This is a genomic window from Peribacillus tepidiphilus (assembly GCF_009466385.1).
GTDB lineage: Bacteria > Bacillota > Bacilli > Bacillales > DSM-1321 > Bacillus_BN > Bacillus_BN tepidiphilus.
Map to the genome: position 1 here is coordinate 57,672 of NZ_WIAQ01000024.1, position 57,671 is coordinate 115,342.

Below are 57,671 nucleotides of genomic sequence, written 5' to 3' on the forward strand. Positions count from 1 at the left end.
TTATTCAAGAGGTTCATATTGAACCGGTGAATTATACAGGAACGGTTAAAATTTTTTCGACAATCAATGGAGATGTTTCAAATTTCGTTGATAAAAATGACCCCCGGGTTGCATCGGGACATGCAAAAAGATTAGAAGTAACCAATGTGAAACTTGAAAACGATATAGCAGCAGTTGAAGTTGAAGCTTACCGTTCTAAGCTAAAAGCGGCCTGTGCTGTGTCACATCGACTAGGAACCTACGGTGATATGAATCATGTTCAAAAGGAGAAATCGATTGAGACAACAATTACCTTTGATTTAAAGCAGCCGATCACATTGACGAAAACAAGCATTTTTACAGATACTTTACGGCATGGGAATCAACCTCTTCAAAAAGCACTTGAAATTCAATACTCCTTAAGGAATAAAACGTTTGATGAAATTTTACTTGAACAAGAAGCTTATTTGAATGATTTTTGGCGGTATGCAGATATTCAGATTACAGGTGATGACAAGCTTCAAGAGGGAATACGCTTTAATCTTTATCATTTGCTTCAATCAGCTGGTAGAGACAAGTACTCTAATATCGCTGCAAAAGGTTTGTCTGGTGAAGGGTATGAAGGCCATTATTTCTGGGACACGGAAATTTATATGGTTCCTGTTTTTCTAATGACAAAGCCTGAGTTGGCCAAGCAGCTTCTCCTTTATCGTTATTCCATTTTAGATGGAGCAAGAGAACGTGCAAGAGAAATGGGACATAAGCAAGGAGCTTTATTTCCATGGAGAACGATTTCTGGAACAGAGTGTTCAGCTTTTTTTCCAGCGGGAACTGCTCAGTATCATATAAGTGCCGATATTGCCTATAGCTATATTCAGTACTATTTGGTGACGAAAGACTTTGAATTTTTGACACATTACGGTGCTGAACTGCTGATGGAAACAGCTCGTCTTTGGATGGATACAGGTCACTTTCATGAGGGCAGGTTTAAAATTGACGCAGTGACAGGTCCAGATGAATATACGTGTATTGTAAATAACAATTATTACACAAACGTAATGGCCAAGTACAACTTAACTTGGGCTGCAAAAGCGTATGATATTTTAAAAGAACATGATCCTGATCGATTCCATGAGCTTAAAGAAAAGATTCTGTTAGATGATCACGAGGCTGTTGATTGGAAGAAAGCAGCTGAACATATGTATTTGCCTTATGACGAAAAGTTAAATATTAACCCACAGGATGATACATTCATTCAAAAGGAAGTGTGGGATTTTGAAAATACGCCAGAAGATCATTATCCGTTACTATTACATTATCACCCGTTAACCTTATATCGTTATCAAGTGTGTAAACAGGCGGATACGGTTCTTGCCCACTTTTTATTAGAGGATGAACAAGATTTCTCCGTCATTAAAGACTCATTTGATTACTATGAAAAAGTGACAACACATGATTCATCCTTATCGTCATGCGTGTTCAGCATTATGGCTTCAAAAGTAGGCTACTATGACAAAGCGTATGATTATTTCATCGAAACGGCTCGTCTAGACCTTGATAATACACATGGCAACACAAAGGATGGCCTCCATATGGCCAATATGGGTGGAACTTGGATGGCGATCGTCTTTGGCTTTGCAGGACTCCGTATTAAGGAATCAGGCATCTCTTTTCACCCCTCCATTCCAAGACAGTGGGAGTCTTTTACGTTCACTCTACAGTATGAAGGACGTTTGCTTCGAGTTTCCATTGGGAAAAATAGTGCTATCTTCCAACTAGAAGAAGGGGAAGATTTATTAGTGAAAATTTATGATAAAGAATATCAAGTGAAGATTCAGGAACCTATTGAAGTTCAATTAGAAAATATATAAGAAAAATAAGATCAAACCTTTTGATTGGGTTTGATCTTATTTTTTGATAGATTGGCGCTGGAATTAGGATTCGGATATAGGTTGCACTACGCCTCTATGGGCTCGCTAATTGAAGCGTTTTCATTAAAAGCTTTTAGAATCGTTTTTAATTGTAATTCGGACGTGGAAGAAAAAACTAAGTTTGCGTGTGATAGTATCTCATGGTCCCCTACTCCAACAGAGAACATTCCTGCTGAGTTGATCGCGTCTACCCCGCTAGCTGCGTCTTCGATTCCAATACATTGCTCTGGCTTTACACCTAGCTGTTTTGCGGCAGTGAGGAATATTTCAGGATCTGGCTTACCTTTAGAAATTTTCGCTGAATCCACAATTGTATCAAATGATTCGGTCAATCCCAGAGAATCCACTACAGCAAAGGCGTTTTTACTAGCAGATGCCAATCCAATTTTGAAACCGTTCTTCTTTATTTCCTCGATAAAAGTTTTGATTCCTGGTAAAACATCGTTAGGGGTTATGTTTTTAATAAGTTCTTTATAATGGTTATTCTTTTGAGCTGCAAATTTTTCTTTATCTTCAGGTGTAAAGTGTTCTCTCTTACCTCCATGCTCTAAGATGAGGTCTAAAGAATCCATACGGCTGACACCCTTTAGTTTTTCATTAAAATCTCTGTCAAAATCAATTCCAAGTTCGTTTGCTAAAGCTTTCCAAGCTAAAAAATGATACTCAGCTGTATCGGTAATGACTCCATCTAAATCAAAAATAAAGGCTTCTGGTGTTTTCCCCATTTCATTTCCTCCCCGTATGTATGTTTAATGGAAAATCAGCGGTACATAAGGTTTGTTCTTATCATCCTTTCAAGATAAGTGTAGCTCTTTATTTTGAATAATAGAAGCATAAAATTCAGATTGGAGATCTATCTAGAACATCATGTTTTGAGAGCTGTTTTCTTGTATTTTTACGGTGCCTTTATACGGTGCCTGACACCCGAAATGGACAATTGTATTTCTGTGGTGCCTGACACCCAAATTAGTTTTCAGTACGATTTGATTTTTGCTTCGAATTGTCTGAGCGTTAATTCATTTAACTCTGGAAAACCTTCTTCTTCAAGGGTAATGGTTTTTCCTTCGTAAACAGGGTAAACTCCTTGCCATCCCCCGACAATGGTATAAATTTTTGTTCCTGGAACAGGTTTTAGAAAGCTTACATATCGACCCTCACCCATCGGTCCTGGGTATATCTTATTAATAGGATTTAATGGAAGAGGAAGGGGTTCAATTCCGGTTGATAACACGGTGATGATTCGGCCACTGGTTCCCTTTAAATATTTGTCGACATGAAAGTTTTGTACAAAATTGACGAGCTGCCCCTCTTGTACAGATTTTTTTAACGGCTGTCTCTTATAAGAAGTATCGTACCAACCATAAGCAATTAATGTTGAACCATTAACTAAATTCTTTATGTTTGCGGCACGCTTGATATTTACTACTTGTTTTGGGATGGCAATTTTTTGCGCTTGAACAGGTAAGTGAAACGTAAATAGCAAACATATACAGATTAAAAACGTAGACCATACCTTCATTCCATCACCTCATAATAAAACTTTGACCGAGCGTTACTATTGTTTAACAGTCTTTCTTTTTTTATGTAACCGTTTTATACCTGTTTCCTTTTTCCTAAAGTTAACGGTGCCCTCTGTCCCTATTGTAAAAATTACCGAAAGGCTGAATCGGCTAATCATTCTTTTAATTGATTGGCGGATTGAAGACCGCCAATTGCTGTAATGCCGTCAGTCATATTTTGAATATATTTTACAAATCAGATATTTTATAATATATTAATGGCTTTTTCTTACCAGTTAAGACGCTTGATGCTTCGATTGCGCAAAAAAAGGGAGCCATGCTGACCCTTTCCAATCAAGAAACGGATGAGAAAGAGCAGGAAATAGGAGATAAGAGCACAGGGAATTCTGGTAATCCATCAGAAACAGAAATCGTTAAAGATGGTAGCTCTGAAGAAACAGAGATTATTGAAAATGGAAGTTCTGAAAAAACAGAAGTAGATGAAGCAGTTGTTCATGATCCGATGATTATGAAATGATTGATGAAGGTTATAATGCTTAGGAACCTCCAGAAAAATCATTTTGGACCTATACTTTTCTTTTATTAGAAAAACTCCTTTGTAGAAGTCTTGTATGTTGTAGGGAACCATACAAGGTCAACAACTTCTACAATAGGAGTTTTTTTTTATTAGTCATGCAATGCTAGTCGGACTGGCCCTTAGACTTTTTGATCATCAGAAAAAACGTATTACATGTTATTGAACCATCTCTTGAACTCTATCATTTTTCGTGAATGTTATTGATAGTTTTTGATTGTTATTGATAGAAAATGAAAGAATTTGATTGATTTTTGAAATCGGTTGCAGTACAATGAATACAAACATAAAAGGATTGCCGTTAAGGAGGTGAGGGAGTGTTAACACCCGAACGTCATCGTTTGATTTTACAGCTGTTGAAAGAAAAGAGCATTGTAAAAATTCAAGAACTGGTCGACTTAACGCAAACATCTGAATCCACAATCCGCCGAGATCTAACTCAATTAGAGCAGGGAAAGTTTTTAAAAAGAATTCACGGTGGAGCAGCAAGATTGCAAGGAAAGCTTTCAGAACCGAGCATGACAGAAAAATCCACCAAAAACCTTCAACCAAAACGACAAATTGCTCAATATGCTGCAAGTTTGGTGGAAGAAGGAGATTGCATCTATTTAGATGCTGGGTCCACTGTCATGGAAATCATTCCTTTCCTTCCGAAAGACATCGTTGTTGTAACAAATGGATTAATGCATATAAACCCTTTGTTGGAAAGAAACATTACTACCTATTTAATAGGTGGATATGCGAAGCAAAAAACAAACGCGATTATCGGACGAGGTGCATTAGCAAGTCTTGAACATTATCGCTTTGATAAATGCTTCATGGGAGTAAACGGCATTCATTCACAGTTTGGGTATACAACTCCAGATCAAGAGGAAGCCATGATTAAGCAATTAGCGATTTCTTTATCACGAGAAGCTTTTGTTCTGAGTGACGACTCGAAGTTTTCTGAAATTGCTTTTGCCAAAATTGTGGACCTGCATGAAGCAACCATTATTACAAATGAATTAGATCCAGAGACAAAAGAACAATATATGAGCAAAACCACAATTAAGGTCGTGACATCATGATATACACATTAACGTTAAATCCATCAGTAGACTATATTGTTGAATTAGATCAAGTCATTTTAGGAGGACTTAACCGAACAAAAAATGATACCAAATTCCCGGGTGGAAAAGGAATAAACGTCTCCAGAGTGTTGAAAAGATTGGATATGAACAGTAAATGTCTTGGATTTATTGGAGGCTTTACCGGTGAATACATTAATAATTACCTAAAAAACGAACAAATCGAAACGGGTTTTGTACAAGTAAATGGAGATACACGTATAAACGTTAAGTTAAAGTCTGAAATTGAAACAGAAATTAATGGAAAAGGACCGAATATTACTGAGGCTGATTTTGAAGCTTTAAAGGAGAACATTCGAAAACTGACAAGTGAAGATTTATTAGTCCTTGCAGGGAGCATTCCTTCTACGATGCCAGCTACTACCTATGAAGAACTCGTTAAAATCTGTAATGAAAACGGAACAAAGTTCGTGGTAGATGCAGAAGGAGATTTATTGAAAAATGTTCTTCCTTATAAACCGTTTTTAGTAAAGCCGAATCACCATGAGTTAGGTGAGTTATTTAATACTTCGATTTCAACTTGTGAAGAAGTGATTCCATACGGGAAAAAACTGGTCGAAATGGGTGCTGAAAATGTCATCGTTTCACTCGCTGAAAAAGGGGCTGTATTGATCAATAAAGAACTAACTTTGATGGCTAGTGTACCAAAAGGAAAAATGCAAAGTTCCGTAGGTGCTGGGGATTCAATGGTTGCTGGGTTTCTAGCAATCTATGAAAAAACAAAAAATGTAAGAGAAGCTTTTCGTTACAGTGTAGCCTCAGGAAGTGCAACTGCATTCTCGATCGGGCTATGTACGAAAGAAAAAGTAGAAGAACTAGTACCACAAGTAAAATTGGTTGATATTCAGTAAAGAGGAGCATGATTTAGCGGGGGGATATCCCCCTGCTTAAAGAGAGGAGAAAGACCATGAGAATTACAGAGCTGTTAACTAGAAAAACGATTACTCTGTCCATAAAAGGTCAAAAAAAACAAGATGTCATTGAAGAGCTTGTTTCGGTACTGGAAAAAGCAGGGAAATTAACAGACCGTAATCAATTTAAGCAAGCTATTTTAAAAAGAGAAGAACAAAGTACAACTGGAATTGGTGAAGGTATTGCTATTCCACATGCCAAAACAACAGCTGTAAAAGAAGCAGCCATTGCATTTGGTAAATCAGTAAATGGTGTGGATTATGAGTCACTTGATGGTCAGCCAGCTCACTTATTTTTCATGATCGCTGCTCCAGAGGGGGCAAATAACACTCATTTGGAAGCGTTATCCCGCTTGTCAACGATCTTAATGAATGAGGAAGCTCGGACGAAGCTATTGAACGCAACAACAGAGAATGAAGTACTCCATATTATTGATAGCTATGATCAAGAAAAAGAGTCTGTAGATCAGTCTATGGAAGGGAAAAAGCAATTTATCGTAGCTGTAACAGCATGCCCGACTGGTATTGCTCATACGTATATGGCAGCTGATTCTTTAAAAGCAAAAGCAGCTGAAATGGGTGTAGATATAAAAGTAGAGACAAACGGTTCTGGTGGAGCAAAAAATGTCCTAACTCCTTCAGAAATTGAAAACGCTGTCGCAGTCATTATAGCAGCGGATACGAAAGTAGAAACAAACCGATTTAAGGGTAAGCATGTCATTCAAGCTGCAGTCGCAGACGGAATCCGTAAACCTCAAGAATTAATTGAAAGAGCGTTAAAACAAGACGCTCCATTGTTTAAGGGAGATGGTGGTGTTTCCCAAGCTTCCGAACAAAAAGATCAAAAAGTGGGTTCCATGATTTACAAACACTTAATGAACGGTGTATCAAACATGCTTCCATTCGTTGTCGGTGGAGGAATTTTGATTGCTATTTCATTCATGTTTGGCTATAACGCATTTAAACCAGATGATCCATCCTATCATCCGATTGCTGAAGCTCTTATGACTATTGGTGGTGGGAATGCGTTCGGATTAATTGTTCCGATCCTTGCAGCATTTATTGCCATGAGCATTGCCGATCGTCCAGGGTTTGCAGCTGGTGCAGTTGGAGGAATGTTGGCTTCTAGCGGAGGTGCAGGCTTCCTTGGCGGGATCATTGCAGGATTCTTAGCTGGTTACTTGGTTGTTGGATTGAAAAAAGTTTTTGCTGGACTCCCCGCTTCATTAGAAGGAATTAAAACGATTCTTTTATATCCGTTGTTCGGAATTGCTTTAACAGGATTTATCATGTTATATGTAGTAAACAAGCCAGTGGGTGCACTAAATACAGCCATAACTGAATGGTTATCAGGTTTAGGAACAGGAAATGCTGTTTTACTTGGGGTTGTTTTAGGACTCATGATGGCCTTTGATATGGGAGGTCCGGTCAATAAAGCTGCCTATGTATTTGGTACAGGATTATTGGCAAATGGTGTATATGAGCCAATGGCAGCTGTAATGGCAGCAGGAATGGTACCTCCATTAGGCATCGCATTGGCAACAACCTTCTTTAGAAACAAATTTACGAAACAAGAAATAGATGCTGGAAAGGCTAACTACATTATGGGATTATCCTTTATAACAGAGGGGGCTATTCCATTTGCAGCAGCTGACCCAGTTCGTGTGATCCCATCTATCATGGCTGGATCAGCGGTAGCAGGTGCATTATCCATGATGTTTGGAATCGGACTCCGTGCTCCACATGGCGGAATGTTTGTTGTACCTCTTGTAGAAGGCGGCTGGTTCATGTATTTATTAGCCATCATCGTTGGATCTGTTGTTTCCGCTTTATTAATCGGATTCTTGAAAAAACCAATTAAATAATCAATTGATTATGAAGCCAGCAAGTCGAAAATGATTTGCTGGCTTTATTTTATGTGGAACCCAAAAGTTCTTCCCCAATAAAAAAACTCCGAATTTTGCCTACCATACCCTAATTGTAACGTTAATTTTTCAAGCAATTTAGCTCGAATTAAACAGTTAAAGCAAATCAAAAAATATGAAAAGCTCAAACTATTATCGAATAGCTTGAGCTTATGATTTATACAGCTTTTCCATTTAGAAAGCATGTCAAAAATTATGCTTGATGAACGGTTTTTATATGCTGTAGGTTTAAATAAACGAGATCCTCCCTTGCTGTACGAAGTTCTATAATGTTATCTTCAATATTATTTAATTTCCCTATGAAGTTCGAATGCTCACCAATATTAAATATGACTAATTCCCCAATTAGTTTTTCTAACTGAACATCAAATGTTCTTGCTAGTGAAATATTTGATGGAGAGTATGGCAGATCTTTATTGCTTAAACCATAAGGTTTCTGGTTTTGGGAATAGGGGATGAGCCACTTCAAATGATTTAATGTTATAAACATCGTTTTATAGACTGGAGAATTGAAGACAAAATAGTTATTCATGATGCTTGTAATATATCCTTGTATACGTTGATTTCCAGTTACATATATTTCTGTGAACATTCCCTTAGCAGAAGTGAGGACTTTTCGTAAAGACAAATCATCTTCTGTTTCTATGGTAGGCGGTTCTGTAGAAGGCATGATTTGATATTCATTGGTTCGACTAATTTTAAAATTTTGAATATGCAATAGAGGGATATAGACAAAGTCTATACCATTAAACAATACAATCACATCATTGCCAGCATCTATTAGAATTCCGTTTAATATATTTTTTCCTGACACTTCAATACTAAGTGTTTGTCCTATTAAATGATGAATAATTTTATTCAAAAATGTACCCCCTTTCTAAATAAACAGCATGCTTATCCATAAATAAAGGCTGATTAAGCTTATGATTAGGCCTATTGGGATGATTAACAGTGTAACTTGAAGATATTTTCTCCAAGAAATAGGGACGGAGTGTTTTTTTAATATATACATCCAAATCAGTGTGGCCAGTGTACCAACCGGTGTTATTAATGCGCCTATATCACTTCCTATTACATTGGCAAGATAAGCAATTTGTAAAATACCAGGATCTAGTCCCATTTCAACAATCGATAAGGTACCGATCATCACGGCTGGGAGATTATTAAATACATTTGATAGAATCGTTAGTAAGATTCCCATTACAAAGGTAGCATTTAGCGCATTGTTTGAGATTAATCCTGTTAAATTTTCTACAATAAAATCATTTAAACCAACATTTTTTAAACCATAAACCAATACATACATATTAAAAGCGAATAACAAGATATGCCATGGAGTCTTCTTTATAATATCTGTTATTCCTTTGCCTGTCCGATACCATCTTAACAAGATTAGTAAGAAAGCACCGATTAGACCAATCGCCTCTAAGGGTACACCGAATGGAGTGAAGATAAAAAAGCTTGCTCGGGTTGCGATGACTAGTAGCATGCTGCCTTTAAACAAAGGCCAATCAATTTGTTCGGATTTTCTTTTCGTATCAAATGGATGTGAATATACAAACTGAGATGTTTGATTTCTCCATTTAACCGGTGTCGAAGAGATTTTTACTGGTAGTTCTTTTTTGAAGTATAAATAGAGTAGTAGGCCTATTGTTATGATTCCTAGAATGGAGGGGATAAACATCATTTGAAGGTAACTGTTCAGACTAAGACCTACGATTTTGAGGGCAATCAAATTTGAAATATTACTGACGGCAATAGGAGCACTTGCTGCGGTTGCAATTAAGGCACCTGATATTAAATAGGGAAATTGTTGATTAGGCTTTAGTTTAAGTAACAGTACGATGTGGATGATAATTGGTGTAGTGATTAGAATACTTCCGTCATTATTAAAAAACATTGTCATAAAGAAGCATAAAAGATTTGTATAGACAAAAAGTTTAATTCCCGAACCCCTCGAACGGGTTATGATGTTCGTGGCAATCCATTTGAAAAAGCCGATGCTATCCAAAACGACAGACATCATAATCGTTGATAGAATAGTTAAGGAGGCTCCCCTAACAATCTCAAAGATATTTAAAACATCACTCCATGGAACAATACCGTAAATTAATACGATTGCTGCTCCAATACTTGTTGGGATTATTTCATTAATTCCAAATGGTCTCCATAACATGAGTATGATGGTAAATAAAAAAATCGTTGTTATAATAATAAGTTGAGAACTATGCATTCACCTCGGCCGCCTTTTGATTGGTTGGTAATGTTTTGAAATTTTCGTTTGTATGTTGAGGCGGTTTAATAAACAAGTAATAGAAAATTCCTCCAGCTAATGTAAAGTATATAAACATAAACATAAGCTTTCCCTCCCTTCAAAATGAGTTTCTATTCCTAAACGTTTATTCTATAGGAAGGTTTCTAGCTTATATACAAAGATGATATGAAATCTTCCTTTGAAGTTTTTGTTGAACCAAACTAGTTTTTAAATTATTTTTCATCATAAATACCGCCAAAAAATATTAGATACTTGTCCCAAATGAAGGCATTTTTTTAAGCTCTATAACCATACTATGACTATTCAATCTTTTTCATGGAAGTTCGAAATCATGTAATCAACAAAGATTACATTAAGAGGATCAATGGGACAATTTAAAGTCTGTAATCTGGGGACAAATGTAGAAATTGATTTTAAAAGCTTTAAAGACTTTGTCGCTTCCAGTTGACAGAAGCGACAATTTATAAAAGTCTATTTAGCTCAACCTTCTGATGAACTACTCTCATCTTTCTTATCGTCTTTTTTATCTTTCCTATCGTCTTTTTTATCGCAATCGTCGTCTTTCTGTTTTTCTATTTTTTCTCCAAAGCTAATGTTTCGGATATGAAACAAATCAACATGAATGACTTCATCATTATTTATGATGCTTGCAAAATTTTCATTGAATCCATCAAGAACCCCTTCTACCTTCTCAGGGCCACCACGGTTAATTTTCACCCATTTGTGGCGCAATTTTCCCAATAAGCTAAAAAAGTTTGCCGCAGATTTAAACTTGAAGTCATGAGGTAAACACACATCAAACTTAAAACCATTTTTTGCATTTAATGTAATGCTTTTAACATGCTCCGGTCTATAGAAAACAACACCGTCATGCTCTGTTAAAATAACAAAAAAGTCATCCTTTACTTCAAGTAGTTTTCCAACACGTGACTCTGGTCCGCCTCGATTCACCTTTATTACTTCGCCCAATAAAGAAAGCATCATTTTTTTATTCATACTTTCTTATCCTCCTTATAATCTATTTCCCTGTATGTATATGTGTCATACAATGACAACGTACTACGACAATAGCCTGTTTTAACGATGAAGATAATAAATGGGCATAAAATAGGCGTATGAACTCCAAATTCATACGCATTTGGTCTTAACAAATAATGGTTATTTAACATATATTATATTGTTTATTACTATTATTAGGGTGTGGTATTAATGGAAAATAATGTGACTGATCATGATCTATTAGAGGTAGCTATTCAGAATGGTCTTTTTAAGTATTTAGATAACGATCCGATAGAAAAAGATGAAGATGATTTAAAGACCGAAATTAGTATGAAAGACAAAGGTTCACATGGCGACAAGGAAAATAAGAAAGACAAAGGCTCGCATGGCGACAAGGAAAATAAGAAAGACAAAGGCTCGCATGGCGACAAGGAAAATAAGAAAGACAAAGGCTCGCATGGTGACAAGGAAAATAAGAAAGACAAGGGCTCGCATGGCGACAAGGAAAATAAGAAAGACAAAGGCTCGCATGGTGACAAGGAAAATAAGAAAGACAAGGGCTCGCATGGTGACCCAGGTTCAAAGAAAGACGAAGGCTCGCATGGTGACAAGGAAAATAAGAAAGACATAGGCTCACATGGCGACAAGGAAAAAAAGAAAGACAAAGGCTCGCATGGCGACAAGGAAAATAAGAAAGACAAGGGCTCGCATGGTGACAAGGAAAAAAAGAAAGACAAAGGCTCGCAAAGTGACCCAGGTTCAAAGAAAGACGAAGGCTCGCATGGCGACAAGGAAAATAAGAAAGACAAAGGTTCGCATGGCGACAAGGAAAATAAGAAAGACAAAGGCTCGCATGGCGACAAGGAAAATAAGAAAGACAAGGGCTCGCATGGTGACAAGGAAAATAAGAAAGACAAAGGTTCGAAGGATGGCAAAGGTTCAAATAAGAAGTAGGGAGTCCATTGTTATGTATTCCCTTATCGGGTCAGTAACACTTTAAACATGAAATATACCAACATAAAGTTTGGCCAGATTCTAAATACTAGAGTAATTAAATCCTGCAGGGAAGTGATTTTGTCTTTCTGCAGGATTTATTACTAATCTTTCCATTCTAAATGGTTTTTCGGAAGAGATCTTAATGAAAATAGAGCTTCTCAAGGTTAAATTACATAAAAATGAAGTAGAAAATTCAGTTCATATTTTTTAAAAAAAGCTTCGAATAGACGCATCAAATAAAAAGACGTTCCCCACTATGCAGAACGTCTCCATAAATTACTATTGAATATCACTAAAAAGTCTTTTGATGAAGTTGATCCTTTACTTGGCTAATATGTTTTTTGACAATTGTTTCTTTTGCTGTTTATTCTTTATCTCTATATTTAATCATTTGTGTTTGATTACTTCTCTCCGTAACCTCCGCTACAATTTCAAAAGAATGAAGGCGTGCCTGGTGATCAAAAATTTGGGCGTTTACCATGATTTCATCAGCTTGTGTGTCATCCAAGAAGGATTGCAGCTTTTCTTTTACTGTTTCTGGACTTCCAATAATGGATGAACCAAGCTGCTGTTGAACGAATGCCTTTTCATAGTCGCTCCAAAGCTTGTCCATGTTATCAACTGGAGGCTGAAGTCTTGACGGATTATTGCGAAGGAGATTCAAAAATTGCTGATACATCGACGTTGCAAGTCGACGTGCTTCATCATCGGTATCCGCCGCAATGACATTTAGTCCAACCATTGCATAAGGCTCATCCAGTACTTCCGATGGGCGGAAATGATGACGGTATAGTTCAAGAGCCGGGAGAGTGTTTTCTGGTGAGAAATGGCTTGCAAAAGCAAATGGAAGTCCAAGTTCTCCTGCTAAACGAGCACTAAAACCACTTGAACCCAATAACCAGATAGGAATATTAAGTCCCTCACCAGGAATTGCTCTTACATGCATGTTCCCTGAAGTCAAAGATGGATTAAAATAAGAACGCAGTTCTTCCAATTGCTCAGGAAAATCGAGTCCATCATTTCTGCGATCACGACGTAAGGCACGGGCAGTAAGCTGATCAGTACCGGGTGCTCGACCTAGACCAAGATCGATGCGTCCAGGAAACAGGGATTCTAGAGTCCCAAATTGTTCGGCAATGACGAGGGGGGCATGGTTTGGAAGCATAATTCCGCCAGATCCTACACGGATCTTCGAAGTTCCAGCGGCCACATATCCAATCATTATAGAGGTTGCTGAGCTTCCGATGCCAGGCATATTATGGTGTTCAGCAAGCCAGTACCGATTATACCCCCATTTTTCAGCATGACGGGCAAGATCTAGTGTATTTCGGAACGATTCGGAAGGAGAACCGCCCTCAACAATTGGAGATAAATCAAGCACTGAGAATGGAATGTCACTTAGTCGTTTCCTATTTATGTTAGACATCAATTCATCTTCTTTCTTTTTTAATTCTTTTCAAGTGTGTCCATCATATTTTCTCTAAAATGCACAAGTATATTGTAACAATATTATTTCGGGTCTCAAAATAAAATGACTCCAAACAGTATTCTTGCTCGAAAGACAGTAAAACGCTATGATTTATTAACAACTATTTGATTAGGATTACTATTAGTTGGAAATTTTCTCTTGTAATAAACGAGGAGGAATCGATATGGTAACAGAAGTCCTATTAAATGATGTTCGTATAAATATCACAAACTATCAAGAAGAAGTCGTTCATGATAAAAAAACAGGAGAGTCATTACAAAGTATTTTATTTGATTTTAAAGTAACAAGTGAGGACTATCATAAAATTACAACGTTATTATATGAAAACAATTTTGTTGTGAAAGTTCCAGAGAGGAATCTTGAATTTAGAGGAACCATCAATCATTATTCAACGTCCATTACAAACCTTTATGAAGAAAATGCAGTCGGTGATTTTCGAGTTGGACTGATTGAGGTGAAATAATAGAGACCAAAAAAGACGAATCTTTTATTTTTTATGCAAAAAAGGGCTGCCCAAAAGTTTTATTTTTGGGACAGCCTCTTCTTCCTTACAAATCAACATTAAGAATTTTGTTGATTTCTAAGTTGGTTTTCTGCCATTGCGATCATGCGTTTTGTCATTTCGCCTCCGACAGAACCATTTGCTCGTGCGGTCGCGTTAGCACCAAGTTGAACTCCAAACTCGTTGGCAATTTCTTCTTTCATTTGATCTAGAGCACTTGCTGCACCAGGTACCAAAAGTTTGTTTCTCGCCATGATCCATCACTCCCGACGATAAATTGAGCAACCAAAAGATTGCTCGTACTTAAATTAACCGAATGACCATGAGACAATACGTTTCCCTGATGCCTCATTTCTTTATTTCGATTCATGCTGGACCAAATAAAAAACTGCAATAACAAGCAGTAATAACACGATATGTATTGAACGATTTTTTATCTATACATCATTATTCCAAAAACTATCATTCTTCAACAAAATTCGATGCGGAACAGTCTGTAGATGACAATTTTTGTAAAAAAATTTTTTTTGAATTTATGTAAAAAAGTGTATAAACTTAAAATAATTATCAGAAAATTAATTATTTTTATAAAAAGAAGGAGGATTCATCATGAAAAAACCAATCCTTCAGATCAATCACTTAACTACCTCTTTCCTCATCAATGGTCAATACTACCCTGCAGTGGACGATGTTTCTTTCACGGTGAATGAAAATGAAATAGTTGCTGTCGTTGGAGAATCGGGCTGCGGCAAGAGCGCCTTGGCACTCTCGATTATGCAGCTTCATCATAAGCAGCGAACGAAGCTGGAAGGTACTATTACATATAAAGGACGGAATCTCCTCACTCTGAATGAAGCACAGATGAACAAAGTACGCGGAGGAGAAATGGGGATGATTTTTCAGGAGCCGCTATCTGCTTTGAATCCCCTAATGACTGTGGGAAAGCAAATTGAAGAAAATTTGGATTACCATACCGATTTAAGCAAAACGCAGAAAAAGGAACGTACCCTTGAGATATTGGCTCAGGTGGGAATCCGTAATCCTAAGCTTACATATAAGCAATATCCACACGAACTTTCCGGAGGGATGAGGCAAAGGATCGTAATTTCGATCGCGATTGCGTGCAATCCATCCTTAATCATTGCAGATGAACCTACTACTGCACTGGATGTGACAATTCAGGCACAAATTTTAGATTTACTAAAATCTATTCAACAAAAAACACAAATGGGCATTATTTTGATTACGCATGATTTAAGTGTAGTCGCTGAAGTTGCCGATCGGGTTATCGTCATGTACGCAGGACAGATTGTAGAGATGGGCACTGTATCGGATATATTCAACCGTCCTTTGCATCCATATACGAGATCGCTATTGAATTCAATTCCTTCAGGGACGGATAATCAGAACCGTCTGCACGTAATTAAAGGCATGGTCCCTTCGATTATGAACATGACTAGAAAGGGCTGCAGGTTCAGAAAAAGAATTCCCTGGATATCAGAGAAGATGCATGAAGAAACGCCAGTCCTTCATGAAGTATCAAAAGACCATTGGGTACGCTGCAGCTGCTATCAGCACTTTTACTTTCAAGCTGAAGGAGGAGAACTGACAGATGGCATTACTCAAAGTAAATGATATAAAAGTGTATTTCCCGGTTCGTGGAGGATTTTTTCGAAGAGTGATTGATCAAGTCCGGGCAGTCGATGGTGTCTCCTTTGAATTGCGGGAAGGCGAAACGTACGGCCTTGTTGGGGAATCTGGAAGTGGCAAGTCGACGACAGGTAAAGCTATCCTCCTCTTGAACAAAGTTACCTCTGGGGAAATTTTATTTGATGGAAAAGATTTGACCAAGCTCGGAAAAAGAGAAGCGCGATCTTACCGTCAGGATATTCAAATGATTTTCCAGGATCCCTATTCTTCCCTCAATCCGAAAAAAAGAGTACTTGATATCATTGCAGAGCCGCTCAGGAATTTTCAACGTTTATCGCTGAATGAGGAAAGGCGCCAGGTCCAATTTTATTTGGAAAAAGTGGGGTTGAGTCCAGATTCTATTCATAAATATCCTCATGAGTTCTCAGGAGGACAGCGCCAAAGGATCGGCATTGCAAGGTCCTTAACATTAAAGCCGAAGCTAATTATTGCGGATGAACCGGTTTCTGCATTGGATGTATCTGTACAAGCACAAGTACTGAATTTCCTTCAGGATTTGCAGAAGGAATTTAAACTCACCTATTTATTTATAAGTCATGATCTTGGAGTAATCCGCCATATGTGTGACAGGATGGGTGTCATGTATAGAGGCCGCCTTGTCGAGGAAGGTACAAGCAAGGAAATATATGAGAATCCGCAGCATATATATACCAAAAGGCTGATAGCAGCCATCCCAGATATTCGTCCGGAAACGCGTGAAAGGAAAGGAAGTTTTCGTCAAGCAGTAGCGAAGGAATACGAAGAGTCTTATTCGAGCTATTTCGATGAAACGGGAAGGGTGTATGATTTAAAGCCAGTATCAAATACCCACTGGGTTGCGTTGCCATAAGGGGTGGAACAGTATGTTGAAATTTATTGTTAGACGCTTTTTCATTATGATCCCTCAATTGTTTCTTGTAAGTATTCTCGTTTTCGCCTTAGCAAAAGCCATGCCGGGAGATGCTCTGACCGGAAAACAATTAGATCCGAATGCAGATCCAGAGAGAATTGCCGAATTAAGAGAACAGCTAGGGCTGAATGATCCGATGCACATTCAGTATATACGTTGGATCAAACATGTTGCACAAGGTGATTGGGGCACTTCTTATACTCATAAAATAAAAGTAACAGACGTGATTGGAGACAGGATTTGGAATACCGTCTACTTAGCTCTAGCGATTTTTATCATTACATACTTCATTGCCATTCCTTTAGGGATTATAAGCGGAAGATGGAATGATACGTGGGCCGATAACTTGATTACTGGCTATAGCTACTTGGGCTTTGCAACACCAACTTTCATTTTTGCACTCATTATGCTCTTTTTCTTCGGTTTTACGCTCGATCTGTTTCCTACTGGCGGCAGCGTCGATCCGAAGACAGATCCCGGTACTATTGATTATGTGTTGAGTAAGATTGAACATTTGCTATTACCAGCGCTAAGCGGAGCACTTATTTCTACTGTTGGAATTATCCAGTATTTAAGAAGTGAAATTATTGACACGAAAATTAAGGATTATGTAAAAACAGCACGTTCAAAAGGAATTCCTGAATCAAAAGTCTATTTCAGGCATATCTTAAGGAACTCATTCCTGCCGATCGCTGCCTTTTTAGGATATGAAATCACTGGATTAGTTGCCGGTTCGATCATTCTTGAGACCATCTTTAGCTACCCGGGAATTGGCCAGCTTTTCGTCACCTCGATATCCCTTCGTGATTTCAGTGTTGTCACGGCCCTGATTTTGATGACTTCATTCGCCACACTGCTTGGAACTCTTCTATCAGACATTATTTTAAGCGTGGTAGATCCACGGATACGAATAGAATAGGGAAGAGGGTGCATATAAATGGAAATGAAAGTAGAATCCCATAATCAGGAAATCCAATATAAAAAATCGAAGACTTCTAGCTTGAACATCATATGGACAGAAATTAAAAAAGATCGATTAGCATTCGGATCATTCATCTTGTTATTTCTCATTCTAGCAGCAGTGTATGGCACATCCTTATTCATGGATTTAGAAAAAATCGTGACCGTTGACTTTCTATCAATCTATCTGCCTCCTTCAGCCGAGCATTGGCTTGGCACGGACTATGGCGGTCGAGATGTCTTTGGTCAGTTGATTATCGGGACAAGAAACTCCTTCACGATCAGCTTGGCGATCACGAGCATAACCATGGTTGTGGGTCTCGTTACAGGCCTTGTCGCAGGCTATTTTGGCGGTACGGTTGATCATATCATCATGCGTATTATTGATTTTATATTAATCCTTCCACAAACCATGTTTATCATTGTTTTTGTTACAATTGTTCCTAATTTTACTATTTTTGCATTTATTTTAATTATGTCCGCTTTCCTCTGGACTGGAAAAGCAAGGTTAATTCGTTCGAAGGTACTGGCAGAAAGAGAATTGGATTACGTCCAAGCCTCCCAGACACTTGGAACACCGCATTGGAAAATCATCTTTTTTCAAATTATGCCAAATGTCAGCTCGTTAATTATCGTAAATTTCACGCTCAACTTAGCTGGTAATATTGGACTAGAATCTGCGTTGACATTCCTTGGCTTCGGTCTTCCTGAAAGCACGCCAAGCCTTGGTACACTGGTCAGTTATGCGACCAACCCAGATGTATTGGAAAACAAATGGTGGATTTGGTTACCGGCATCAGGCATGATTCTTGTGCTTATGCTGAGTATAAATTTTATTGGCCAAGCGTTAAAGCGTGCGGCTGATGCAAGACAAAGAAGAGGATCATAAAAAGGAGGAGAGGAAATCATGAAGTTAAAAAGCGTAAGCAAGGTACTTAGTGCACTTGTCATTTCAACACTGTTTCTAGCTGCGTGTAGTGGCGATGGTGGAAATTCAAACAAAACAACAACGAAAACAAAGGAGCCTGCTAAAACCCAGCAGGTGGATACAACGTCGTTCCCTAAGAAAACAAGCAATGACGGAAAAGAGGTGGAAGGTGGCACTTTAAACTACGGCCTAATCTCTGATACTCCGTTTGAAGGGATTTTAAACTATGTTTTCTATGATGGACAGCCAGACTTTGAAGTGCTTCAATTCTTCGATGAAGCCTTGCTAGGTGCAGACGAAAACTTCGTTTATGACCAAACTGGAGCTGCAAATTACGAGCTTTCTGAAGATAAAAAGACCATCACATTAAAAATTAAAGATCACGTAAATTGGCATGATGGACAGCCAGTAACAGCAGAAGACTTAGAATATGCGTATCTCGTAATTGGCCATCCTAAATATCAAGGACCACGTTATGATACACAAATGCAAATGATTGTTGGTATGGAAGATTATCATGCTGGAAAAGCAGATAAAATTGCTGGGATCAAGGTCAGTGACGAAAAAACGATTTCCATTACATTTAAAGAAGCAAACCCATCTGTATTGACTGGGCTTTGGGCATACCCGCTTCATAAAAAATACTTAGGCAACATCCCGGTTGATAAGCTTGTTGAATCCGATCAAATTCGTAAAAATCCAATTGGCTTCGGTCCGTTCAAAATCAAGAAAATCGTACCTGGTGAGGCTGTTGAATTTGTTGCGAATGAAGATTACTGGCAAGGTAAACCAAAGCTCGATGGTGTTTCTTTAAAAATTGTTAACCCGCAGGTAGCGACTGCTTCTCTTAAAAACGGTGACATTGATTTTTCAGAACTACCAGTGGATCAATATATGCAAGCAAAAGAGCTAAATAACATTGAAATCCTCGGAACGATCGACCTTGCATACTCATACATCGGCTTTAAACTAGGCCATCGCAACCCAGACACTGGTGTAACGAAAATGGATAACCCTAAGTTCCAGGATAAGCGTCTTCGCCAGGCAATGGCATATGCTCTTGATAACAAGCAGGTAGGTGAAAAGCTGTATAACAGTCTTCGTTTCCCAGCCACAACAGTAGTACCGCCGTCCTTCCCTAAGTATCATGACAAGTCTATCAAAGGCTACAGCAAGGACGTTGAAAAAGCGAAGAAATTATTGGATGAAGCAGGTTACAAAGATATAAACAACGATGGCTTGCGTGAAGATCCAAAAGGCAATGAATTTAAAATCAATTTTGCTTCTATGAGCGGCGGAGATATCGCTGAACCATTAGCCAAATTCTATATTCAATCATGGAAAGAAATCGGATTGGATGTCCAGCTGGTTGACGGACGCTTACACGAATTCAACTCCTTCTATGAAATGATTGAAAAAGATGATCCAAAGGTAGATATTTATTTGGCAGCTTGGGGAACAGGTTCAGATCCAGACCCTTCCGGTATCTGGCATAGCCAGGCTATGTTTAACTATATTCGCTGGGTAAATGAAAAATCGGATGAATTGCTGGCAAAAGGTATTTCGCCTGAAGCATTCGAAGAAGACTACCGCGTTCAAGTGTACAACGAATGGCAAGCACTTGTGCATGAAGAAGTCCCTGTCATTCCAACATTATTCCGCTATAATTTAGGTGCAGCTAACAAACGCGTCAAAGGCCTCTCTATGAACGGCGGAATAGTAGATAGCTGGCATGATGTATCTGTAACTGCAGAACAGCCTGAAAAATAAGAAATGTTGAAGCTTTACAAAAAGCCTATGCGTCCATTGAGGATGTATAGGCTTTTTTCTAAAGGCTGTTTTCGCAAACTTTGTTGCTTTTTAACAAGTAGTGAGGATCGGTTGATTTCCGCTCCAGGATGCTCGCTTTCCGCGGGGCGGGCGGTGAGCCTCCTCGGCGCGCAGCGCCTGTGGGGTCTCACCTGTCCCGCTGCTCCCGCAGGAGTCTCGCACCTTGCGATCCAATCAACCAACTTTTTTATCAAAGGTTTTCATTCCCAGAACCTATGTAAAAACAACAATCTTTTAGAAAAGAGCCTTTCTAAAAAACAAAATCACACGTACTTCCCCTAATGATAAAATAGAGAGAATGTTGAATATCGTGTGTTGTTGGGTGTTCCCATTATGATTGGGGAACAGGGTAGGCAACAGTGAAAAAGAATGATACAAGTGTATGTTGGAATTCCGGAAGTTATTGACACTCCACTTTCTTTGCTACACAAGATCTGTTTTATCTTGTTGTTCTTTGTTTCTTTTATTCCCTTTACTGTTATCTCCACTGAGAATGTTGGATGTGTCAGCTTTAGGGGAGTTTTGATTTTTGCTGCTTCTATTAAATTTTTTTGTCATAAAAATGCTCCTTTCCTTTCATATAGGGTTATTTTTCTTTTTTGTACAAAAAAATATCCATTATACTTACGCCATTTATTCCTATAAATATAAATGTATCCATACATATGCAACATGTTTAAAGAAAGTAGAGTCACGGGATGACCCTGCTTTCCATCATCTGATTCTAAAAAGCACATCCGATTATTACGATTGGATGTGCTTTTTCAATTAGATTTCTTTTTTTGTTAAAAATAGTAATTACAAATGTTCAATTCTTAAGAAATTTTGGTAAAATAAAAACAAAGCTCAATTGCAGGAGGTTGACATGGAGAAGGAGAAGCTTAATAAAGCAATCGAAGCTGCAAGGCTTTATTATTTGATGGATTATAATCAGTATGAGATTGCGAAAGAATTGGGGATTTCGAGACCAACGGTTTCCCGATTATTACAAATCGCTAAAAACGAAGGGATCGTACAAATAAAAATAATGGATCCAACAGATGGGATTGAAAATTTATCCAAAAAACTTGAACAAAAGTTCAATTTAAAAAAGGCATTGGTTGTTTCAATCCCACAATATGAGGATACGATCATTAAGAATTATCTTGGAGAAAAGACGGCAGCTTACTTACAAGACATTGTGAAAGATGGAGACATAATTGGTGTTACATGGGGGACTACCTTATATCATGTTGCCTCCAGTCTTAAGCAAAAATTTGTAAAAGACATAAAGGTTGTTCAACTAAAAGGTGGAATAAGCCACTCAGAAACGAATACGTATTATTCTGAAATCCTCTATCTTTTCGGAAAAGCATTCAATACGGCACCCATCCATTTACCGCTTCCAGCTATTGTAGACCATGTAGTGGTAAAGCAGGCAATGGAAGCTGACAGGCATATTAAGAGAGTGCTAGATTTAGGGCGAGAGGCAAACATTGCCGTGTTTACGGTAGGTCCGATTCGATCAGAATCACTCTTGTTTCAACTCGGCTATTTTACAGAAGAGGATATGCAAATGATTTATTCAAAAGCTGCTGGGGATATTTGTTCCCGCTTTTTCGATCAGAATGGAAACATTTTAAATGAAAGTTTAAATGATCGAACGTTAGGGATCGAACTTGATAACCTGAAGCAAAAAGAACATTCTATTCTCGTCGCAGGCGGAGCACAGAAAATTGATGGAATTTATGGCGCACTTAAGGGCGGATATGCCAATGTCCTTATTACAGATCAATTTACCGCACGGTTTTTGCTTGATAAAGATAAAAAGCTGGATACACATTGTTGAAAACGTTTGCGCCATTTGAATCGTTACTCGACTTCACTTTGTAAGGATGCTCGATATGACAAGCGTTTATCCATCAGGTAAAATGACTACAAATAATACATGTTTTTGAAAAAACTCTCATTAATTTCGAGAGTTTTTTATTTTTGTGTCTTTTTTTTGAAGTGGAAAAAAATTCGTTTACATTTGTTCAAAATAATATTTACATTTGTTCTTAAGGTTGATATAGTGATGGTGTAATGGTTATAACCAATATTTCCACTGAAAAATACAATTTTATTTTTTATATGAACTGAAAGCGTTTCCTGTCGAAAAAAGGAAAAGGAAGATCGCACAGTATTTCAAAAATTTGAGAAAGGAATTACAAAAGTGACAAATCATTTAGCTCGTATGATTGACCATACATTATTAAAGGCTGATGCAACAAAAGCAGAAATTCAAAAATTGGTTGAGGAAGCAAAAGAGTATTCATTTGCATCTGTTTGTGTGAACCCTACTTGGGTAAAGACAGCAGCTGAACTATTAAAAGAAACACCTGAAGTTAAAGTGTGTACAGTAATAGGATTTCCTCTTGGGGCGACTCCAACTGAAGTTAAAGTTTTTGAAGCGAAAAATGCAATCGAAAACGGCGCAACAGAAATTGATATGGTTATTAATATTGGGGCTTTAAAAGACAAGCAGTACGAGATTGTTGAAAACGATATCAAAGCAGTTGTCGAAGCGGCAAAAGGTAAAGCCCTTACAAAAGTCATTATTGAAACTTCATTACTTACCAATGAAGAAAAGGAAATAGCATGCCAATTGTCTGTAAAAGCAGGCGCTGATTTTGTAAAAACATCAACAGGATTCTCTACAGGAGGAGCAACTGTTGAAGATGTAGCATTAATGAGAAAAGTTGTTGGACCAAATATTGGAGTGAAGGCATCTGGTGGAGTAAGAAGTCTTGAAGATGCAAAAGCTATGATTAAAGTAGGTGCTAACCGTATCGGTGCAAGCTCTGGAGTAGCGATTATGAAGGGACAGGCTTCAGCATCTTCTTACTAAAACCAAAAAATATGGAATGGAGAATGAAAGATGGATGTTAAAATGCTAGTCGAAAAAGCAATAGAAGCTCGTGAAAAGGCATATGTTCCTTATTCCAAATTTAAGGTAGGAGCAGCCCTTTTAACGGAAAATGATCAAATATTCCTTGGCTGTAATGTTGAAAATGCATCTTACGGACTGACGAATTGTGCTGAAAGAACTGCCATTTTTAAAGCTGTTTCAGAAGGGGGAAAAAAGATCAAAGCTATTGCCGTAGTAGGCGATACAGAAGGTCCGATCTCTCCATGCGGCGCATGCCGTCAAGTCATCGCCGAATTTTGTGATAAAGATACAAAAATTATTTTAGCAAATTTAAAAGGTGACATAGCAGAAACAACGATTCATGAAATTCTGCCTGGTTACTTCTCATCTAATGATTTGAATAAGAAATAGTTTGGTGGGGAGCCTAAATTTGTAAAGTTCATTTTGTGTAAGTTCTAATCATCAAAGAAATCATTACAACTTGTGGAGGCATTTATGACATATATCATCTCAGTTTTAGGACTTGTTGTTGTACTTGGTTTAGCATTATTGGTAAGTAATAATCGTAAAAATATTAAATTTAAACCAATTGCCCTAATGGTAGTTATTCAATTACTTTTATCTTTTCTATTATTAAATACAAAATTTGGTTTAATATTAATTAAAGGTATTGCCAAGGTTTTTGAAAAGCTGCTTGAATATGCGAATGAAGGTGTCGTGTTCGTATTCGGCGGACTGATGAATGAAGGCGAGTTCACGTTCTTCCTAAATGTTTTACTTCCAATTGTATTTATTTCTGTTTTAATCGGTATTTTCCAATATGTAAAAATCCTTCCTCTTATTATGAAAGGAATTGGTCTTTTACTCAGCAAAATTAATGGTATGGGTAAACTAGAATCATATAATGCGGTAGCTTCTGCAATGGTTGGACAATCCGAAGTATTTATTACAGTGAAAAAACAACTCGACAAGTTGCCAGAGCATCGTTTATATACTTTGTGTGCTTCAGCCATGTCAACAGTCTCCATGTCTATCGTTGGAGCATACATGACAATGATTGAGCCTAAGTATGTCGTAACAGCCATTGTATTGAATCTATTTGGTGGTTTTATTATTGCTTCTATTATCAATCCTTATACAGTGGAAGAAAGTGAAGATATACTAGAAATTCATGAAGAAGAGAAGCAATCCTTCTTTGAAATGTTGGGAGAATATATTATTGATGGATTTAAAGTAGCCATTATCGTTGGTGCCATGTTAATTGGATTTGTTGCTTTAATGGCCGCTGTCGATCATACGTTTGATTTAGTATTCGGAATTAGCTTCCAACAAATTTTAGGTTATATCTTTGCTCCTATCGCATTTATCATGGGTGTTCCAATGTCTGAAGCTGTTAAAGCAGGTGGAATTATGGCTACAAAGTTAGTGACAAATGAATTTGTAGCGATGATGGAGCTGACAAAAGTTCAATCCGCAATGAGCGAGCGTACATTAGGAATCATTTCTGTATTCCTTGTGTCATTCGCAAACTTTTCATCCATTGGGATTATTGCAGGAGCAGTAAAAGGTCTTAGCGAGAAGCAAGGAAATGTAGTAGCACGATTTGGTTTAAAACTTTTATACGGAGCTACTTTAGTAAGTGTACTATCAGCGGTTATTGTAAGTTTTGTTCTGTAATATAAATCAGAAAAAGCAATTCCCTCTCCGATTTTTTTCATCGGGAAGGAGCTGCTTTTTCTATTTTCAGAAGAAAGAATGGAAAAGTGAGGTGTATTTGGCTGTGAGAAACTGGATGAGTTTTTCACGGCAATCGTTATGGGTGATGTAGGTTTATTTCTTTCAGGAGCGACATTGTTTTTAAACAGTTTAATGTTATTTGGAAAAGCGGATGGTAAAAGTGTAGGAGTTTTCAATTTGTTTGTAGGGGCTCTGCAAGTCATTATTCCATTTTATTTACTTGCCATTTCAGATCAAAACCATTGGACTATTTTTAATCTCGCTTGTGTCTTTTTATTTGGTTTTACCTATTTATATGTAGGGATTATTTCGCTTAAAGGCCTTGAAGGCAACGGATTGGGATGGTTTTCTCTCTGGGTGGCCATCATAGCAATCGTATATGCAGCTGTATCTGCTATTCATTTTCATGACATGGTCAATGCGATAACATGGGTGATGTGGGCTTATTTATGGTTCTTATTCTTTTTATCCATGTCGCTTAATAAAAAAATTGATGCTTATATTGGAAAAGTGGCGTTTGTGCAATCATGGGTCACGCTCACTATACCAGCACTCTTATCCATGACTGGCGTGTGGAAAACAGCTTTCGTTTCACACTTATGGTTATACGTATTGATCCTCTCGATTGGTTATTTCATCATTTGTACGATTCGATTAAAAGCTCCTTTCAATAGAAAAGAGAAAAACGCAGATGCACAGCTTATTGTCTAAAACAAGAGGACCTAACCTCTTGTTTTTTTATAAAGTAATGTAGCAGAAGATTCAAAAAATAGTTGTTTTAACGGATGCTTTCTACAAAAACATTAGTACAATTCGTTTGTTTTAACGAGCAACTACTTGATTTATATAGTAAGAAAAACGATAACCAGACTGTATCCTAATATGGATGCAGTTTTTTTATTCAAATGGTGGAATTCATCTGGACTTATTATAAGTGAAAAGAAAAACACTAATCTGGATGCATAGAGACACCGCATCACTGAGAAAGTAAGGATGGAGGTGTAATAATGAGCAAAATCAAAAAAGATCCATCAACTATTGGTTTAGGTTCTTCTCAGGTGGAGGGGCAAGGAACGACAACATCCGAAACCGGTATTTCCAAATCTTCTTCAAGAAAAAAGCAAAAAAGAGATGTAAGGTAATCATGAATAGTAGTAAGTGGCAGGACCCAGATATGGGTGCCTGCTTTCTTATGTTGTGGTTCCTGTTCGAAATTTAGGATTAGGAAAACTACCTCCAAATCATTAGATGGGGTTCCTAATAGAAAATCCATTATTTTCTTAACAAATTTTTTGGATGAGCTCAATTGAATTATTTTTTGGTGAATTCACAAGAGAGGAGACCTCATATGCCTCCATAAGATGTTCAGGTAATGGCTTTAATAAACGTTTTAGTTCATTGGTGTCTCTAATAGAAGGATTTAACCAAATTTTTTCATCCTCAGGTTTTAAGATAACTGGCATCCGGTCATGAATATCTTTTACAAGCTCGTTAGGTGTTGTCGTAATAACCGAACAAGAATAGATGGATTGACCTTCTGGAGACTTCCAATGCTCCCACAAACCAGCCATTGCAAAAAGGTCATCAGATTTAAGCTTGATTCGCATAGGCGTTTTATTTTGCCCGTTTCGTTTCCATTCATAAAAGCTGTCAGCGATAATTAAACAGCGTTTCTTCTGAAAAGCATTTCGAAAGCTAGGCTTTTCATGTAAAGTTTCCGCTCTCGCATTAATCATTTTATGTCCGATTGACAGGTCTTTAGCCCATGGAGGAATTAATCCCCACCTTAAATAACCCATTCTGTTAAAAGTCCCATCATTTATGACGGCAATGACAGATTGAGATGGGGCAATATTATAACTAGGACTATATAATTCTTCTTGTATGAATTGTTCTACTTCAAAGCGGTCAATAATTTGCTGGAATGATGCAGTTAGTGTAAATCTTCCGCACATCGGATTCACCTCTTGAATGGATTAGGCTCATTGTAGCAGATTTTGAATTTGGTTTTCAAAAAAAATAGAAAAACACAACAAGGTTTCGCTTAAATCGAGAGAGTTTTTGCTTAAAACACAATCGTTTTCGCTTAAATCAAGAGAACTTTCGCTTAAAACACTGATATTTTTGCTTAAATCAGTGGGGCACTCTCATGAAAAACCGTTCCACGATCATCCGAAATTCTCACCCATAGGCGTAGTGCCCAAGTTGTATTTTGTTTAATTTTCCTTCACAATATTGAAACACTTTTGGAATTGCATTCGTAATTTTGCTCTTACAATATAAGTGAATAACATATAGGGGAAAAGAGTAAAACGGAGTTGTCTACAATGAAAAAACATAAAATCAAACTTCGTTTACAAACAACGATTACTTTATTTGTTTCAGGGGTCATCATTTTTTGCCTACTAGTAACTAATTATTTAACGAAACAATACATAGAAGAAACTACGTTAGCACGGATCGAAGAAAAAGCAAGAAATATTTCTAGGACAGTGGCTCTTTCTCCAATTGTAATAGATGGACTAAGCGGAAAAAGGGATGAAGAGGCCATCCAAACATATACAGAAAAAATCCGGAAAGCAACGGATGTTCTTTTCATTGTTGTGTTGGATATGAATGGAATGAGGAAATCCCACCCTAATCCTAACAAAATTGGAAAAAGGTTCGTTGGGGGAGATGAAGATCCTGTTTATTCAGGAGAGGAATATAAATCGACCGCAAAAGGAACTCTGGGGATGTCCTTTCGATATTTTACACCGGTGATGAATGAGAAAGGACAACAAGTTGGTGCTGTTGCGGTTGGGATACGACTAGATGATGTGAAAAACCAAGTCAATCAGGGTAATAGGATCATATTTATCAGTATGTTTCTAGGAATTATGATCGGCTTGATTGGCGCCGTGTTATTAGCTAAAAAGGTAAAAAACATCATGTTTGGGATGGAGCCGGATGAAATTGCAAGATTACTCGAGCAGCGAAGTGCCATGCTGGAGTATGCAAGAGAAGGTGTGATTGCAGTTGATAAAGATGGAAACATCACGCTGGTTAACCAAGAGGCTAATCGGTTATTTAAAACCATGGGAATAGAAGAATATATAGATAGAAAAATTGTAGATCTTATTCCTACCATTCATTTACAGGCTGTAATGGATAAAGGACAGAAAGTAATTGATCAAGAATACTCGCTTAATGGTTTAATGATCGTGGCTAATATCGTTCCCATTTTTGTGAATCAGGAGATTGTAGGGGCGGTCGCAACCTTCAGGGATAAGACCGACATTAAGCTAATGGCGGAACAGCTTACCGGAGTTCGAGCGTATGCAGAAGCTTTGCGATCTCAAACACATGAATTCATGAATAAACTCCATGTCATACTAGGTATGGTTCATTTAGAGCTGTATGATCAGCTAGTTGAATTTGTGAAAAGTGTAACAAATACATTTCATTCAGAGGTCGGGTTTGTTACGAACCGTTTCAAGGATCCAGTTATTGCTGGTTTTCTTTTAGGTAAGGTGAGTTACGCCAGAGAAAAAGGTGCTAGGCTTGTTTTTTCCGAGAACTGCTTTATGCCTAAACCAAAAGACCAGGATATCATTCAGGAAATTATTACAATTCTTGGTAATTTAATGGATAATTCTCTTGATGCAGTTATAGGGAGCAAAGAAAAGAAGGTTGAAGTAGAAATTATCCCGGTATGTAATAAGAAGCTTTCCATCACCGTTTCTGATACAGGACCTGGAATGAGCACTGATATTAAAGAAAGAGTATTTGAAAAAGGATTTTCTACAAAAGGACAGGATAGAGGCCTAGGCTTACATCTTGTGAAGCAAAGTGTAGAGAAGTTACATGGGCAGATTATAATTTCTTCTGAATTAGGAAGGGGAACGAAGTTTACTGTTACCCTTCCATATGAAGAGAAGGAGTGAAAACGATGATTAAAACCATTATTGTTGAGGACGATCCAATGGTTGCTGAGTTTAATCGCCGGTATCTAGAAAAAATAGATGGATTCGAATTAGTGGGTATGTTTTCTACAGTAGAAAAGGCTTTTCCGATCATCGAAAAGCAGCCTATAGATCTTATTTTGCTAGATATCTATATGCCTGGGGAGAATGGCTGGAGCCTGCTGTCGAAAATTCGTACTTTAGGCAAAGGAATTGATGTCATTTTAATAACTGCAGCATGCGATAACCAAAGCATAAAAAAAGGATTAAGGTATGGAGTGGTGGATTACCTGATAAAGCCCTTTGAGTTTGATCGATTCCAGGCGGCACTTACCTCGTACAAAGAGGGACAATCTTTTTTGAATGAACATGAAAAGATTAGTCAAAGCGAATTGGATCAAATCCTTCTTCATAAGGATCAAAGGAACGAAAAGGTTTATCATCTACCCAAAGGACTTACAAAAAACACACTGATCAATGTTTGGAGGAAGCTTGTTGAATTCCAGTACTGCGAATTTTCTACAGAAGAAATCGCTCATGAAGTAGGAATTTCAAGAGTATCTATGAGAAAGTACCTGAACTTTTTAACAGACATACATATAGTAGAAACGGACGTCGTCTATGGGACAATTGGCAGGCCAATCTATATGCATCGAGTTGCAAATTTAGACCATAAATTAATTAAAAAGTATATCGAATAAAATAATTAAACCACTAACGGACAGAGTGAACCTTTTGTCTGTTTTCTATTTGTGACAGATTGATAGACAGCCTTACTTACTTTAGTTACAAAACGATTTTTAAATTTTCATTAACTTTTAAAGGATTGAGGGATGCAGTACATTCTAAGTGTTGCAAAAACGTTTTCACAAAACCCAGGTTATTGGAGGTGAAAAAGTAAGGTAAGCTCCTAAACTCATAGAACGAGGTGTATAAAGCTTCTAATTCATGATTAGCAGCTATTTTATTACTTGTATTTGTGAAATATTTCACAATCTTGAACATTTTTTGAACGAATCAGATAAACATCACACCAAAAGGAGTGAAAAATAATGGCAGTAGCTGCTTTAAAACAAAGGAAACAAGGAATGGCAACACAAGGTCTAAAAAGCAAAAACGTTGGTGAAGTCAAAATCATCCCATTACTCATTACTTTTGCGATTGGACTTTTATTATGGAATATTAACCCTCCGGCTGGTTTGGAGGCAAAGGCCTGGCATTTGTTTGCTATATTCGTTGCTACGATTGTTGGTTTAATTATTAAACCGCTGCCAATGGGTAGTGTCGCTATTCTCGCTCTAACAGCAACGGTACTGACTAATACGTTAACGATTGAGGATGCATTAAGCGGCTTTCAAAATACTACGATTTGGTTAATTGTGATTGCTTTTTTTATCTCCCGGGGATTTATTAAAACTGGATTAGGTACACGTGTAGCTTACATGTTTGTAAAGAAGTTTGGTAAAAAGACACTCGGATTATCCTATTCTCTTATTGCTAGCGACTTGATTTTATCGCCTGCAATGCCATCGAATACCGCCAGAGCTGGAGGGATCCTGCTTCCAATCATCCGTTCCCTTTCTGAAACCTATGGTTCCCGAGTCGGGGATGGAACAGAAAGAAAAATGGGGGCATTTTTAACAAAAGTTTCGTTCCAAGGTGACATGATTACTTCAGCAATGTTTTTGACTGCTATGGCTGCTAACCCGTTGGCTGCCAAAATCACGGAGGATTTAACCGGAAAACCGATTACGTGGATCGGCTGGGCATCAGCAGCCATTGTTCCAGGCTTACTAAGTTTAATCATCATCCCTTATGTCATTTACAAAGTGTTCCCTCCTGAAATAAAGGAAACTCCTGCTGCTACCGAAATGGCGGACAAAAAGCTAAAAGAAATGGGTCCACTTAAAAAAGAAGAATGGTATATGATTGGGGTCTTTCTATTAATCTTATTCCTTTGGATTTTTGGAACAAGCTTGAACATTAATGCTACAACAACGGCATTTATTGGTCTCGGAACATTGCTAGTATCGAAAGTATTGACCTGGTCGGATATTAAGAAAGAAGAAGGAGCTTGGGATACGCTCGTTTGGTTCGCTGTTTTAGTCATGATGGCTAGCTTCTTAAATGAACTAGGTATGATTCCTTGGTTCAGTGAAGCCATGCAAGGTGCTGTCAGCGGAATGTCATGGGTATGGGCTTTAGTGATTTTATCCGTTGTGTATTTCTACTCCCATTATTTTTTCGCGAGCAATACAGCCCATGTAAGTGCGATGTATGCTGCGTTTCTTGCCGTATTAATTGCAGCCGGAGCGCCGCCTTTAGTTTCTGCATTGATCCTTGCGTTCTTTAGTAATTTATTTGGCTGTTTGACTCATTATGGCTGTGGTCCAGCTCCTGTATTCTTTGGAAGTGGATATGTGACACAGAATAAATGGTGGTCTCTTGGATTCTTGATTTCTATCATTCACATCATTGTGTGGATTGGAATCGGCGGATTATGGTGGAAGCTATTAGGTCTCTGGTAAGATCAATTATCCCATGAAAAAGGAGACGAAACAAATGAAGTCCCCATGTTGCTTGGCTGATTTGGAAACTCACGTTTTACCTGAACTATATCATGGCTCTGACGACGAATATGAACTAGTCCTGCCGTTTCTTTTTTGCTCAGAATGCGGGAATTTGGTTTTAACAGCTTCTGAACGAGTACATGAAAACCGGTGGCTTTAATAGGAGGAGAGAAATCATGCGGGAAATTTCTGCAAAATTAATCACCGATACGGTGAAAAAGCTATGTATCCAGGCTGCATGCGATCTTCCGGAAGATGTAGAAAGACTCATTGCAGCAGGATTAGAAAAGGAAGAATCGCAATTTGGAAAATATAGCTTAGAGAAAATCTTAAAAAATATAAAGCTGGCACGGGATGAACAAGCACCGATGTGTCAGGACACTGGGATGACCGTTATTCTTGTAGAACTGGGTCAGGATGTCCGGATCATAGACGGGGACTTTACGGAAGCGATTAACGAGGGAGTCCGTCAAGGATATGAAGAAGGTTATCTACGGAAATCTGTTGTTGCAGATCCTGTTTTAGATCGAAAGAATACAGGGGATAACACGCCGGCTGTTATTCACACGGAGATCGTACCTGGGGACCAAATTAGAATTCAGGTTTTACCAAAAGGTGCAGGCAGCGAAAACATGGGTGCGGTTAAAATGTGCAAGCCTTCAGAAGGGATTGAAGGAGTGAAGGATTTTATTGTCCAAACGATTACGCAGGCAGGTGGAAATCCTTGCCCGCCAGTTATCGTTGGTGTTGGAATCGGTGGAACAATGGATAAATGCACATTATTAGCGAAAAAAGCACTGGCCAGGAAAGCAGGAGAGCCGAATCCGAATCCAACTTATGCGGAAATTGAAAAGGAGCTCCTAGAACGAATTAACAAATTAGGAATTGGTCCTCAAGGATTTGGAGGAAAAGTAACGGCCTTGGCTGTTCACATTGAAACATATCCAACTCATATAGCCATGATGCCGGTCTGCGTTACACTAAACTGCCATGCTGCGCGTCACACCGAGGCAGTGTTATAGGGGGGAATAAAATGACAAAGATTAAGCAACTCACTACGCCTTTAACTTTAGAGCAAATTAAAGATTTAAAAGCTGGTGATCAAGTATCCATTACTGGGGTCATTTATTCAGCCAGAGACGCCGCTCATAAAAATATGGTAGATGCTTTGAAAGAAAATAAACCTTTACCAATCGATGTTACAAATCAGATCATCTATTATGCCGGTCCGACGCCTGCAAAACCTGGAAAAGCGATCGGTTCATGCGGGCCAACAACTAGCGGGCGAATGGATGCTTATTCTCCAACCTTGATGGAGCATGGACTAAAGGGAATGATTGGGAAAGGTCCAAGAAGTAAAGAAGTCATCGAATCCATGAAGAAAAATGGGGCTGTATACTTTGCTGCCATTGGAGGCGCTGCTGCATTAATTGCTGACACGATTAAAAAAGTGGATATTGTTGCATACCCGGAATTAGGACCTGAAGCCATCCGGCGCATGGAAGTAGAAAATTACCCATGTATCGTAGCAATTGATCGCGAGGGTAATGACCTTTATGAGATGGGTGTAAAACAATACAGAGTTGAAGACTAAATTCCAGATGCAGAGGTGGAAATTTCCATGCTTTCTTATGATGTTGTAGTAGTAGGAGCTGGCGGTGCGGGCATGATGGCCGCACTGTCAGCCAGTGAAGATAAAGATTTGCGTGTAGCTTGTCTTTCTAAAATATTTCCAACACGATCCCATACAGGGGCAGCGCAAGGAGGAATAAATGCTGCAATGGCTTATCGTGATTCCTCCGATTCCCCGGAACAGCATTTTAGAGATACGGTAAAAGGGAGTGATTTTTTAGCTGATCAGGACGCAGTAGAATTCTTCACTTCCAAAATGCCAGAGATCATCTCAGAGCTCGACTATTACGGTGTACCTTTCTCTCGGGATGAAAACGGCCGCATTGCCCAAAGACCATTTGGTGGTGCATCAAGTCCAAGAACTTGCTATTCCGCGGATAAAACGGGTCACGTCATATTGCATGCTTTGTATGAGCAATGCTTGAAAAACAAAGTGAAGTTCTATAATGATTGGTATTTATTATCATTGGCTGTGGAAGATGGCAAGTTTGAAGGATTAGTTGCCATCGATATCCGAAGTGGAGAGATCCATCCGATTCAAGCGAAAGCGGTAGTGATCGCAACGGGAGGTTTTGGCCGTATCTATTGGAGTAGAACGACGAATGCCATCAATATGACTGGAGATGGAACAGCTGCCTGTCTTGAAGTAGGAATTCCAATCAAGGATCCTGAATTTGTCCAATTCCATCCAACAGGCCTTGCCTCTACAGGTGTACTATTATCTGAAGCCTGCCGCGGTGAGGGAGGATATTTATTAAATAAACACGGTGAAAGATTCATGGCTCGCTATGCTCCTGAAAAAATGGAGCTTGGCCCTCGAGATCTGGTTTCAAGAGCAATTGAAACAGAAATTAAAGAAGGCCGTGGCTTTGGTGAGGGAATGGGTTCCTATGTATTGATGGATCTCCGACATCTTGGCGAAAAGAAAATCATGGAACGTCTTCCTCAAGTGAGAGAGCTAGCCATGGACTTTGAAGGCGTTGATTTAGTGAACGAACCGGTACCGATTCGTCCGAGCTGTCACTATATGATGGGCGGAATTCATGTAAGTGACTATAGGACATGCAGCACACCAATTGAAGGCATTCACGCTGCAGGAGAGTGTGCGTGTGTATCCATTCATGGTGCTAACCGACTTGGCGGAAATTCTGTCGCAGATGTGGTGCTTTTCGGAAAATATGCTGGAATTGGTGCGATGGAAACTGCCAAGAAACGTGCTTTCTCAGGTACAAAAAAACTGGAAAATGAAGCGAAACAATGGATTGAAAAATTCAAGCACATCCGAAATAAAAAAACAGGTATTAACATGTTCAGCATTCGCGATCGATTGGCAGAAACCATGTGGAATAACGTCGGGATTTTCCGTACTGAACATGAAATGGTAGAGGCTTTAAAGACAGTGGATCAGCTTTTGGAAGAATATAAAGATGCCTATGCTGGCGATCCTTCTCAAACCTACAATATGGCGTTTATCAATTATGTAGAAATAGGAAACCTGTTAAAACTTGCCAAGGCTGTCACAATCGGGGCGATTAACAGAAAAGAAAGCAGGGGCTCCCATTCCAGAGCGGACTATCCAAAGCGTAACGATGCTGAGTTTCTAAAACACACGATGATCTATAAAGAAGGAGATCATTATCGGTTGGATTATTTACCAGTTACCATCACAAAATATCAACCGGAGGAGCGTAAGTACTGATGCACACAACCATAAATATCAAGGTTAAGAGATTTGATGGAGAAAAAGAATGGTATCAGGATTTTCAGCTTCCATATGAAAAAGGAAAAACCATTCTATGGGCATTAACATCCATTCGTGAACAGTTTGACCCGACATTTAACTTTACTTCAGCTTGTCGGCATGCCATCTGTGGAAGCTGTGCCATTCAAGTAAATGGTCATGCGTTTCTTGCTTGTAAAACATCACTTGATGAGGTATTAGAAACGTTTAATACGAACGAGCTAACCTTTGAACCGTTAAAAAATTTCGAGGTAATCAAAGACTTGGTTGTTGCCTGGGAGCCTAAAATGGAAAAAATGGAGCAGATCAAACCGTGGCTTATTCCATCCGAGGAAGGCAGCAAAGAAAAGGGATTTATCCAAAGTGAAGAGGAGTATCATCAAATCGCCGCACCAACTGATTGTATATTATGCGGGATTTGTGCATCAGAATGTAATCAGCTTGCCGTTAATGATGGAACGTATTTAGACCCATTCATTTTAAACAGGGCATACCGTTTTGCCGTCGATTCCAGGGATTGCGCACCAGAGGAGCATATTCGCCCAGTTTATGAAAATGAATTGTGGAAGTGCCTTCACTGCATGCAGTGTGTAACAAAGTGTCCGAAAGGAATCCCGTTACATGAACAGGTAGCTTATTTAAGACAGGAATCAATCAAAATGGGAGAAGTGAACAATAAAGGTGCTAAGCATGCTTTTGCATTCTATGACGACGTGAAAAAGAAAGGTCGATTAAATGAAGTCATGCTCCCAGTGAAAACAGAAGGAGTCATAAACACCATGTCAAGGATTCCTTTTGCGTTAAGAATGATCAAAAAAGGCAAGATTAATCCGTTCCATATGCCTAAGGCTGTTGATGGAATCAAAGGGGTCAGAGAAATTTATAAGTATGCAGAGGAGGTTAGCGAGTCATGAGATATGCTTTTTTCCCGGGCTGTACATTAGAATCTGCAGCGGAAGAATTAATGATTTCAACAAAAAAAGTTGCTTCCGCTTTAGGAATCGAATTAATTGAAATAAACGGTTGGACATGCTGCGGTGCCAGCCATATTCAAGACGTGGATGACTTCCTCGCTACCTCCATCAATGCGAGAAACCTAGCCTTAGCGGAAGAGTTGAAAACGGAGAAGCTATTAACGGTTTGCAATACGTGTACACTCATGCTTCGTACTGCCAAACTAAAAATGGATAAAAATGAAAAGCTTCGCACAAAGGTAAATGAAGGTCTAAACAGAGCTGGGCTTCACTATAACGGCACGATCGAAGTAACCCACTTATTATGGGCATTAATTCAGGATTACGGTTTAGAGAACCTTAAGAAAAAAGTGAAGCGGCCTTTAAAAGGGTTGAAAGTAGCTAATTTTTATGGATGTCACATTTTAATGCCACCTAACATCATGGGCTTCGAGAACCACTTAAACCCTCAATCGATGGAAATGGTAGCAGAGGTATTAGGTGCAGAAAGCGTGGACTTTGATCAAAAATTAGCTTGCTGCGGGTTCCATTCCGTATTTCCAGCTGAAAAAGAAGTTATGGAACTGACAGGGAAAAACTGTTTATCTCCAAAACATGCAGGTGCAGATTGCATCGTCACGCCTTGTCCTTTATGTCAAATGCAGCTAGATGCCTATCAACCAGATGCACAGAAACGATTTAAAGAGGATATTACGATGCCAATTCTTCATTTGCCGCAATTAATTGGTCTTGCCCTTGGATTCGAGCCAGAAGAGCTTGCCATTCAAAGACATGTGGTGGATGCCATCCCTGCTTTAAAAGAAAGCTTAATGCTTGTATAAGCCAAAAGGGGAATGTTCCATGCAAGCGATCTTTGAAAAAAAAGCAAAATTAGTGGGAAGCAAGGATCAAGGCGTGCTCTGGCTGCTGAATATTCATGATGACTGGATCCATGACCAGTATGGGGAAAGCTACATATACTATGGGACAGTGTATTCAAGCCATAAACCCTTTCATCCTTTGTCAACTTCCGTCACTGGATATTTCCAGGATGAAGACTCAAAGAAATGGATTAAATTGAAAGATGGAATGGCCTTTTTTAACCCGAATAACATCCATCTTGCCTGGAAAAACAGCATAGAAGAGATGATCAAAGTTACCTTTAAAACCGGAATTTATCGTTATTATAAGTGTAAAAAGATATCCAGGTCTTGACGGAAGTTCTCAAATAAGAGCTTCTTCCCTAGGTACAGATATCATTAAGCGGCTTTGCTTTTAAAAGTGAAGCTGCTTTTCATTTTGGAGAAGAAAATATAGGGGTAGTCAGATCCAAGATATCGGTCGTCATTCGGATATATCGGTCGTCAGATCCAAGATATCGGTCGTTATTCGGATATATCGGTCGTCAGATCCAAGATATCGGTCGTCATTCGGATATATCGGTCGTCAGATCCAAAATATCGGTCGTCATTCAGAAATTTCGGTCGTCAGATCCAAGATATCGGTCGTCATTCGAATATATCGGTCGTCAGATCCAAGATATCGGTCGTCATTCGGATATATCGGTCATTAGATCCAAGATATCGGTCGTCATTCGGATATATCGGTCGTCAGATCCAAAATATCGGTCGTCATTCAGAAATTTCGGTCGTCATTAGTCTCAGATTACGTAAAATATACCTTGTCTACACTCTATAATAAACAAACAGACTCTGCTAGAGAGTCTGTTTGTTTGATCACATTGCATATATGATTATGCTTTACGCACATTAGATGCTTGTGGACCACGTTGACCTTGCACAACTTCGAATGTGACTGATTGACCTTCGTCTAATGATTTGAAGCCTTCGCTTTGAATGGCAGAGAAATGAACAAATACGTCATCTCCAGCTTCACGTTCGATAAATCCAAAACCTTTTTCTGCGTTAAACCATTTAACTTTACCTTGTTCCATGTTTGTTGCCTCCAAGTGCGTAAAACACACAAAATATTACTATCCTTGCCCTAAGTGATATTCAGGAAAAAGAAATAACTTTTATACCCAATATACGGAGCAAAAATAATTCCTTTAATCATAACAGGAAATAGGCAAATACGCAAGGCGTAAAATGAATTTTTAATAAAAAAAAGCTTATGGCGGTTTTTGAATGGTAAGAACCTATCCTTTATGACTCCAAGCTATTTTTAAAAATAGAACTGCTTATCTTAAAAGTGCTAGATCAATTTGTAGTATTAGCTTCCGTTTTTCACTCTCTCTACAAATTGAACGCACAAGTAAAACATTCATTAAAGCTTAACGAAATGTTCTGCTACAATCGTATTCTCTCGATCTGTCCAATTTTCCTCATGTAAAAGCTCCGGGATTAACTTTCATTTAAATAAAAACTGTTTTTTCTTCATGTTGTCCCTCTTCCCTGCGTATTCATATAAAAGACATTTCTAAATCTATTGCTAAAATCCTTTTTCAATCGAGACTGACATTCTATGGTCCTGCAGTTTATTCTTAACATTTCTAATCAACAATCCATTAACTCGATCGTTCATCATAAAGGAAATAAATACATGTTCTCGAATTTTTTTACTAAAGAACAGAATAAAGGGGAATGACCGTGCAGACAAATCCTGTAATCATACCGAAAAAAAGAAACAAAAAGCCTATTATATTTGGAGCTATTCTATGTTTGTTTATGTTGAGTGTGAATTTTTTTCCTGTTTCTAAGCGGGAAGAGCTATCTTTCTTTAAAAATAAACGTCCTCTTGTCATTGCCCATCAGGGAGGAGCGCTGTTAGCCCCATCTAACACAATGGTAGCTTTTCAGCAGGCTGTGGACATGGGAGTGGATGTGCTTGAATTTGACATACATATTACGAAGGATGGAGAATTAGTCGTCATTCATGATCCAACTGTCGATCGAACGACAAATGGGATGGGAAAAGTCGCAGATTTGCCATTACAACAAATTCAGAAACTTGATGCAGGATACCACTTTATAGATTTACACGGAAATTACAGTTTTCGCGACAAAGGTGTATACATCCCAACAGTGGATGAAGTGTTCAAAGCATTTCCGAATATGAGGATGAATATTGAAATCAAAGATGACAACCCTTCTTACAGAATAGAAGAAATAGCAGAGAAGCTATGGAGGTTAATCGAGCAATATAATCGAAAGGACAAGACTCTTGTTGTTTCTTTTGACCAAAAGATTGTCGATACCTTTCAGAACCATTCAAAAGGGCAGGCATTGGTTGCCGGTGGAAGGCAGGAAATTAAAAAGTTTGTAGTTCTTCATACATTATTTATGAGAAATTTATACATCCCAAAAGTGGATGCCATCCAAATTCCGATCAAAGAGGGTAAGTTTGATTTAACAGAGAAAAAACTGATCGACGGTGCGCATCGCCGAGGAATAGCCGTACATTATTGGACAATTGATGATAAAGAAACGATGAGAAAGCTGATTGAAAAAGGAGCAGATGGAATCATTACGAACAGACCTGATTTAATGCTGGAGTTATTGAAAGAGATGGGATATTAAGAAATGATATGGGAGAAAGAGCGGATTCATAAAATACAAGGATTTGTAAAAAATAATTTCGAATCTTAAAGAAAGGAGGTTTACCATGACAAACCGTAATGATAATCGCGAACGAAAAAATAAGTATCCCAATAATCTTAAACAAGACGTTGAGTTTTCAAAAGACGATTCTATTAGAAGTGATATCACGAAAAAGGACCTGCGAAAATAAAAAGGATGCCTCCAAGAGTCTAAAAAAGGCTTGGAGGCATTTTTTTAATTTAAGAAATTCTTAAGATTTATTCTAACTGAATGATTCAAAGTCCTATGATCAAGTTGTAGTGTATGCCAAAAGCGTAGATACAGTCAAAGGCATTAATGAAAAGCTGAAGGGTAAAAAGTATATGACCTACTCAGTGATGGATGAACTCAAGCAGGTGAATATGTTTTTTACCATTGTAAAAATTGGCCTCATCTTAATTGGAACAATCGCCATTCTGATAGCTTCCATTGGGATTTATAATACGATGACGATGGCTGTGACAGAGCGAGCACCCGATATTGGCATCATGAAAGCGATTGGGGCAAATCCTGCCACAATAAAACGGATTTTCCTATTAGAGAGCTCGTATATTGGCATGATTGGTGCGATTGTCGGTACGGTTGTATCCTATGCGATTAGTTATGGGGTGAACTTCGCACTGCCGCTCATCATTGAAGCAGCCTTTCAAGAACAGGTTCCAGACGAGCTAAAATTTAGTCATATCCCTCTCCGTTTACCACTTATTTGTATTATCATCTGTTACATAGTGACCATTCTTTCAGGGTTAAGACCGGCGAAAAGAGCAACGAAGGTTGATGTCTTACGTGCGTTGAGGAGAGAGGTATAACCTTTTAGACTTAAAAAAAGAGCCAGTCATCATCTAACTATGTGGATGGTGGCTGGCACTTTTTTATAGTGTGGTAGCTAGGTAGATCGCTGTACACCACATGATGATGGCGGAAATTTTATTCACGATATTGATGAACCGTCGGGAATCAAAGAATTTCCCCGTCATTCTACCTATAAACGCCAATCCGAAAAACCAGATCCAGGATACGAAAATACAAGATAAGGCGAATAGTCGTTTTTCTGTTCCACTATAAGATAAAGAACTTGTTCCGATCACACCAATTGTGTCCATTATAGCGTGTGGATTTAATAACGAAACGGAAGCTGCAAAAGCCATTTGTTTTTTGGGTGATAATGCTTTTTCTTCGGAAGCTTGATGATTTGGCTTGCTTTTCCAAGTAAGATATCCCATATAGATGAGGAAACCGATTCCTATTAATAAAATCGATAGTTTTATGATTGGATTCCCAAAAACAATGATGGAGACCCCTAATATGGCAAGTGTAATCAGCAAAGTGTCACAAAGAGAAGCAGTGATAATAACAGGCAAGGCACGAATAAAGTTTGGCTGGGTAATCCCTTGGTTAAAAACGAACACATTTTGTACACCTAAAGGGAGAATAAGGCCAAAAGCTAAAACAAGCCCATGAATGATTGCTGTAAGCATATTCTAAAATCCTTTCCTAAATTAGTATGGTTTACATGGCCTGATTTCTATAAACGAAAGAATCTAATTATTGTAAAGGGCTCTAAGGTAAGATCCTTTCATTAGAAAAACATAAGGAAAAATCAGACTAAATATTTACATATATTAGAAATAATTGGATAATAAGACTAGATACAGAATTTTGCTCACCTCTTTTTACATCGCATTATTCACTTCTGCTTCAGTATTCTATATTCCTACTGAGTTATTACTCTCGAATTTTCATTCAGGAGGTGAGATAAACCTTTAAGCACACGGTTTATTTGGCAGAGAGTGCAGTTAGGGATTATACCTTTCACTGGTAATTGATGATTGTAAAAATTACATGAAAGGAAGTATTTTTGTGAAAGAGCTTAATCAGTATTGCATTGTCCATAAGACGATCATGATTTTGCCTGCTTTTGATGAATTCGGCCATCTCTATTCACATGCTTTCGAAGGGATGGATGTATTTTATGTGAAACAAAGCCCTCTACATATAATAAATGATTCGTTATTGCAATACGGTTGTGATTTAAAAGGGGCACAGAATGCAGCGAAGCATCATTTGGGAAATAAAAATATGCTGCCAATTAAAATAAGCTCCTCTAAAGATATTTATTGGTTTCCCCATAAGTCTCCGAAAAGCTTGGATTGTACTTGGTTTGCGGTTCATCATATTTTGGATGCAAGGACGATTAATAAAAATAAAACGGAAGTTGTTTTAAACTTTGGGCATACCATAGAGCTAGATTTGAAAGAGAAGTATCTGAAAGAGAAAATTCAAAGAACGAGAGAGCTAAAAAGAAAAATCGAAGAGCCGGATAAAATGAGGCTATTTTATTATGATTCTCATGTAGGTTTTCAAATTGTGAAGGATTCACAAAATATACACTACAAAATTAAAAATAGGAAAGAACGGTAAAGAGAGGCTGAAACAATCGCGTGCAGTACACGATTGTTTCAGCCCTTTATCGTTCATATAGGTTGTTCGGTTCAAGCTGCTAATAAGGTGCAGATGGACTTTCTCTTAAAAGGAGTAACAAATAAACAAATATATGATATAATTTCTACTCATTATAAACTAGAAGCATTTGAACCTTCCTTTATTAGCGGTTAAAAAATGGAGATGATGATTTCAATGATCGAAAAAAGAGATGCCATCTCAGTTGAAGAAGCTGTCCATCGTGTTATGCAGTATGCCCATGTTGGGGGAACAGAAAAAGTTGCTATTCATGAGGCGTACGGTAGATTTCTAGGTGAAGATTTAATTGCGACTTATGATATTCCGTTCTTTGATCGTTCTGCTTTCGACGGATATGCAGTCCGTTCACAAGATTTAGAGACAGCCTCAAGAGAGAACCCGGTAACACTTGAAGTGGTTGGGGCAATCGGAGCGGGTAGTATACATGAAGCTGAGGTAAAAGCTGGCCAAACAGTAAGAATTATGACAGGCGCACCAATTCCAAAAGGCTGCGATGCTGTAGTAATGCTTGAGCTTGTAGTTGAACAGGAAAATAAGATTGTTGTAAAACGTTCTATAAAAAAAGGTGAGAATATATCGTTTACCGGAGAAGATACAAAAAAAGGAACGATTCTTGCTGCAAAAGGGACAAGAATCAATCCAGGTATTACAGCTTTGCTAGCGACCTTCGGATATGCTGAGGTAACGGTTGCAAAAAAACCGACTGTAGGAGTTATGGCTACAGGTAGTGAACTGCTTCGTATTGAGGAGCCTCTTGAACCAGGAAAAATCCGTAACAGCAATGGGTACATGATTCTTTCACAAATTGAGCGAGCTGGTGGAAAGCCTGTTAATTTGGGCCAGTTCACCGATGATTTGGAAGTTTGCTATGAAAATATGAAAGAAGCTATTTCCAAAGTCGATTTTCTTATTACAACAGGTGGCGTTTCAGTAGGAGATTTCGATCTTTTACCTGAGTTATATGAACGACTTGGCGCAAAGGTATTGTTTAACAAAGTGAGAATGAGACCGGGTAGTGTAACGACAATTGCAGAAAAGGATGGAAAGCTTCTATTTGGCTTATCTGGTAATCCGTCAGCCTGTTATGTGGGCTTCGAATTGTTTGCACGGCCTGTCATTCAAACATTTTTACATTCTTCCAATCCGTTTGTGCGCAAAGTAAAAGCTTTTTTAGGCATCGATTTTCCGAAGCCTAATCCATTTGATCGCTTCGTAAGAGGTCACTTGACTTATTCAGAAGGTAAGCTAGTAGCAAAGCCATCTGGATTAGATAAATCAAATGTCGTTTCTTCACTAGCAGCTGCTAATGCACTTATTCGGCTGCCAGGCGGAACAAGAGGCTTTCAAAAAGGTATGGAAGTGGAAGTATTACTGCTAGAGGATCAAGAAGGAACAGGGAAATGGTAAGAATAGGGGGTGACTCCGAAGAGAGGAGTTACCCTCAAACTGCCCGCAAACGCTCGTATTCTTCGTCACGAACACTCCTCTGGTGCTCAGAGGATGAAAGAAAAAATGTTTAAAGAAGGAGGGAGAAAGTGGAGGTAAGCATCCCAGTTCTTCAGGTTGTCGGATATAAAAAAAGCGGCAAAACGACATTGGTAATAAAAATCATTGAAGAAGCAACGTCGCGAGGAATAAGAGTGGCGGCATTAAAGCATCACGGACATGGCGGACCTCCAGAAGCTGCAGAAGGGACCGATAGTATAGTACATCAAAGAGCCGGAGCAGTTATGGCTGGAGTAGCAGGAGAGGGTGTCTTGCAGCTTTCTATCGTGGCTGAGGATTGGCCATTCGATAAAATAATGGCCCTCTATGCTCTTGTTTCATTTGATTTTCTGGTCATAGAGGGTTATAAGAAAGAACGTTTTCCAAAGATTGTTTTAGTACGTAAAGAAGAGGATCTTCATTTGATTGAAGATTTAACCGAAATAGTGGCTATTATTTCCCCTGAACACGTGAAGATTAAACGGGGCAATTATGAGATTTTTACAAATCAAGAAGAATGTCTTTCTTGGATTATGGACTATATGATCTCTTCACTAAAAAAATGATTGGATAAAAAAAGGTGTCCCAAACGTATTTTAGGACACCGATTTCTTAATGAGTAAAAAGGGAGTAGCTGATATTGGCTAGCTTACAGCATATAACGGTCAAAAGCCTTTAAATATTAGCCATTCGACATTCAGCCAATAACTTACATATTCACTTGCTCTACCGGCTTTTTGCTTTGGTACAGTCGTTTTCCGATATAGGTTTGCAGCATTAGAAATAGTCCGCCTACTACCCAATAGAGAGGAAGGGCGGCCGGTGCTGATAAAGAAAAAATCCCCATCATGAGCGGTGAAATATAACCAATCGCAGCCATTTGCTTTCGTTGCTCTTCAGGCATATTGACGAGTGAAAGCTTGTATTGAATAAAATAGACGGCACCAGCTAAAATTGCGAGTAATACATCGGAATGGCCTAGATTAAACCAGAGAAAGCTATGGGATGCGATCTCAGGTGTCCGTCGAATGGCATAATAGAATCCCATTAAAATCGGCATTTGAAGGAGTAATGGTAAGCAGCCTCCTACAGTTGCAAGAGGATTTATACCATGCTTTTGATAAAGCTCAAGCATTTCTTTTTGGACCTTCGCTTTTTCCTCAGGATTTACCGCTTTTTTCATTTTTTCTTGAATGACCTTTAGCTCGGGTTGTACTAACGCCATTTTTTCCTTCATGACCATTTGGCTTTTTGTTTGCTTTAGCATGAAGGGCATGAGTAGAGTACGGACCAGCAATGTCACCATGATAATGGAAAGTCCATAGCTTCCGTTAAACCAAGAAGCGAAGGTTTTTAATAGTACGGAAAAAGGATATACAAAGTAATGATTAAAGACTCCCGGAGTCGTTGCATCAATGGATGACATTGTTGTAGTAGATGCCTGCTGACATCCAGAAATGAAAGATAGTAAAACGATTCCGATCAATATGAGCAAACCTTTATTGAAAGAGAATGCAGCTTTATTTTTGAATACCATTTAAGTCCTCCTTGAAAATAATGATCGTTTCTTTTTTCAAGAAGGTGATAGGGTGGAAGATCATCAGCCGATCCCTTCAAACGGGTGCACTTAGCGAGCCAGTATACAATGCGATTTATTTCATAATGAAAAATCTGTGGCTGTAAAACTGGCATTTTTTTTATGCACTCTGTTTTAGGTCGTCTTATGGATTGGTTTTTCCATGTAGTTTTTAAGAAGTAAAACAACCCGCCTAACACAGTCCCTTTTAAGAAAAGGCTTGCGACAAAGAGATAGGGTGTCCATTCGTTAATTTCAATCCATTCAAACACGCTGCATCCCCCCTTTACAAATACATGTACTTTTCAAGTATATACGAAGAAGGAAGAATAAAGTTACAAAAAATAAATGGAAATTATTTCTATAATACTTTACGTTTTGCATAAGCTCTATTCAATGAAATAGCCTCAATTCCCTAAGATACAAGGGATTGAGGCATTCATTCATAAACCATTAAAGAAGTATTTCTGTTTGAGTGAATGTAGTTCTTGTTTAATTTCTTTTCGATCAATCTTTAATTGATCGGCGATGTCACAAACCGTTTTACCATCTTTAAGGGATTGTATATGATCTTTTACATTAGTTTGACTTAATTTAGAAATAGTGGATAGTATCACTAAATCTTTAAGAGAAATTTGATCATTTACATAGCCTTGAATCTCTTCAACGGATTGATTGTTATATTGTGCTAAGGATTGTAGGATTTCCTCTTGATGCTCTTTCCAAAATTTAGTGTGTTGGTTTCCTTTTTTATGTAGCTTTTTCACATCCACATTAAAATGGTTGGCTGTCTTTTTCCAAGATTTTTCGTTCTTTTCATAATACGTCAAAATCTCATGAACCGTACTTTTGCTGTATTTTTCAAGTCGGACTGCTTTACAAATCTCAGATTTAGAAAAGCCTTCTTTCGAATACTTCTTTATAACCGTGTCATTACATCTGCTAAAACAATGAGTCTTCTCTTTTGAAGGAGAAGGAGCTGCTTCTGTAGAATGACCGTGAAATCCTACTAATGATAATACAACTATAATTAGGACAAATAACTTTGCTTTCAAAACATACACTCCTTTTTAGCAATACGTTTCGAATATAGTTTGTCCAGAATACAGGAATAAATTAGGGGAAAATGAATTGTATTGTAATTGGGTTCATCTAATTGATTTTGAAGGACTTAAAATGAAGTTATTTAAGGATATTCCAATAAATAGGCTTTTCCGAAAGAATTGTCTTGTTGTAGCGACTTTAGTCATGTGTTACACTTGCTTTATCTAGAATGAACGGAGGGTTTTCGAAATGAAGTTGATGGCAGCAAACTTCCTCTTAGGAAGAATCCGATTAAACACTTTGTGCCGCTAATTGAATAGTGCTCAAGGGACTCTGACTGTGTTCAGGGTGAACGGGATTGGTCTGCCTATTTTGAAAACCATAGAAAAATAGTCAATTCCATAATGAGACAGAAAAACTATAATGCCCATGAGTAAGCATTAGGTTTATTTGCTGTCTAACCGTTAAAAACACTGGAAAATCTGTGTTTTTTTGTTTTTTACTGAACAAAGGTCTAGTCCATATCTGTACACTTTTCATTTGCGGTAGGTATGGAAATCTTAAAGAACATACTGGAGGTACAGCAAATGGAAGTTATAAATGAAAAGGCTATTTTAGCAGGGGTAAATCTTGGTCAAGAGGAAGACTTTGATTACTCTATGGAGGAGCTTGCAAATTTAACAAAGGCATGTAACGTCGAAGTGGTCGGAGTGATCACGCAAAATATGCAAAGAGTGAACCCTTCCCATTATATCGGGACCGGAAAGGTGCAGGAGCTGCTTGCTTTAATTGCTGAGAAAGACGCGAACTTAGTTATTTTTAATGATGAGCTTTCACCTTCGCAAATTCGTAATTTAGAGAAAGATTTAGATTGTAAGGTCATTGATCGAACCGTATTAATTCTCGATATTTTTGCTGAGCGTGCAAAAACACGTGAGGCCCAGCTGCAGGTTCAGGTTGCAGAGCTCCAGTATATGCTGCCAAGATTAATTGGCCTTGGCGCATCTCTTGGTCGCCAAAGCGGCGGTGTCGGAACAAGGAATAAGGGAGCAGGGGAGAAGAAATTAGAGCTCGACCGCAGGAGAATTGAAGAAAAAATTCATATTCTGAACAAAGAATTAGAAACACTTGTAGCGCAGCGTAAAATTCAACGAAAGCTGCGGAAAAAAAACGAAATTCCGGTTGTTTCACTGGTTGGCTACACGAATGCTGGCAAGTCCACGATGATGAATGCGATGCTAGAAATATTTATGCCAGAAAGCGAAAAGCAAGTGTTCGAAAAGGATATGCTGTTTGCAACGCTTGAAACGTCCGTGCGAAAAATACAGCTGCCTGAAAATAAATCCTTTTTATTAACAGATACAGTTGGTTTCGTCAGCAAGCTGCCGCATCATCTTGTCAAAGCATTTCGTTCGACACTTGAAGAGGTAGCGGAATCAGATTTACTCATCCATGTCGTGGATTTTTCCAATCCAGAATATAGAAAAATGATTGATATTACCAATAAAACGCTAGAAGATATCGGCGTAAAAGGCATCCCGATGATTTATGCCTATAATAAGGCGGATCAAACGGATCTAGACATCCCCCTCGTAATGGGCGACACCATCTACCTTTCAGCAAAACAAAAAATGGGTGTTCACGAGCTAACAGACATGATCAAATCGCATCTATTCGCGAATTATGTAGATTGCAAGCTGTTGATTCCTTATGACAAGGGACATATTGTTTCCTATTTGAATGAAGTGGCTCATGTTAAAGCAACAAGCTATGAGGAAAATGGAACGTTGTTGAAAGTTTCCTGCAAGGAATCAGATGCAGAAAAATTTAAACAATATAAGGTAAGATAAGGGAAAGGGCTGCTACTCATTGGCAGCCTTTTCGATGGAGAAAAAAGGTGGTCTACTCGGAGTTCGTTAACGTTTATAATAGTGAGAATTACCTATCATAAGCGTCACAATACATGAGACCACCATAATACCAAAGAATAGAAAGAGCTTCATTTTTTCATATCCCCTGGTTCTTTCATTTCTTCATGCAGCTCTTTCAAACGGATCAAGGCTTCCTTTTGGTCAAAAGAACTGTACCAACGATATTCCTCGTTGTCTAAAATCCGATAATGCTGACTAATGATATTTTGTTGCAACCGAAAATTTCCAAACTGTTGAATGGTCTTCCACCAAACCCTTCCTCCCATGGTCTTTTCTTTTGGAGAACTAATGCTTGTATGGGCAATCGTTTCAATAATTTCAAGAGGATCTCCTCCTAAACAAGCTTGCAGGACCTCACTGTCACGAAACAATGCGCATATCGCTACAACTGTTGTCCAGCCGGCTAATGAACGTCCTTTTTCTACCTGAACCAAAGTTTTTTTGGAAACGCCCAATATCGATGCCATTTTATCTTGGGTGTAATTGTATTCCGTTCGAATGAGCTTCAATTTCGTTGAAATCAAATGGTTAACAAATTCTTGATCCACCATTAACAACTCCTATATCATTATCTATTCAGTTAATTAGTGTAATTTTACACTTTTTTTATATTTTTACAATATATTTTATGGCAAAAAAAACATTTATTTGCATTTTCACCCAAAACAAGTGTAAAAATATAGTGAAGAAACGAAAAAACTTTGAGGAGGAATCTTATGAAACGAACAGCAGAAATCGTGCTAACCGTAATAGGAATCGTGTTAAACGTTATTATGATTGGAATCGGTGCTCTTATAAACTTTGCTTTCAATGATGTCACGTTAAGAAATGAGATGGAAGATGAATTAATGAAAGATCCTACCCTTAGTAATGCGGATGTGGATATTAATATGATTATGGATTTTTTAGGTGGCGTTGGTTGGGGTTTTATCATTATTGTGACAATCAGTACGATCCTTGCCATCATCGCAGCAGTCGTAGTAAGAGGAAATCGGAAGCCAAAATTAGCAGGAGGGTTGCTAATCGGAAGCTCTTTGCTTCTTGGAATTGGTACCATTCTTATTGGTTGGCTGCCGGCTTTACTTTTCTTAATTGCTGGAATTCTATGCTTTGCCCGTCGTCCTAAGGAGCCGGTCGATCATAGTATGTATTAATGCAAAAATTTTAAAGAATTACTTCTTTCTTTTTCAAAAAGAAAATGATACCATATATTTAATTTCATAGTGATTTATCTAGAGTGGACGAGAGAACTGGCTCTTTGACTCCACAGCAACCTGTTCGAAAAAGAATAAGGTGCTCCTACCAGCAAAGCAAGGGCTTTGAATGATAAGAAACGGCGACGCTCCTCTTACTTTCAAAGTGAGAGGAGTTTTTTTCGTTTTCATTGAAAGCTCACCAATCTTTTGAAGGAGTGAGTGTAAATGAATGCAAATGGAATGGCAAGAGGCTACTTAGCGAAAAATATGAATAATGGGGAATTCATTCATTTTGTGTTAGACTGCATTTTAAGACAACTGAAGGAATGGAATCATGATGTACGTTTAGAGAGTTACGAATTAGAAGAATGCTACAAAGTGATCCTAACCATAGAAGGAGCTCCTCAAATGATTCTATTAAGTAAGGTACTTTGCAGACTGAAGCAATCAGAAGGTCCATACGCTCTTGACCGGTATCTGTGGGAAAAGATAAAATCCAATGGGCATGTTCTTCATGAAACCCATTATATTAAAACGGTTCATATATAATGGATGGTACACACTAAATATACTAGTAGGTTTCTTTCACTATTTTACTCATGCAAATAAAGGAGTTTTTAATATGCAAAAAATTTTTCCTGCTTCTAGAAATATGCGAGATTTCGAGAAATTTTTACAGTCTAGCTATGAAGTAGGTGTTTTTCTCGATTTGCATATATCTCAATTAAAAAACGTTCATAGAATGGCGCAGGCGCATTGTAAAAAAATGTTTTATCATATGGACTTGATTCATGGATTAAAAAATGATGATTATGCGACAGAATTTGTATGTCAGGAAATTAAGCCTGCTGGGTTAATTTCAACAAAAGCAAGCGTGATTATGAAAGCGAAGCAAAAGGGTGTTCTTTCTGTCCAAAGAGTATTTCTATTAGATTCTCAAGCATTAGAAAAAAATATGAAAATTGTATCTAAAACACAGCCAGATTTTCTGGAGGTTTTGCCCGGTGCGATGCCATGGATTATTGAAGAAATTAAAGATATGGTAAATATCCCAATTTTAGCTGGAGGGTTTATTCGGACACCGGAAGAGGTAGACAATGCATTAAAAGCAGGAGCTACTGGTATTACCACCTCCAATGTTGATTTATGGAATTATTATGAGGAAAAAGGGATGAAGTCATTGTAATTTTTTACAAAAAAAATATTGACAGCGTTTTCAAAAGTTTTTATACTGTCCTTAAGTTAATATTTTGTGACGGAGATTTGGAGATACACGCAAAAGATCCTTTGGTATTCAAAGAGGTCTATTGTGTGTATCTCTTTTTTCTGTCAATAACGTAAAAAATCTAGTATGAAGAAAGGGGTATTAGGATGACAGCGTTTTGGGGAGAAGTCATCGGGACAATGATTTTGATTTTACTAGGAGGAGGTGTAGTAGCCGGAGCCAGCCTGAAAAAAACGTTCTCAAATGGCGGCGGATGGATTGTCATTACTTTAGCTTGGGGATTGGCAGTTACGATTGCAGTATACGCTGTTGGTAGCTTTAGCGGCGCTCATTTAAATCCTGCTGTAACCATTGCACTTGCTACGATCGGAGATTTCCCTTGGAGTGATGTACCAGCCTATATTGTGGCTCAAATGCTAGGGGCCATGATTGGGGCAGCACTGGTATGGCTTCACTATCTTCCACATTGGAAGGAGACGGATGACCCTGGTACAAAGTTGGGAGTATTTGCAACAGGTCCTGCTATTCCTCACTACTTTTCGAATTTGTTAAGTGAAATGATTGGAGCATTCGTGTTAGTTTTAGGTATTCTATTCATAGGAGCTAATACATTTACAGATGGATTAAATCCAATTGTAGTCGGATTATTAGTTGTAGCAATCGGAATGTCACTAGGTGGTACAACTGGCTATGCTATTAACCCTGCACGTGATTTAGGACCAAGAATTGCCCATTTCATTCTACCGATTGCAGGTAAGGGAAGTTCCAATTGGAGATATGCATGGGTTCCTGTTGTAGGACCGATTTTAGGCGGAGCTCTTGCAGCAGCATTCTACAAAGCCGTATTTATGGGAGAAAATCCTTCTAAGTTTTGGATTGTTCTAGGTGTTTCTGTTGTGGTTTTACTCATCACACAATTAGCAAGCCAAAAGCAAGGTCATGTTGTAAAGAATAAAAAATCAGTGGCATAGATCACAATTTTTTAGACATAAAGTAAGAACAAGGGTTTAGAGGAGGAATTACAATGGAGAAATTTATCTTATCACTTGATCAAGGTACGACTAGTTCAAGAGCGATTATTTTCAATCAAAAAGGGGAAATCGTTCATACAGCTCAAAAAGAGTTTACGCAAATTTTTCCAAAACCAGGCTGGGTTGAGCATAATGCAAATGAAATTTGGGGCAGCATTTTGTCTGTTATTGCAACCGCTTTAACGGAATCTGATATTAAGCCTGAGCAAATAGCAGGTATTGGAATTACAAATCAGCGTGAAACGACTGTCGTTTGGGATAAACACACTGGTAAGCCAGTATACAATGCAATTGTATGGCAATCACGCCAAACAAGCGACATTTGTAATGAACTGAAGGAAAAAGGCTATGATGATGTATTTAGAGATAAAACAGGCTTATTAATTGATGCCTATTTTTCCGGTACAAAGGTAAAATGGATTTTAGACCATGTAGAAGGTGCTCGTGAAAAAGCAGAAAGAGGAGATCTTTTATTCGGTACGATTGACACTTGGTTAATCTGGAAGCTTTCCGGCGGTAAAGTGCATGTAACGGATTATTCGAATGCTTCCCGTACATTAATGTACAACATTTATGATTTAAAATGGGATGATGAATTACTAGAAATCTTGGGTGTTCCAAAGAGCATGCTGCCTGAGGTAAGACCTTCTTCAGAAGTGTATGGTTATACGGTAAAACATCATTTCTTCGGTCAAGAGATTCCGATTGCCGGAGCTGCTGGAGACCAACAAGCTGCATTGTTCGGACAAGCTTGCTTTGAAAGCGGAATGGCGAAAAACACGTATGGTACAGGCTGCTTCATGTTAATGAATACTGGTGAAAAAGCAGTTAAGTCCCAAAATGGTCTTCTTACAACGATTGCTTGGGGAATTAATGGAAGGGTTGAATATGCTCTTGAAGGAAGTATTTTCGTTGCCGGTTCAGCAATCCAATGGCTGCGCGACGGCTTAAGAATGCTAAAGGACGCAAAAGATAGCGAAAGCTATGCGGAAAGAGTGGAATCTACAGATGGTGTATACGTTGTTCCAGCATTCGTCGGTCTGGGTACGCCTTATTGGGACAGTGATGTTAGAGGAGCGGTATTCGGCTTAACGCGCGGTACATCTAAAGAGCATTTCATTCGTGCTACATTAGAATCACTTGCTTATCAAACAAAGGATGTTTTAGGTGCAATGGAAGCAGATTCAGGCATCTCTTTAAAAACATTGCGCGTTGATGGCGGTGCAGTAAAGAACAACTTCTTAATGAAGTTCCAAAGTGACATTTTAGGCGTACCGGTTGAGAGACCTGTTATTAATGAAACAACGGCACTTGGAGCAGCTTATTTAGCTGGAATTGCGGTAGGCTTCTGGAAGGATCAGCAAGAAATCAGTACACAATGGCATCTGGATCAAGAATTCACACCAACAATGGAAGATTCTAAGCGTGATTCTTTATACGATGGCTGGAAAAAGGCTGTGAAGGCAGCAATTGCGTTCAAATAACTTGAGAAACGATCCAGTCTATGGTAAACTTGAATTAAGTTAATAAAGGGTTGGAGAAACGGAGAGACCACTAAGACACGAATCGATTCTATTCGATGACGTGTACTTTGTGGTCTCTTTTTGTCTATTTTTTACTAAAAAAAGGTACATGATACTGGTAGGAGGAATGGATGATGAAATTTTCTAATACAAATCGCAAACAATCCATAAAAAAAATGAAGGACACAGAATATGATCTGTTTATTATTGGTGGTGGTATTACTGGATCAGGAATTGCCCTTGATGCCGTAACGAGAGGAATGAAGGTTGGGTTGGCTGAGATGCAGGATTTTGCTGCGGGGACTTCTAGCCGTTCTACGAAGCTTGTTCACGGTGGGCTGCGCTACTTAAAGCAATTTGAGGTAAAAATGGTTGCAGAAGTTGGAAAAGAACGGGCGATTGTATATGAAAATGGACCACACGTTACAACACCTGAATGGATGCTTCTTCCTTTCCATAAAGGAGGTACTTTTGGAGCTTTTAGTACTTCTATTGGCTTACGGGTGTATGATTTTTTAGCAGGAGTTAAAAAGAAAGAAAGAAGGGTTATGCTTTCTCGAGATGAGGTTTTACAAAAAGAGCCTCTTATTAAAAAAGAAGGATTAAAAGGCGGCGGATATTATGTAGAATATCGCACAGATGACGCTCGCTTGACAATTGAAGTAGCAAAACGAGCTGCTGAATTTGGTGCAGATTTATTGAACTACACGAAGGTCGTCGGATTTACTTATGAAAATGGGAAAGTGAATGGAGTCGAGCTGCAAGATGTTTTAACTGGAGAAAGCTATACAGTGCGTGCCAAAAAGGTAGTGAATGCAGCCGGTCCATGGGTGGATACGCTTCGAGAGAAGGATTCATCCAAAAACGGAAAATCACTTCGCTTAACAAAAGGTGTTCACCTTGTCATTGATCAATCTCGTTTCCCTTTGAAACAGGCGGTATATTTTGATACACCTGACGGCCGTATGGTGTTTGCAATTCCAAGAGACGGTAAGGCATACGTTGGTACAACCGATACATTTTACGAAGAAGATCCCGTGCATCCGACGATGACGTCAGAAGATCGCGAATACATCATTAACAGCATCAATTTTATGTTCCCAGATGCGAAGATTACTGAAAAGGATATTGAATCCAGCTGGGCAGGAGTTCGTCCGCTTATTCATGAAGAAGGTAAAGATCCATCTGAGATTTCACGAAAGGATGAAATTTGGGTTTCTGATTCAGGCTTAATTACGATTGCTGGCGGGAAGCTGACAGGTTACAGAAAAATGGCAGAAACGGTTGTGGACTTGGTTGCTAAACAAATGAAAGAGGAAAACGATAAGGTTTTTGGAGAATGCCAAACAAAGACATTGAAAATTTCAGGAGGAGACGTTGGCGGCTCACAAAATCTCGATGCATTTATTGAAAAGCTTCACAAAGTAGGAGTAGAGCTAGGTCTTACAGTAAAAGAAGCGAAGCAAATGACTCGCATGTATGGTTCAAACATTGGAAAGGTATTTAGTTTGATTAGTAATAATCAAGAAACCATCTTAAAATATGGCTTCTCCAAGGAAGTATTCGGAAAGCTTGCTTATGCAATCGAAGAAGAAATGGTAGCCACTCCGGTCGATTTCTTCTTAAGAAGAACGGGAGCCTTATTATTCAATATTGACTGGGTATTTGAATGGAAGGAAAGCGTGGTTCAGTACATGGCGGATGTATTTAACTGGACGGAAAACGAAAAGAAAAAATATATCGATGAATTAGAAAAAGAACTGCTCGACGCTCAAGTACCTGTTGATTTACAAGATAAGGCCCGAACGGCTGTATAATTAGTGAACGCTCGCTATATAGCGGGCGTTCTGTCTTTTTGTAAACTGTGTCATGGTCCCGCCTCTGGTGCGTATAATCATTGGGGTAACTCCGCTCCTCGCATTAGTTCGTTCCTTATGAATGGCTGATATTTTGTTTCCAACGTCCGATATATCGAGTTGATGACCGATATATCAAGTTGATGACCGATATATTGGATCTGACGACCGATATATCGAGTTGATGACCGATATATTGGATTTGACGGCCGATATCTTGCCCTGACGACCGATATCTTGACGCTGACGACCGATATCCTGACGCTGATGACCGATATTTTGTACCTGATGTTCGAAATTTTGGCTAAACAGACGGAAATATTATACAAACTGGCTAAAATAAAAAACAAAATCGTATATATAAGAAAAATGATGGGTCAAAAGTGTTGATCAACAACCTTATGATTTGGCCTAAATTCCTTCTCTGTCTTAGTGACCGTTCTTAGGATACATTCACTACCTTTTTTATTATTAAAATTATATAAATATACTAAAATATCAGAGTTTTAGAACTTCACAGTTTTGTCACAAATTAAACGAAATCTATGATATTATAAAGTCGCATAATGAAAAGGCTTTCAAAAATACATAGAAGAAGTTATTTTAAAAAAATCATTTGAAAGCACCAAAACATCTAGAGGAGAGATTCTGATGGAAATTTTAAAGGGGACAGCTTTATTACTACTCGTGCTTGGACTATTTACTTTATTCAGCTATAAGGCGCCTAAAGGAATGAAAGCAATGGGCGCGCTTGCAAATGCGGCTGTTGCAGCTTTCCTTGTTGAGGCTTTTCAACGTTTTGTTGGTGGGGATTTATTAAAGATTGAATTTTTAGGTGAAGTAGGGGATGCTGCTGGAAGTATGGGAGGTGTAGCAGCAGCTGCTCTCGTTGCACTTGCTGTGGGTGTGTCCCCAGTTTATGCATTGCTTCTTGGTGTTTCTTGTGCAGGCTTAGGATTATTACCAGGATTTTTCGCTGGATATGCCGTTGCGTTTCTTGTTAAAGTCATTGAGAAAAAAGTACCTGCTGGACTTGATTTAATTGTTACTATTATTGTTGCGGCACCACTTGTGCGTTTGATCGCAGAAATGATTACACCAGTTGTGAAAGCAACGCTATTAAATATTGGTGGTATTATTACACAAACAGCGAACAGTAATCCAATTATTATGGGAATTATCCTAGGTGGAGTCATTACGGTTGTTGCCACAGCTCCTCTTAGCTCTATGGCATTAACAGCTATGTTAGGATTAACAGGACTACCTATGGCAATTGGAGCTCTTTCAGTATTTGGTTCTTCTTTTATGAACTATGTACTTTTCGATCGTATGAAGTTCGGTGACCGAAGAACAACCATTGCAGTTGCCATTGAACCATTAACGCAAGCAGATATTATCTCTGCAAATCCAATTCCGGTTTATGTGACAAATTTTTTCGGTGGTGCAGCAGCGGGGGTTGCTGTTGCTATGGCAGGTCTTATTAATAATGCAACAGGAACAGCTACGCCTATCGCTGGATTAGCTGTTATGTATGGATTTAATGATCCGGTCAAAGTAACAATTGTTGCCGGGATTTGTGCACTATTAGGGGCAACAGCAGGCTATATTGGTTCCATTGTCTTTAAAAACTTTAAAATAAGAACAGTCGATCAAATTCGCGTAGAGACAGAGAAGACAGCAGCGTAATGGAACTGTACAAAAAAAGGAGCTAGTATAATGAAGTACAGATCAGCATTTGATATTATAGGACCTGTTATGATTGGTCCATCCAGCTCACATACAGCGGGGGCAGCAAGAATTGGTAGAGTTGCTCGGACCTTATTTGGAGCTCTTCCAAAAAGAGCGGTCATTTCGTTTTATGGTTCTTTTGCGAAAACGTATAAAGGACACGGAACGGATGTCGCTGTTGTGGGCGGATTGTTAGATTTTGATACGTTTGATCAACGGATCCCACGTTCTTTAAAATTGGCTGAAGAAGCCGGAATGGAAGTGGAGTTTTTAGTAGAAGAATCTATTACGGAACATCCGAATACAGTGAAAATTCAGCTATCTGATGGTCAGAAAGAATTGGAGTTGGTCGGTATTTCAATTGGCGGTGGAACGATTGAAATTACAGAGCTGAACTCTTTTAAACTTAAATTATCTGGAGCGAATCCAGCTATATTAGTTGTTCATCATGATCAATTCGGTTTAATATCAGCCGTTACGACCGTTCTTTCCAAATACCAAATTAATATTGGTCATATGGAGGTTTCTCGTAAAGAAAAAGGTCAGATGGCTTTAATGGTTATTGAAGTCGACCAAAAAATTGAAGATCACGTGATTCAAGAGCTAGAAGCTCTACCGCACGTAACGCAAATTATTAGAATGGTAGAGTAGATGCCTTTCACAAACAACATGTGACTACAACTAGAATCTTGTGCAAGGCAGTAAGGAGGAAACAAATGTTTCGAAATGTTGCAGAGCTTGTAGAGCTTGCTGAAAGTAAAGGAGTAAAAATTGCTGAAATTATGATTCAGCAAGAAATGGAAGTCTCCGGTCTTTCAAGAGAAAAAATCATAGAAAAAATGGAATTTAATTTAAAAATCATGGAGGAAGCTGTAGAACGCGGGTTAAAAGGTGTTCAATCGGTCACCGGATTAACGGGCGGAGATGCTGTTCTACTCCAAAAATATATCCAATCGGGTAAAGCGTTAAGTGGCAATCTTATTT

General features: G+C 38.4%; 60 protein-coding genes and 1 riboswitch (2 of these 61 cut by a window edge). Of the genes, 44 read left to right on the forward strand and 16 right to left on the reverse strand.

Annotated features, from left to right (window positions below):
- Positions 1-1,850 carry the 3' portion of a glycoside hydrolase family 65 protein gene (locus tag GD441_RS12805; protein ID WP_153126824.1) on the forward strand. 451 nt of this gene lie to the left of the window's left edge, so the window shows 1,850 of its 2,301 coding nt (coding positions 452-2,301); its start codon lies off the left edge, out of view; its stop codon occupies positions 1,848-1,850.
- An 86-nt stretch (positions 1,851-1,936) separates the two neighbouring features.
- Here GD441_RS12805 and pgmB read toward each other — a convergent pair whose 3' ends face one another.
- Both pgmB and GD441_RS12815 read right to left on the reverse strand, forming a co-directional pair.
- Positions 1,937-2,635, reverse strand: a complete 699-nt coding sequence (gene pgmB / locus GD441_RS12810) for a beta-phosphoglucomutase (protein WP_153126825.1) — start codon at positions 2,633-2,635, stop codon at positions 1,937-1,939.
- A 248-nt stretch (positions 2,636-2,883) separates the two neighbouring features.
- The gene (locus GD441_RS12815; protein WP_153126826.1) at positions 2,884-3,429 is read right to left on the reverse strand and encodes a hypothetical protein; all 546 of its coding nucleotides are present in this window, start codon (positions 3,427-3,429) and stop codon (positions 2,884-2,886) included.
- 317 nt (positions 3,430-3,746) lie between these two features.
- Between GD441_RS12815 and GD441_RS12820 the strand changes: the two genes are divergently transcribed.
- The 4 genes from GD441_RS12820 (at position 3,747) to GD441_RS12835 (ending at position 7,907) form a co-directional block, all read left to right on the forward strand.
- The gene (locus GD441_RS12820) at positions 3,747-3,947 is read left to right on the forward strand and encodes a hypothetical protein (protein WP_338091711.1); all 201 of its coding nucleotides are present in this window, start codon (positions 3,747-3,749) and stop codon (positions 3,945-3,947) included.
- Between the two features lie 374 nt (positions 3,948-4,321).
- Positions 4,322-5,071 carry a DeoR/GlpR family DNA-binding transcription regulator gene (locus GD441_RS12825; RefSeq protein ID WP_153126828.1) on the forward strand — a complete coding sequence of 250 codons (750 nt, stop codon included), beginning with the start codon at positions 4,322-4,324 and terminating at the stop codon, positions 5,069-5,071.
- Positions 5,068-5,982, forward strand: a complete 915-nt coding sequence (gene pfkB, locus GD441_RS12830) for a 1-phosphofructokinase (RefSeq protein ID WP_153126829.1) — start codon at positions 5,068-5,070, stop codon at positions 5,980-5,982. Before GD441_RS12825 ends, pfkB begins: the two co-directional genes overlap by 4 nt.
- A gap of 56 nt (positions 5,983-6,038) precedes the next feature.
- Positions 6,039-7,907, forward strand: a complete 1,869-nt coding sequence (locus GD441_RS12835) for a PTS fructose transporter subunit IIABC (RefSeq protein WP_153126830.1) — start codon at positions 6,039-6,041, stop codon at positions 7,905-7,907.
- 253 nt (positions 7,908-8,160) lie between these two features.
- Here GD441_RS12835 and GD441_RS12840 read toward each other — a convergent pair whose 3' ends face one another.
- From GD441_RS12840 to GD441_RS12850, 4 genes are all read right to left on the reverse strand, one after another.
- Complete coding sequence (locus GD441_RS12840) at positions 8,161-8,829, reverse strand: DUF2642 domain-containing protein (protein ID WP_153126831.1); 669 nt, start codon at positions 8,827-8,829, stop codon at positions 8,161-8,163.
- Positions 8,830-8,844: 15 nt separating this feature from the next.
- Complete coding sequence (locus GD441_RS12845; RefSeq protein WP_153126832.1) at positions 8,845-10,200, reverse strand: arsenic transporter; 1,356 nt, start codon at positions 10,198-10,200, stop codon at positions 8,845-8,847.
- The gene (locus tag GD441_RS17480; protein WP_263862448.1) at positions 10,193-10,324 is read right to left on the reverse strand and encodes a hypothetical protein; all 132 of its coding nucleotides are present in this window, start codon (positions 10,322-10,324) and stop codon (positions 10,193-10,195) included. Before GD441_RS17480 ends, GD441_RS12845 begins: the two co-directional genes overlap by 8 nt.
- Before the next feature lie 398 nt (positions 10,325-10,722).
- A complete protein-coding gene (locus GD441_RS12850; RefSeq protein ID WP_153126833.1) occupies positions 10,723-11,238 on the reverse strand; it encodes a hypothetical protein in 516 nt (171 codons plus the stop codon).
- A gap of 213 nt (positions 11,239-11,451) precedes the next feature.
- On the opposite strand from GD441_RS12850, the gene GD441_RS17485 reads away from it, so the two are divergent.
- Positions 11,452-12,195, forward strand: a complete 744-nt coding sequence (locus tag GD441_RS17485; protein WP_153126834.1) for a hypothetical protein — start codon at positions 11,452-11,454, stop codon at positions 12,193-12,195.
- 406 nt (positions 12,196-12,601) lie between these two features.
- Here GD441_RS17485 and GD441_RS12860 read toward each other — a convergent pair whose 3' ends face one another.
- Entirely contained in the window at positions 12,602-13,663 is a 1,062-nt protein-coding gene (locus GD441_RS12860) for an LLM class flavin-dependent oxidoreductase (protein WP_153126835.1), read from the reverse strand.
- 226 nt (positions 13,664-13,889) lie between these two features.
- Between GD441_RS12860 and GD441_RS12865 the strand changes: the two genes are divergently transcribed.
- Entirely contained in the window at positions 13,890-14,189 is a 300-nt protein-coding gene (locus GD441_RS12865) for a DUF3219 family protein (RefSeq protein ID WP_153126836.1), read from the forward strand.
- A 98-nt stretch (positions 14,190-14,287) separates the two neighbouring features.
- On the opposite strand, the gene GD441_RS12870 is transcribed toward GD441_RS12865, so the two are convergent.
- A complete protein-coding gene (locus GD441_RS12870) occupies positions 14,288-14,482 on the reverse strand; it encodes an alpha/beta-type small acid-soluble spore protein (protein WP_153126837.1) in 195 nt (64 codons plus the stop codon).
- 355 nt (positions 14,483-14,837) lie between these two features.
- On the opposite strand from GD441_RS12870, the gene GD441_RS12875 reads away from it, so the two are divergent.
- The 5 genes from GD441_RS12875 to opp4A are packed head-to-tail and all read left to right on the forward strand — an operon-like array spanning position 14,838 to position 20,485.
- Positions 14,838-15,863: an ABC transporter ATP-binding protein gene (locus tag GD441_RS12875; protein WP_153126838.1), complete on the forward strand. Its 1,026-nt coding sequence runs from the start codon at positions 14,838-14,840 to the stop codon at positions 15,861-15,863.
- Positions 15,841-16,767, forward strand: coding sequence for an ABC transporter ATP-binding protein (locus GD441_RS12880; RefSeq protein ID WP_153126839.1), 927 nt, complete (start codon positions 15,841-15,843; stop codon positions 16,765-16,767). Before GD441_RS12875 ends, GD441_RS12880 begins: the two co-directional genes overlap by 23 nt.
- 13 nt (positions 16,768-16,780) lie before the next feature.
- Positions 16,781-17,746 (forward strand): oligopeptide ABC transporter permease, encoded by a 966-nt coding sequence (gene opp4B / locus GD441_RS12885; protein WP_153126840.1) that lies wholly within the window; start codon positions 16,781-16,783, stop codon positions 17,744-17,746.
- A gap of 24 nt (positions 17,747-17,770) precedes the next feature.
- Positions 17,771-18,676, forward strand: a complete 906-nt coding sequence (locus GD441_RS12890; protein ID WP_153126888.1) for an ABC transporter permease — start codon at positions 17,771-17,773, stop codon at positions 18,674-18,676.
- 18 nt (positions 18,677-18,694) lie between these two features.
- Positions 18,695-20,485 (forward strand): oligopeptide ABC transporter substrate-binding protein, encoded by a 1,791-nt coding sequence (gene opp4A, locus GD441_RS12895; RefSeq protein WP_153126841.1) that lies wholly within the window; start codon positions 18,695-18,697, stop codon positions 20,483-20,485.
- A gap of 483 nt (positions 20,486-20,968) precedes the next feature.
- Here opp4A and GD441_RS17490 read toward each other — a convergent pair whose 3' ends face one another.
- The gene (locus GD441_RS17490; RefSeq protein ID WP_263862449.1) at positions 20,969-21,103 is read right to left on the reverse strand and encodes a hypothetical protein; all 135 of its coding nucleotides are present in this window, start codon (positions 21,101-21,103) and stop codon (positions 20,969-20,971) included.
- 307 nt (positions 21,104-21,410) lie between these two features.
- Here GD441_RS17490 and GD441_RS12900 point away from each other — a divergent pair, with 307 nt between their 5' ends.
- From GD441_RS12900 to GD441_RS12925, 6 genes are all read left to right on the forward strand, one after another.
- Positions 21,411-22,373 carry a sugar-binding transcriptional regulator gene (locus tag GD441_RS12900; protein ID WP_153126842.1) on the forward strand — a complete coding sequence of 321 codons (963 nt, stop codon included), beginning with the start codon at positions 21,411-21,413 and terminating at the stop codon, positions 22,371-22,373.
- A 387-nt stretch (positions 22,374-22,760) separates the two neighbouring features.
- A complete protein-coding gene (gene deoC / locus GD441_RS12905) occupies positions 22,761-23,414 on the forward strand; it encodes a deoxyribose-phosphate aldolase (RefSeq protein ID WP_420849697.1) in 654 nt (217 codons plus the stop codon).
- A gap of 30 nt (positions 23,415-23,444) precedes the next feature.
- Positions 23,445-23,846 carry a cytidine deaminase gene (locus GD441_RS12910; protein WP_153126844.1) on the forward strand — a complete coding sequence of 134 codons (402 nt, stop codon included), beginning with the start codon at positions 23,445-23,447 and terminating at the stop codon, positions 23,844-23,846.
- Between the two features lie 84 nt (positions 23,847-23,930).
- Complete coding sequence (locus GD441_RS12915; protein ID WP_153126845.1) at positions 23,931-25,112, forward strand: NupC/NupG family nucleoside CNT transporter; 1,182 nt, start codon at positions 23,931-23,933, stop codon at positions 25,110-25,112.
- Between the two features lie 138 nt (positions 25,113-25,250).
- Positions 25,251-25,883: an AmiS/UreI family transporter gene (locus GD441_RS12920; protein WP_153126846.1), complete on the forward strand. Its 633-nt coding sequence runs from the start codon at positions 25,251-25,253 to the stop codon at positions 25,881-25,883.
- A gap of 296 nt (positions 25,884-26,179) precedes the next feature.
- Entirely contained in the window at positions 26,180-26,314 is a 135-nt protein-coding gene (locus GD441_RS12925) for a YuzL family protein (RefSeq protein ID WP_153126847.1), read from the forward strand.
- 138 nt (positions 26,315-26,452) lie between these two features.
- Here the strand turns inward: GD441_RS12925 and GD441_RS12930 are convergent, their stop codons facing one another.
- Positions 26,453-27,127, reverse strand: a complete 675-nt coding sequence (locus GD441_RS12930) for an SOS response-associated peptidase (protein ID WP_153126848.1) — start codon at positions 27,125-27,127, stop codon at positions 26,453-26,455.
- A gap of 372 nt (positions 27,128-27,499) precedes the next feature.
- Here GD441_RS12930 and dcuS point away from each other — a divergent pair, with 372 nt between their 5' ends.
- The 10 genes from dcuS to GD441_RS12980 all read left to right on the forward strand — a co-directional run bounded on the left by dcuS (position 27,500) and on the right by GD441_RS12980 (position 37,227).
- Positions 27,500-29,098 carry a DcuS/MalK family sensor histidine kinase gene (gene dcuS, locus GD441_RS12935; RefSeq protein WP_153126849.1) on the forward strand — a complete coding sequence of 533 codons (1,599 nt, stop codon included), beginning with the start codon at positions 27,500-27,502 and terminating at the stop codon, positions 29,096-29,098.
- A 5-nt stretch (positions 29,099-29,103) separates the two neighbouring features.
- Positions 29,104-29,817, forward strand: coding sequence for a response regulator (locus GD441_RS12940; protein ID WP_153126850.1), 714 nt, complete (start codon positions 29,104-29,106; stop codon positions 29,815-29,817).
- Between the two features lie 387 nt (positions 29,818-30,204).
- Positions 30,205-31,644, forward strand: a complete 1,440-nt coding sequence (locus GD441_RS12945; protein WP_153126889.1) for an anion permease — start codon at positions 30,205-30,207, stop codon at positions 31,642-31,644.
- 34 nt (positions 31,645-31,678) lie between these two features.
- Entirely contained in the window at positions 31,679-31,846 is a 168-nt protein-coding gene (locus tag GD441_RS12950; RefSeq protein WP_153126851.1) for a hypothetical protein, read from the forward strand.
- Positions 31,847-31,862: 16 nt separating this feature from the next.
- A complete protein-coding gene (locus tag GD441_RS12955; RefSeq protein WP_153126852.1) occupies positions 31,863-32,708 on the forward strand; it encodes a fumarate hydratase in 846 nt (281 codons plus the stop codon).
- Between the two features lie 11 nt (positions 32,709-32,719).
- The gene (locus tag GD441_RS12960) at positions 32,720-33,280 is read left to right on the forward strand and encodes a Fe-S-containing hydro-lyase (RefSeq protein WP_153126853.1); all 561 of its coding nucleotides are present in this window, start codon (positions 32,720-32,722) and stop codon (positions 33,278-33,280) included.
- A 27-nt stretch (positions 33,281-33,307) separates the two neighbouring features.
- Positions 33,308-35,017: an FAD-dependent oxidoreductase gene (locus GD441_RS12965; RefSeq protein ID WP_153126854.1), complete on the forward strand. Its 1,710-nt coding sequence runs from the start codon at positions 33,308-33,310 to the stop codon at positions 35,015-35,017.
- Positions 35,017-35,973: a succinate dehydrogenase/fumarate reductase iron-sulfur subunit gene (locus GD441_RS12970; protein WP_153126855.1), complete on the forward strand. Its 957-nt coding sequence runs from the start codon at positions 35,017-35,019 to the stop codon at positions 35,971-35,973. Before GD441_RS12965 ends, GD441_RS12970 begins: the two co-directional genes overlap by 1 nt.
- Positions 35,970-36,854, forward strand: a complete 885-nt coding sequence (locus tag GD441_RS12975; RefSeq protein ID WP_153126856.1) for a CoB--CoM heterodisulfide reductase iron-sulfur subunit B family protein — start codon at positions 35,970-35,972, stop codon at positions 36,852-36,854. The genes GD441_RS12970 and GD441_RS12975 overlap by 4 nt, the downstream gene beginning before the upstream one ends.
- A gap of 19 nt (positions 36,855-36,873) precedes the next feature.
- Positions 36,874-37,227, forward strand: coding sequence for a molecular chaperone GrpE (locus GD441_RS12980; RefSeq protein WP_153126857.1), 354 nt, complete (start codon positions 36,874-36,876; stop codon positions 37,225-37,227).
- Between the two features lie 538 nt (positions 37,228-37,765).
- Here the strand turns inward: GD441_RS12980 and GD441_RS12985 are convergent.
- The gene (locus tag GD441_RS12985; RefSeq protein WP_153126858.1) at positions 37,766-37,966 is read right to left on the reverse strand and encodes a cold-shock protein; all 201 of its coding nucleotides are present in this window, start codon (positions 37,964-37,966) and stop codon (positions 37,766-37,768) included.
- A 655-nt stretch (positions 37,967-38,621) separates the two neighbouring features.
- Here GD441_RS12985 and GD441_RS12990 point away from each other — a divergent pair.
- The 3 genes from GD441_RS12990 to GD441_RS12995 all read left to right on the forward strand — a co-directional run bounded on the left by GD441_RS12990 (position 38,622) and on the right by GD441_RS12995 (position 40,420).
- Positions 38,622-39,551 carry a glycerophosphodiester phosphodiesterase family protein gene (locus tag GD441_RS12990; RefSeq protein ID WP_225434231.1) on the forward strand — a complete coding sequence of 310 codons (930 nt, stop codon included), beginning with the start codon at positions 38,622-38,624 and terminating at the stop codon, positions 39,549-39,551.
- Positions 39,552-39,636: 85 nt separating this feature from the next.
- On the forward strand, positions 39,637-39,762 hold the full coding sequence (locus tag GD441_RS17495; RefSeq protein ID WP_263862450.1) for a hypothetical protein: 126 nt from the start codon (positions 39,637-39,639) through the stop codon (positions 39,760-39,762).
- A 172-nt stretch (positions 39,763-39,934) separates the two neighbouring features.
- Positions 39,935-40,420, forward strand: a complete 486-nt coding sequence (locus GD441_RS12995; RefSeq protein ID WP_153126860.1) for an FtsX-like permease family protein — start codon at positions 39,935-39,937, stop codon at positions 40,418-40,420.
- 63 nt (positions 40,421-40,483) lie between these two features.
- On the opposite strand, the gene GD441_RS13000 is transcribed toward GD441_RS12995, so the two are convergent.
- On the reverse strand, positions 40,484-41,089 hold the full coding sequence (locus GD441_RS13000; RefSeq protein WP_153126861.1) for a LysE/ArgO family amino acid transporter: 606 nt from the start codon (positions 41,087-41,089) through the stop codon (positions 40,484-40,486).
- Between the two features lie 382 nt (positions 41,090-41,471).
- Between GD441_RS13000 and GD441_RS13005 the strand changes: the two genes are divergently transcribed.
- The 3 genes from GD441_RS13005 to mobB all read left to right on the forward strand — a co-directional run bounded on the left by GD441_RS13005 (position 41,472) and on the right by mobB (position 44,143).
- A complete protein-coding gene (locus tag GD441_RS13005; protein WP_191992189.1) occupies positions 41,472-42,032 on the forward strand; it encodes a competence protein ComK in 561 nt (186 codons plus the stop codon).
- Positions 42,033-42,248: 216 nt separating this feature from the next.
- Positions 42,249-43,499 (forward strand): molybdopterin molybdotransferase MoeA, encoded by a 1,251-nt coding sequence (locus tag GD441_RS13010; RefSeq protein ID WP_153126863.1) that lies wholly within the window; start codon positions 42,249-42,251, stop codon positions 43,497-43,499.
- 128 nt (positions 43,500-43,627) lie between these two features.
- A complete protein-coding gene (gene mobB / locus GD441_RS13015; RefSeq protein ID WP_153126864.1) occupies positions 43,628-44,143 on the forward strand; it encodes a molybdopterin-guanine dinucleotide biosynthesis protein B in 516 nt (171 codons plus the stop codon).
- A gap of 143 nt (positions 44,144-44,286) precedes the next feature.
- On the opposite strand, the gene yidC is transcribed toward mobB, so the two are convergent.
- The 3 genes from yidC to GD441_RS13025 all read right to left on the reverse strand — a co-directional run bounded on the left by yidC (position 44,287) and on the right by GD441_RS13025 (position 46,208).
- Entirely contained in the window at positions 44,287-45,114 is an 828-nt protein-coding gene (gene yidC, locus GD441_RS13020; protein WP_153126865.1) for a membrane protein insertase YidC, read from the reverse strand.
- Complete coding sequence (locus tag GD441_RS17035) at positions 45,060-45,425, reverse strand: hypothetical protein (RefSeq protein ID WP_191992190.1); 366 nt, start codon at positions 45,423-45,425, stop codon at positions 45,060-45,062. The genes yidC and GD441_RS17035 overlap by 55 nt, the downstream gene beginning before the upstream one ends.
- 171 nt (positions 45,426-45,596) lie before the next feature.
- Positions 45,597-46,208 (reverse strand): hypothetical protein, encoded by a 612-nt coding sequence (locus GD441_RS13025; RefSeq protein WP_153126866.1) that lies wholly within the window; start codon positions 46,206-46,208, stop codon positions 45,597-45,599.
- Positions 46,209-46,784: 576 nt separating this feature from the next.
- Between GD441_RS13025 and hflX the strand changes: the two genes are divergently transcribed.
- Positions 46,785-48,047, forward strand: coding sequence for a GTPase HflX (hflX, locus tag GD441_RS13030; protein WP_153126867.1), 1,263 nt, complete (start codon positions 46,785-46,787; stop codon positions 48,045-48,047).
- Positions 48,048-48,196: 149 nt separating this feature from the next.
- Here the strand turns inward: hflX and GD441_RS13035 are convergent, their stop codons facing one another.
- Positions 48,197-48,676, reverse strand: a complete 480-nt coding sequence (locus GD441_RS13035) for a helix-turn-helix transcriptional regulator (protein ID WP_153126868.1) — start codon at positions 48,674-48,676, stop codon at positions 48,197-48,199.
- A 168-nt stretch (positions 48,677-48,844) separates the two neighbouring features.
- Between GD441_RS13035 and GD441_RS13040 the strand changes: the two genes are divergently transcribed.
- The 9 genes from GD441_RS13040 to sdaAA form a co-directional block, all read left to right on the forward strand.
- Positions 48,845-49,282, forward strand: a complete 438-nt coding sequence (locus tag GD441_RS13040; RefSeq protein WP_153126869.1) for a DUF4064 domain-containing protein — start codon at positions 48,845-48,847, stop codon at positions 49,280-49,282.
- A gap of 71 nt (positions 49,283-49,353) precedes the next feature.
- Positions 49,354-49,461: riboswitch (SAM riboswitch) on the forward strand.
- A gap of 88 nt (positions 49,462-49,549) precedes the next feature.
- Positions 49,550-49,873, forward strand: a complete 324-nt coding sequence (locus tag GD441_RS13045) for a hypothetical protein (RefSeq protein WP_153126870.1) — start codon at positions 49,550-49,552, stop codon at positions 49,871-49,873.
- A 73-nt stretch (positions 49,874-49,946) separates the two neighbouring features.
- Positions 49,947-50,510 (forward strand): glycerol-3-phosphate responsive antiterminator, encoded by a 564-nt coding sequence (locus tag GD441_RS13050; protein WP_153126871.1) that lies wholly within the window; start codon positions 49,947-49,949, stop codon positions 50,508-50,510.
- Positions 50,511-50,695: 185 nt separating this feature from the next.
- Positions 50,696-51,520 carry an MIP/aquaporin family protein gene (locus GD441_RS13055; protein WP_153126872.1) on the forward strand — a complete coding sequence of 275 codons (825 nt, stop codon included), beginning with the start codon at positions 50,696-50,698 and terminating at the stop codon, positions 51,518-51,520.
- 53 nt (positions 51,521-51,573) lie between these two features.
- Positions 51,574-53,064: a glycerol kinase GlpK gene (glpK, locus tag GD441_RS13060; RefSeq protein ID WP_153126873.1), complete on the forward strand. Its 1,491-nt coding sequence runs from the start codon at positions 51,574-51,576 to the stop codon at positions 53,062-53,064.
- A 170-nt stretch (positions 53,065-53,234) separates the two neighbouring features.
- A complete protein-coding gene (locus tag GD441_RS13065) occupies positions 53,235-54,920 on the forward strand; it encodes a glycerol-3-phosphate dehydrogenase/oxidase (RefSeq protein WP_225434232.1) in 1,686 nt (561 codons plus the stop codon).
- A gap of 690 nt (positions 54,921-55,610) precedes the next feature.
- Positions 55,611-56,645: a PTS sugar transporter subunit IIC gene (locus tag GD441_RS13075; RefSeq protein WP_153126876.1), complete on the forward strand. Its 1,035-nt coding sequence runs from the start codon at positions 55,611-55,613 to the stop codon at positions 56,643-56,645.
- Between the two features lie 30 nt (positions 56,646-56,675).
- Positions 56,676-57,338, forward strand: coding sequence for an L-serine ammonia-lyase, iron-sulfur-dependent subunit beta (gene sdaAB, locus GD441_RS13080; protein ID WP_153126877.1), 663 nt, complete (start codon positions 56,676-56,678; stop codon positions 57,336-57,338).
- Between the two features lie 65 nt (positions 57,339-57,403).
- A protein-coding gene (sdaAA, locus tag GD441_RS13085) for an L-serine ammonia-lyase, iron-sulfur-dependent, subunit alpha (RefSeq protein ID WP_153126878.1) crosses the window boundary here: on the forward strand, positions 57,404-57,671 show its beginning. Its footprint extends 611 nt past the window's final position; only the first 268 of its 879 coding nucleotides appear in the window; its start codon is at positions 57,404-57,406; its stop codon lies beyond the right edge, outside the window.

Coding starts and splice junctions, on each gene's coding strand:
- sdaAB (WP_153126877.1), top strand. CDS start 56,676: ATGAAGTACAGATCAGCATTTGATATTATAGGACCTGTTATGATTGGT.
- GD441_RS12820 (WP_338091711.1), top strand. CDS start 3,747: ATGCTGACCCTTTCCAATCAAGAAACGGATGAGAAAGAGCAGGAAATA.
- GD441_RS17495 (WP_263862450.1), top strand. CDS start 39,637: ATGACAAACCGTAATGATAATCGCGAACGAAAAAATAAGTATCCCAAT.
- GD441_RS12845 (WP_153126832.1), bottom strand. CDS start 10,200: ATGCATAGTTCTCAACTTATTATTATAACAACGATTTTTTTATTTACC.
- GD441_RS17480 (WP_263862448.1), bottom strand. CDS start 10,324: ATGTTTATGTTTATATACTTTACATTAGCTGGAGGAATTTTCTATTAC.
- GD441_RS13040 (WP_153126869.1), top strand. CDS start 48,845: ATGAAACGAACAGCAGAAATCGTGCTAACCGTAATAGGAATCGTGTTA.
- pgmB (WP_153126825.1), bottom strand. CDS start 2,635: ATGGGGAAAACACCAGAAGCCTTTATTTTTGATTTAGATGGAGTCATT.
- GD441_RS12995 (WP_153126860.1), top strand. CDS start 39,935: ATGACCTACTCAGTGATGGATGAACTCAAGCAGGTGAATATGTTTTTT.
- GD441_RS13055 (WP_153126872.1), top strand. CDS start 50,696: ATGACAGCGTTTTGGGGAGAAGTCATCGGGACAATGATTTTGATTTTA.
- pfkB (WP_153126829.1), top strand. CDS start 5,068: ATGATATACACATTAACGTTAAATCCATCAGTAGACTATATTGTTGAA.
- GD441_RS12975 (WP_153126856.1), top strand. CDS start 35,970: ATGAGATATGCTTTTTTCCCGGGCTGTACATTAGAATCTGCAGCGGAA.
- deoC (WP_420849697.1), top strand. CDS start 22,761: ATGATTGACCATACATTATTAAAGGCTGATGCAACAAAAGCAGAAATT.
- GD441_RS12930 (WP_153126848.1), bottom strand. CDS start 27,127: ATGTGCGGAAGATTTACACTAACTGCATCATTCCAGCAAATTATTGAC.
- GD441_RS13050 (WP_153126871.1), top strand. CDS start 49,947: ATGCAAAAAATTTTTCCTGCTTCTAGAAATATGCGAGATTTCGAGAAA.
- opp4A (WP_153126841.1), top strand. CDS start 18,695: ATGAAGTTAAAAAGCGTAAGCAAGGTACTTAGTGCACTTGTCATTTCA.
- GD441_RS12880 (WP_153126839.1), top strand. CDS start 15,841: ATGGCATTACTCAAAGTAAATGATATAAAAGTGTATTTCCCGGTTCGT.
- opp4B (WP_153126840.1), top strand. CDS start 16,781: ATGTTGAAATTTATTGTTAGACGCTTTTTCATTATGATCCCTCAATTG.
- GD441_RS13065 (WP_225434232.1), top strand. CDS start 53,235: ATGATGAAATTTTCTAATACAAATCGCAAACAATCCATAAAAAAAATG.
- GD441_RS12870 (WP_153126837.1), bottom strand. CDS start 14,482: ATGGCGAGAAACAAACTTTTGGTACCTGGTGCAGCAAGTGCTCTAGAT.
- yidC (WP_153126865.1), bottom strand. CDS start 45,114: ATGGTATTCAAAAATAAAGCTGCATTCTCTTTCAATAAAGGTTTGCTC.
- GD441_RS13045 (WP_153126870.1), top strand. CDS start 49,550: ATGAATGCAAATGGAATGGCAAGAGGCTACTTAGCGAAAAATATGAAT.
- GD441_RS12970 (WP_153126855.1), top strand. CDS start 35,017: ATGCACACAACCATAAATATCAAGGTTAAGAGATTTGATGGAGAAAAA.
- GD441_RS12875 (WP_153126838.1), top strand. CDS start 14,838: ATGAAAAAACCAATCCTTCAGATCAATCACTTAACTACCTCTTTCCTC.
- GD441_RS12890 (WP_153126888.1), top strand. CDS start 17,771: ATGAAAGTAGAATCCCATAATCAGGAAATCCAATATAAAAAATCGAAG.
- GD441_RS12910 (WP_153126844.1), top strand. CDS start 23,445: ATGGATGTTAAAATGCTAGTCGAAAAAGCAATAGAAGCTCGTGAAAAG.
- GD441_RS12850 (WP_153126833.1), bottom strand. CDS start 11,238: ATGAATAAAAAAATGATGCTTTCTTTATTGGGCGAAGTAATAAAGGTG.
- GD441_RS12945 (WP_153126889.1), top strand. CDS start 30,205: ATGGCAACACAAGGTCTAAAAAGCAAAAACGTTGGTGAAGTCAAAATC.
- GD441_RS13075 (WP_153126876.1), top strand. CDS start 55,611: ATGGAAATTTTAAAGGGGACAGCTTTATTACTACTCGTGCTTGGACTA.
- GD441_RS17485 (WP_153126834.1), top strand. CDS start 11,452: ATGGAAAATAATGTGACTGATCATGATCTATTAGAGGTAGCTATTCAG.
- GD441_RS12925 (WP_153126847.1), top strand. CDS start 26,180: ATGAGCAAAATCAAAAAAGATCCATCAACTATTGGTTTAGGTTCTTCT.
- hflX (WP_153126867.1), top strand. CDS start 46,785: ATGGAAGTTATAAATGAAAAGGCTATTTTAGCAGGGGTAAATCTTGGT.
- GD441_RS17490 (WP_263862449.1), bottom strand. CDS start 21,103: ATGACAAAAAAATTTAATAGAAGCAGCAAAAATCAAAACTCCCCTAAA.
- GD441_RS12860 (WP_153126835.1), bottom strand. CDS start 13,663: ATGTCTAACATAAATAGGAAACGACTAAGTGACATTCCATTCTCAGTG.
- GD441_RS12940 (WP_153126850.1), top strand. CDS start 29,104: ATGATTAAAACCATTATTGTTGAGGACGATCCAATGGTTGCTGAGTTT.
- GD441_RS12980 (WP_153126857.1), top strand. CDS start 36,874: ATGCAAGCGATCTTTGAAAAAAAAGCAAAATTAGTGGGAAGCAAGGAT.
- GD441_RS12985 (WP_153126858.1), bottom strand. CDS start 37,966: ATGGAACAAGGTAAAGTTAAATGGTTTAACGCAGAAAAAGGTTTTGGA.
- GD441_RS12900 (WP_153126842.1), top strand. CDS start 21,411: ATGGAGAAGGAGAAGCTTAATAAAGCAATCGAAGCTGCAAGGCTTTAT.
- GD441_RS12815 (WP_153126826.1), bottom strand. CDS start 3,429: ATGAAGGTATGGTCTACGTTTTTAATCTGTATATGTTTGCTATTTACG.
- glpK (WP_153126873.1), top strand. CDS start 51,574: ATGGAGAAATTTATCTTATCACTTGATCAAGGTACGACTAGTTCAAGA.
- GD441_RS12965 (WP_153126854.1), top strand. CDS start 33,308: ATGCTTTCTTATGATGTTGTAGTAGTAGGAGCTGGCGGTGCGGGCATG.
- GD441_RS13000 (WP_153126861.1), bottom strand. CDS start 41,089: ATGCTTACAGCAATCATTCATGGGCTTGTTTTAGCTTTTGGCCTTATT.
- GD441_RS13010 (WP_153126863.1), top strand. CDS start 42,249: ATGATCGAAAAAAGAGATGCCATCTCAGTTGAAGAAGCTGTCCATCGT.
- dcuS (WP_153126849.1), top strand. CDS start 27,500: ATGAAAAAACATAAAATCAAACTTCGTTTACAAACAACGATTACTTTA.
- GD441_RS12955 (WP_153126852.1), top strand. CDS start 31,863: ATGCGGGAAATTTCTGCAAAATTAATCACCGATACGGTGAAAAAGCTA.
- GD441_RS12835 (WP_153126830.1), top strand. CDS start 6,039: ATGAGAATTACAGAGCTGTTAACTAGAAAAACGATTACTCTGTCCATA.
- GD441_RS12865 (WP_153126836.1), top strand. CDS start 13,890: ATGGTAACAGAAGTCCTATTAAATGATGTTCGTATAAATATCACAAAC.
- GD441_RS12915 (WP_153126845.1), top strand. CDS start 23,931: ATGACATATATCATCTCAGTTTTAGGACTTGTTGTTGTACTTGGTTTA.
- GD441_RS12950 (WP_153126851.1), top strand. CDS start 31,679: ATGAAGTCCCCATGTTGCTTGGCTGATTTGGAAACTCACGTTTTACCT.
- GD441_RS12920 (WP_153126846.1), top strand. CDS start 25,251: ATGGGTGATGTAGGTTTATTTCTTTCAGGAGCGACATTGTTTTTAAAC.
- GD441_RS12960 (WP_153126853.1), top strand. CDS start 32,720: ATGACAAAGATTAAGCAACTCACTACGCCTTTAACTTTAGAGCAAATT.